A 45,200-nucleotide genomic window follows, 5' to 3' on the forward strand; every position below is an offset into this window, starting at 1 on the left:
AAAGCGCACCGGGATCAGCCCTGTGGCCTCTTGCAGCTTCAGCTCTGCCCCCAGTTGATAGCCGGAGGGGCCCAGTCCCACCAACTCCCCCTCCAGCTCCACCCATTGTCCGCGGCGGGGATCCGCGTCGGGATCCGCCAGCAAGCTGAGCACGTCCGTCGGCCTTGCCGGCAGGGATCCCCCGTACATCAACCCCGCTTTGGCCCACAAGCCCACCCCGTAGCCCACCACCGCTGCTGCCGCGATCACCTTGGGATCGAGGCGATCTTGCAGCAGCAGGTAGAGGATCAGCCCCACCAGCCAGCCAATGAGGATCCCGACCACTTCGGCAGCATAGATGGCCAGATCCAGCCAAAACCGGCTTTGCAGGCGGGCCACATCCAACTTGGATCCGGATCCCAGGCTCAGCTCCGGCAGGAGGCGCAGCCGCTCTCCATATCCCGCCAAGACCTTGAAGCGGTGCCCCGGCAGCGGATGGCTGGAATTGACCTGCATCCAGCGGGCCCAAGGGTTGATTTGATCCCAAAGAAAGACTTGGCCAGCTTGGGAGGGATCCTGGAGGCGGGCGGCAGCACTGGCAGCGGCGATGGTTTTGAAGTCCAAAAAGCTGAACAGGCGGGTGCAGTGCAACAGCGAGGAAGGTCGGCGGTCGTTTTTGTGGGCCTCCTGCAGGCCAGCAGCCGATTTGAGCAGAGCAGCAATCAGCCCGTTCGGGTTGCCGGTTGCCTCTACAGCAAAATGGTCGGCATGGTAGGTGCCCAGGCGGGAGAGGAAAAACAGCGGGTAGGAGAGCACCGTGTAGATGAGGTAGAGCAGCGGGGCCACATGCCCGATGAGATCCCGCCGTTTGCTTCCCAGTTGGCTCACCTGCTCTAGGGCCAGGTAAACCAGTTGAATCGGGGATCCCAGCAGGGTCATGACCAGGATATCTCCATTAACAATTCGCCCCAGGGCCTGGGCGTAGACGGCGGCAATCTCATCCTCAGAAAGCTCCTGCAACAGGGCTTGGGTGTCCACAATGCGGCAGCCATCAGAAAAAGTGCCGTAAACAAAGGCCAGCGGACCAACATCCGGGATCACCCCCAGTCGGGGCTGTTTTAGCTGGTTTTGGGCACAGATGCGCTGCAGCAGGCGCGCCGTTTCGGGGCTGTGGCGTTCGATTTCGCCAAGCCTGGCCCAACGCAACTTGTGCAGCCGTTGGTGGAGCTGATCCATCAGCCAGGGGCAAAAACAAAAGGCCGACGCCAAAGTTGACCGCCAGGCTGCCGGCTACCAACCAGCGCAGGCCATTGCGCAGCCAGGGCAGCAACCCCTGCAAAAACCAAAGCTGCCACGGAAAACTCAGCCGTCCGAAATCTAGGTGAGCGCCCACCAGCACAAAACTCAGCCACCAGAGGAACAGAATGCCCACCCCCAGGGATCCCCACTTGGCCCAGCGCAGAGGGCCGGCCCGCTCCGGCAGGGGGATCTTCAGGCCCAATTGACCGGCCCGTTGGCGGCTGGAGAGCGGCTGAGCCTCAGGAGCTGGCTCTGGGGAGGGTGGGGAAGCAGCGGGTTTTTCCACCGTTTGGGGCAGGCGGGGCAGGATTTTTTGGGCCCAGCCTCGCGCCTGCGGATCCGGGTGCTGCAGCAGTTCCAGACAAAGCGCCCGCGCCTTCTCCGTCTCGCCCAACTGATGGTAAGCCCGCACCAGGTTCATCTGGGCCTCCAGGGCTTGGCTGTCGGATGCGCCTGCTTCGCCCCGCTGGCGAGACTGCGCCAAGTAGGCCTCCAGCAGTTGGATGGCTTCTTGGAAACGGCCCTGCTGCAGCGCCTCCCTGCCGGCCTGAAGGGCATCGGGGGTCATCAGCCTGCTCCGAGATCTGCCTGCTCCCCCAGCTTACTCAAGGATTTGGCCTTGCTGAGGTGGATCCCCCCGAAAGGGGGTAGTGGAGCAAGCGCCGCCGCAGGCAATCCAGCGCCGTCTGGGCGCTCCACCAGCGCACCCCCTCTCGGCCCCGCAAGCTGCCGAAGCGGTACTCGTGGACTTCCACTTTCCCCTCCGGGTCGGCCAAGCCCAGATAGACCAGGCCAACCGGCTTGGTGGATGTTCCCCCCTCTGGGCCGGCAATGCCGGTAATGCTCAGGGCCCAGTCGGAGCCGAGGACTTGCTTGGCCCCCAGGGCCATCTGGGCCGCCACCGGCTCGCTCACGGCCCCGTGCTGCCGCAGCGTCTCTGGATCCACCCGCAAAAGCTGCTCCTTGATGCGGTTGTCGTAGGCAACAATCCCGCCGACAAAATAGCGGGAGCTGCCCGGGATCCCGGTCACCAATTGCCCCAGGAGCCCGCCGGTGCAGGATTCCGCCACCGCCAGCGTTTGCCCCCGCTGCAGCAGCAGCTCCCCCACCACGCTGGCCAAGGTGGCCTCGTCGCTGCCGAAGTAGTCTTCCCCAGAAACCTGTAAAATCTGCTCCACCACCGGGGCAATCAACGCTTCCGCCGCCTCGCGCGTGGGGGCGCGTCCGGTAACCCGCAGGCGCACCTCCCCCTGGCTGGCGTAGGGTGCCACGGTGGGATTTTCCCCCGCCAGCAGGGATCCCACCCGTTCGGCCAAGGTCGATTCGGGAATGCCCCAGTAGCGCAACACGCGGCTGTAGAACACCTCCTGGCCCCAGCCCAGGGAGCGCAAATAGGGCACAGCCGTCTCCTGCCACATCTGCTGCATCTCCCGCGGCACCCCGGGAAAGGTGAGGATGTGCAGGTCGGGCCGCGGCTGCCAGATGAGGCCACAGGCGCTGCCGACCGGGTTGGGCAGGACGGTTGCCCCCTGAGGCAAAAAGGCCTGCTTGCGGTTGCTGGGGGAGGGCTCCATACCTCGCTGGCCGTACTTCTGCCGGATCTCCTCCCAAACCTGCGGGTGCTCCACCATCTCCACCCCGAAGAAAGAGGCCAGCGCCGCGTGGGTCAGATCATCAGGGGTCGGCCCCAGGCCGCCGGTGATCAAAATCAAACGGGAGCGGTTGCAAGCCACCTCCAGGGCGTGGTGGATGCGGGCTTCGTTGTCCCCCACCACCGTTTGGTAATAATGGGGGATCCCCAGCTTGGCCAGCTCGGCTGCCAGATATTGGGCGTTGGTGTTGGTGATCTCTCCCAAGAGCAACTCTGTGCCAATGCAGAGGATCTCAGCCCCCTGGGGAATAGCGGTTTGCGGTGGGCTCATGCTTGGCCTTGAGCTCAGCTCAGCCGCAAGTATACAAGCATAGAGGTCTCGGCCCCCCTTCACGCCCTCAGATTTTTGGCTGGTCGTCGGCCATTCCGAATTGCGATCCCAGAAGACTTGCTCAAGCTCGCCAGGGATCCTCGGCCAGCCGAGCCAAAGCTTCCAAATCAGCACCCACCACGCGGTGCAGGATCCACTCAGGATGTGGCTTGGCGCCCAGGTGCCGGTAGAACTCCAATGCCGGCTGGTTCCAATCCAAAACCATCCACTCCAGCCGCCCGTATCCTTTGGCCACCGCCTCCTGAGCCACCCGCGCCAAGAGCGCCCTGCCGATGCCCCTGCCCCGGAACTCCGGCAACACGAACAGGTCTTCCAGGTAGATTCCCGGCCGGGTGAGGAAGGTGGAGAAATTGCGAAAGTAAAGAGCAAAGCCCACCGCCTGCCCTTCTACCTCCGCCAGCAACGCCGAAACGAAGGCCTCGGGGCCAAACAGATGCTGTCGCAGCAGCTCAGCGGATCCCGTTACCAAGTGGCTCAGCTTCTCGTACTCGGCCAAAGCACAAATGAGATCAAACAGAACGGGCGCATCCTCAGGGGTGGCAGGGCGGATTTCCATCAGAACCTCCGGGGTACTCCCGCCACAGCGCAGCTTGGCGGGATGGGGGATAGGCCGCGAGACGAAGGGGTTCAATGCCCCTGAGTCTCACAATCTGGGCGTTGCCTGCTGCTCGACATACTTCTTCAACTCCTCAACGGTGACCCCACCACAAGAGGCAACAAAATAGGCCCCTGTCCAAAATACAGGCTTGCTGTAGAACCGTGCCACCTCTGTGGCGAACTCTTTGCGAATCAACCGGCTGGAGACTGTTTTCAGGTTGTTCACCAGCTTCGAGACCTGAACATCCGGCGGAAAACTCACCAACAGATGCACATAATCCGCCTCACCGTTGAACTCCACCAAGGAACAGCGCCACTTTTGGCAGGTCGCTCGAAATATATCTTCCAGCCTCTGCAACATTGGAGCAGTTATCACCCGACGACGGTACTTTGTCACCAGCACCAAGTGGATTTGTAGGCTGTAAACAGAACGATGGCCTATGTTGTAGCTCATTGCGCTAAATGCTAGAACCGTCTCATGATTATCACCCACGAGTACCGGATCCTGCCCAGCGACGACCAAGCCGCTCTGATGACCGAGTGGCTGGAATTGTTGCGGCGGCAGTGGAACGACGCTCTGGGGCAGAGACTGGATTGGCTGACCGCAACCCGTTGTCCAATTGACCGCTGCAGTCTTGTCTCTTGTCCGTTGCCTGTGTCAGAAGCTCCGCTGGAGCCGAATTATTATCGGCAGGCGGGATCCCTCAAACAAATCAAGCAACTATTCCCGGCCTACCAGGGCGTTTACGCCGATGTGCTGCAGCAAAACTTGATGCGGCTGGACAAGGCGTGGAAAGCGTGGCAGGTGCCGGATAGCACAGGCAAGCGGCGGGGGCGGCCCCGCTTCAAAAAAGCGGGGGAGTTGAGATCCTTCACATTCCCCCGCATCAACGGCCCCGGCCCCCCGCCCCCCCTGCCCCCCGTATACGGGGGGTTGGGGGGCCAGCAGGGGGGCGGGAGCGCATCTGGAAGGGGAGACTCTGCGGCTGAGCAAGATTGGCTCGATGCCTGTGGTGCTGCACCGCCCCTTGCCGGAGGGGTTTGTGCCCAAAACCTGCACAGTGGTGCGCAAGGCCGATGGGTGGTATGTCTGCATCACTTTGGAGGACAAAAGCGTTCCTCTCCCAGAGCCTGTGCCGATCAAAAAGGCGGTGGGCATTGATGTGGGATTGGATAGGTTTCTCACCACCAGCGATGGGGAGGTGGTGCCTATCCCGCGGTACTACCGCCGAGCCCAAAAACACTTGGCTCGACAGCAGCGGCAACTGAGCCGCAAAGTGAAGGGATCCGCCAACTGGAAGAGACAAGCCACGAAAGTTGCTTGTTTGCAGTTGCACGTTGCCCGACAACGCAAAGCGTTCCACTACCAAGTGGCGCACTGGCTGGTGGGGCAATACGACCTGTTGGTGGTGGAGGATCTCAACGTCCGAGGGCTGGCACGAACTCGGTTGGCTAAATCGATTTTGGATGCGGCTTGGGGACGATTTCTTGACATTCTGACAGCAGTGGCGGTCAAACGCGGCAAACAGGTGTTGAGAGTGGATCCCCGTGGTACGTCCCAAAATTGTTGTGTTTGTGAGGAGCGTGCTCCCAAGACCTTGTCGGAACGGGTGCATAATTGCCTCCGTTGCGGGTCGTGGGACAGAGACTTGAACGCTGCTATCCAGATTTTGAAGCGAGGACTCAGGTCCCCCCGTATACGGGGGGATGTAGGGGGGCGGTGGGACTGCCGCTCTCTGGCTGTGGAGGATCCTGGTTTACCAGTCCGTTGAAGCAGCAACTCCGAGAAGTGATTCTCGGAAGCTCCCGTCTACAGCCCGTCAGGGCTTAGCGGGAGAGGATGTCACACTCTTGTCTAGATCCACACACGAATTCTGTAAGATACCCGCACGAGACCAGGGGGACTAACCTGTTGACCCCGCTCCTGGGTCGGTGGAGCTCTGGCAACGCGCGACGTAGTGGGGGCAGCGACAGGGGCCCAGGGGGTTCACAGCACAGGGCAGATAGGGCGAGCGAGAAAAGTAGCGGCAGGAGGGATCCCAACTCGAGGTGGGCTGCAGCTGGCGGGAGGGAGTGGGCTCATCCCAGCTTGAGGGGCGACGGGAGCCTCTCTTTTCCAGCAGAGGGAGCAACTGGGCCAAGAACGTCAGGCCCAACCACAAACCGACTCCCAGGATCAGCGCTGGCACCATTGCCCTCCTCCGTCGGCCAACAGCCTTGTCTTCCAACCAGAACCAGCCTAGGCCAGCCGGTTGGCAGAGGGCCAGCCTTGGCAGACAGTTTCGCAACTGTCCTGGTTAGCCAGCGAAGAGCCGGGAGAAAAAACGACTAGAGTGAGAAATGGAGCCGTTACCTCGTTTTTGAATGCCATGACCACCTCCACCCTCGATGCTGCCGCCATCCTTGAGGCGTTGCGCCCGGTTCAAGATCCGGAGCTGCGCCGCAGCCTGGTGGAACTGAACATGATCCGCGACATTCGCGTCGAGCCCAAGCGGGTGGCCTTTACCCTGGTGCTGACCACGCCGGCCTGCCCCTTGCGGGAATTCATTGTGGACGAGTGCAAAGCTGCCATCCGCCGCTTGGCCCCAGTTGAAGCCATTGATGTCACAGTAACGGCGGAAACCCCCCGCTCCCCTTCTCTGCCGGATCGCCAGTCTGTCCCCGGCGTGCGCAACATCATCGCCATCTCCAGCGGCAAGGGAGGCGTGGGCAAAACCTCCGTCTCGGTCAATGTGGCCGTGGCCCTGGCCCAGAGCGGAGCGCGGGTGGGGCTGCTGGATGCCGATATCTACGGCCCCAATGTGCCGCTGATGCTGGGCCTCCAGGATCGCTCTTTGTTGGTGCGCAAGCGGGAGGACGGCGGCGAAGACATCTTCCCCCTGGAAAATTACGGCGTCAAGATGGTGTCGATGGGCCTGCTGGTGGGGCGGGATCAGCCGGTGATCTGGCGGGGGCCAATGCTCAACGGCGTCATCCGGCAGTTTCTCTATCAGGTGCAGTGGGGGGAGCTGGACTATCTCATCGTGGATATGCCCCCCGGCACCGGCGACGCCCAACTGACCCTGGTGCAGGCGGTGCCCTTGGCCGGCGCCGTGATTGTCACCACACCGCAGTCGGTGGCCCTGCTGGATAGCCGCAAGGGCTTGAACATGTTTCGCCAGTTGGGGGTGCCCATCCTCGGCATTGTCGAGAACATGAGCTACTTCATTCCCCCCGACCTGCCGGATCGCCAGTACGACATCTTTGGCTCAGCAGGCGGAGAGACCACGGCCCGCGAGCTGGGTGTCCCACTGCTGGGGCGGATCCCGCTGGAAATTGCCCTGCGGCAGGGGGGAGATGCGGGCCAGCCCATCGTGGTCGGTCAGCCTGAGTCTGCTTCTGCCCAAGCTCTGCAGCAGATCGCCAAAACCTTGGCCGGCCGCGTCTCCATGCTGGCCTTGGGGGCCGGCTAGAAGCGCTCCGCTTCCACCAACGACACCCCGAAGCTGCGTCCTCCCAAGACAATGCCCTCTTGGGCCTTGCCGCGCACGGTTACGGTGCTGTTCATGGCCGGCAAGCCCTTGTCGGTGATGACCCAGAGGGAGCCGCTGCTGTCTTGGATCTCGTACACACCCTGGCCGAACACCCCTATCTGGTTGACCACGCGACCGCGGACGTACACATTGGTGTAGCGGGAAGGATTTTGTTCGATCTGGGCAATCGGGGTTGTGCCAATGCCTAAGCGCGCCAACGGCCCACATCCTGTCAGGGCTAGGCTGGCACAGAACAAGAGTACCAGGGATCCACGGCGGAACGATTGGCCGAGTTGCCGTTTCATGGGTTGCTTCCCTCACGAGCCCTTGCTCTCACCATAGCAAGCCGGCAGCAGATCCACCGCCAAGCTAGAACTTCTCGCCAATGCCAAAGTGCAGTTGAGGCCGGCCGGCCTCCCCTTGCCCGATGGCGTAGTCGATGCGCAGCGGCCCCAAGGGAGATTGGATGCGGATGCCGGCCCCCAGCCCCAAGCCGCTGCCCGGCTTGTTGCGCACCGCCGCCGGATTGCCGATGACCGCCGCGCCGCTGCCCAGATCGGTGCCGTAGTCGGCGAAGACCACCGCCCCCACCGGGTCGAACAGGGGGAAGCGCAACTCCGCCGTCGCCGTGGCAAAGCTGCGACCGGAGCCGACGCCGCCCTCAAAAAATCCCCGCACCGAGCTGCCCCCGCCGATGGGGAAAGCATCGTAGGGAGCCAAGTCGCCAATCGTGGTGCCCGCCCGCACGTCAAAAGCCAGCACCTGCGGTCGCTCGCTGCGCGTCTCGAACAGCTTGACGGGAATGAACTGGCTGTAGCTGGTCTCGAGGCGGTTGGCGTTGAGGCCGTTCTCCAACAGACGGACCGACTGTTCGGTGGAGAGGCGAAAGACGGATCCCTGGCTGGGGCTGTTGGGGTTGTCGCGGCTGTCGTGGACAAGGCCGAACCGCAGGGTGGTGTAGCTGTCTTGGCCGCTTGCGCTGAAGGTAATCGGGTTGCCCAGCACATCGAAGCGCTCCTGCTCGCCGTTGCTGTTGCGGACTTCCACAAATTGGACGCGGGTGCCCAGGCTGGCCCGCCAATTGCCCCCAATGGGACGGGAGAAGGTGACGCCGCCGCCCAGCCGGTTGATGCGCACGGGATCCCCGTTGGGCAGGGTCAATCCCTCGTTGAAGACAAAGCTGGAGCTCTGCTGGTTGGCGATGTTGACGTTGTAGGAGGTGGGGATCTCCAGCGTGGCAATGCGCGGGTCGGTGAAGTTCAAATCGAACAGAGTTTCGTTGGTGCCCACCTGCACGTTGAAGCTGGCGCTTTGGTTGTTGCCGCCCAAGTTTTCTTCCGAGACGTTGAGGCCGGCAAAGACCCCTGTGGCCGAGCTGACGCCGATGGTGCCGCTCAAGGTGCCGGTGCGGCGCTCTTCCACGTTCACCACCACCACCACCTTGTCGGGATCCTGGCCGGGGTTGAGCCCCACATTCACGTCCTGAAACAGGTTGAGATTAAAAACCGCCTGCAGGTCTTCCTGGATTTGGTTGCGGTTAAACACATCCCCTGGCTTGGTCTTGAGCTCGCGGGTGATGATGAAGTCGCGGGTTCTGGTGTTGCCTTGAACGCGAATGTCCTCGATCTCCCCTTCGGCAATTTCCAGAGTGAGGGTGCCATCTTCGGAGGAGCGCACGTCGGTCACCTTGGCCAGCACGTAGCCCTTGTCGGCGTACCACTGCTCGATCTCGGCCACTGCCGCTTGCAGCTCGCCAAAGTTGAGCACCCGCCCTTCTTGATCGGCAAAGGCCTTCTTGAGCACCTCCGGATCCAGAACTTTTGCCCCTTCTGTGCGCACGGCTTTGAGGATCGGATTGGGCTTGACCTCAAAGGTAACCCGCACCCCCAGGGGCGTATCGGAGGGCACCGCCCGCACATCGGCAAAAAACCCAGTGGCAAACACAGCATTGATGTCTTCCCGCAGTTGGGAGCGAGTGGAGACCTCGCCGGCCCGCGTGCGAATAGCCTTGTAAACCTGCTCGATCAACTCTGGGTCGTCGGTTCCTTCCACCACCACTTCCGCTACCAAAACTTCTGGCTCGCCAGCGGCTGGGGTAGGTGTAGGGGAGGGTTGGGCGGGGGTATCGCCATTGGTGCGCAGATCCAGGGTGCCGGGCGGGGGAGCTGATTGCGCCCAAGCCGCGGATCGCATCGACAGACCGTTCGCGAAAGCGGTGCGTAGCACTACCCCACAGGCGAACACTGAAGCAAGCCGGAGTCCGAGTTGCTGGGAACGGTTCATAGGGATCCCTCACACACCGCCAAAATCCAAAGAGCTAAGTTGCAGAACTTCTTATTGCCCGGCAGCGGACAATTGCCCTGAATTATATCAACCCCGACCCGGGCAGAGCTGAGCATTGCCGCGAGCCGGATTGCGGGCTTGGGCAGTGTAAACTACCCGACTCCAACCGCTAGGCGGCACGAAGCAGGCTTTCAGTAGCCCCCAAAAGCGCAATCCCCTTGGCACCATCTACATCCTTTCCCCAGCCACAGGCCGAGTTGACATAACGGAGCGGCCCCCAGTCCCCCTTCGCCCCCCGTACACGGGGGGTGTGGGGGGTGGGGAGTCCAGTGCGGGGCTCCTGCGGCTTCTAGCTGAAGTACAAGCAGCAGCCTCTTCTTTACGGCAGACGCAGGGATCCCTGGCAGCGCTGGCCACAGGCCTGGGGCTCGGCTGCCTCGGCGGACAGGTTGGCTTGGGAGTTGAGGATAAGAATTGTCATGGGGGCAGGGGGCGGTGAGGGGCTGCTGTGCCAACCCCACCTGCCGGCGAAGTGCCGCGTTGGGGCGCTGGGCACAACGAAGACGATGTTTTGTAGGACATTGCCTTGTAGAGGGGTGGCGCTGTTCTGTCTGCTGTCGAGGAGCACTGTTTGCTGCGGGAGGAGTGTCTGGGCCAGAGCAGCTGGAGCGGATCCCAAACTGAGCAGAGCTGCCAGACCAGAAAAGATGATCTTGCTCGGCAACATCAGCCTTCCTCTCCAAAATGCTGGGACGCCGGCACCTTAGCTAGTTCCATCCAAAAAGCTCTATCGACTTGCCGCAAAAAAAGCTACGCTCTAGAGCAAAATTTCTCCTGGGCACAGAGAGCTTGCAGAAACGCCCTCCTCCTCTCAGGAAGCTGCAAAAAGGTTGTGGGCAAAAATTCTGGACAGCCCAATCGGGGTTGAGGGCAAACAGGCCGACTGGGCTCGAGGGGTTATCCCGGGCAGACAGCCAGACGGGCAAAGCTGAGCAGAACCGCCCTGGGTGCTGCCCCTTTTCCCAGGAGTTCTGAGCCGCCAACCTGCCCTACAGTTAGCCGGCACCAAGGATGCTCCCCGCCATAGCCGCAGCCTCATTCGCATCTGACCTGATCCTGGCGGTCCTGTTCCCGCTCTTGGTTGAGGCGGGCCACCTGGGCTTCCAGCTCTTGAATGCGGTGCAACAACTGCTCGATCGCCCGTCCCACTGGGTCAGGCATGAGGTGGTGATCTAGGTCGATGCCATGGGCGGGGATGCGGCGTTGATGGGGTGGGATGACCGCTCGACCTGGGATCCCGACCACCGTCATGCCGGGGGCCACATCTTGAATCACCACTGCGTTGGCTCCGATGCGGGCTCTAGCACCGATGCGAACCGGCCCCAGGATCTTCGCCCCTGTGCCCACAATCACCCCATCTTCTAGGGTGGGATGCCGTTTACCTTTGGTCCAAGAGGTGCCCCCCAAGGTAACCCCGTGGTAGAGGGTGACGTCATCGCCAATTTCCGCCGTCTCCCCGATCACCACGCCACAACCATGGTCGATGAAAAAGCGCCGTCCAATCCGGGCTGCCGGGTGAATTTCGATCAACGTAAAGGAGCGAGAAATGAAACTGAGCAAGCGGGCCAGAAAAAAGCAGCGCCGTTTCCACAGCCAATGGGCGATGCGGTGCAGGAAGAGAGCATGTACCCCTGGGTAGGTGAGAAGCACCTCCCAGCGGTTGCGCGCCGCCGGATCCCGCTCGAAGACACAGTCGATGTCTTCCCAGAATTGCTGCCAGAACCCCAGTTTTGGCTCCGGCTTGGCAGAAGAGGGAGAATCACTCCCCCCTGTCTCGGGGCTTTCCACCGCCGACGGCAAGGACTTCGTCCCGCTAACACGAGAGGACTCTGTTAGCATGAATGGCCTCCGGTGAGAAACCTCCACTGCTTCCCCTTCTAGCACTTTTTGTTGTCAGCAGGGGGATCCCCCGCCAAGCTCCAGGATGCCTGTTGACGCTTTTCGTCAAAAGCAGATGAAAATGAGATCACGATAGGAGCCAAATTGGCCTGTCCCCTGTTGTCGCTAAACTGGCTGGCTACCATGCTGGATCCCCTTTTGGAAGAGAAAATCCGCAACCAGGTCCGCACGCACAAGGTGCTGATTTACATGAAGGGCACCCCAGAAATGCCCCTGTGTGGGTTTTCCTACGCCGCCGTTCGCATATTGGATAGCTTGGGCTTCCCCTACACGGCAATTAACGTGCTGGAGGATCCTGAGCTTCGCCAAGGGATCAAAGAGTTTTCCAACTGGCCGACCATTCCGCAGATCTATATTGACGGGGAGTTTGTGGGCGGCTGCGACATCCTCCAAGAGATGCACGCCCGCAACGAGTTGCGTCCCCTGGTCGAGGCGGCTTTTGCCAAGGCCGGCACTCAATCTTAAAGGATCCCATGCTCACCTCGAACCGCCTTCGGCAGCTCTTGGCTGAGAAGCTGCAAGCCCTCTACGTCCACGTGGAGGACGAATCACACCGCCATGCCGGCCATGGGGAACGGCAACAAGGATCCGGGGGGCACTACCGCGTGCAGGTGGTGTCGCCTCTGTTTGCCGGCAAAACTTCTCTGCAACGGCATCGCCTGGTGTACGCCGCCCTGGCCGAGGAGATGGGGCAGAGTATCCATGCTTTGGCGTTGCAAACTTACAGCCCGGAAGAGGTGCCGACAGCCGGGATCCCTCACAATTGGATAGCATAGAGGGCGAAATGGCTGCCCCAGCGGGGTAAGGGAGGAAGTATGGCAGCTCTTTTGGCCACCTGGCTGATGTCGGCCTTGAGCGTGATGATTTTGGCCTGGCTTTTGCCTGGGATCCACGTCTCCGGGTTTGGAGGCGCCTTGGTAGCGGCACTAGCCATTGGTTTGGTGAATAGCTTGGTGAAGCCACTCCTGCAGTTGATTACCCTACCGCTTACGATCTTCACTTTTGGTCTGTTTTCCCTAATTTTGAACGCCATTTGCTTGCTCATTGCCGACAAGCTTGCCGGTGACGCCTTCAAGGTTGACAACTTCGGCTGGGCACTGGTTGGGGCAATTGCCCTCTCCATCATTAGCAGCTTGGTTCGGAGCATTTTTGAACAAGCTGCTTAGTTTCCTTGCAGAACAAGCCGAGTTAGCCAGCAAGTTGCCCCTACCCCCACCGCTCAAGCCCGAGCTTTGGAGACAGCCTCCAGCAGGGTGGGATGGGATTGTTGCTTCTGGGGAGCAGCTTCAGCCTTCTTGGCCCGCTTGGCCGCCGCTGGTCGGCTGGCTTTTGCCTGGCCCTTGCCCTCTTTTTCCGCCAGCAGTTCCAGCGCCATCTCCAGGGTCACGGCTGCAGGGGAGAGATCTTTGGGCAGCGAGGCGTTGACTTTGCCGTGCTTGACGTAGAGCCCATAGGGGCCGTCGTGCAAGGTGACCGGCTCGCCATCCTCAGGATGGGATCCCAGCTCCCGCAAGGGCTTGGCAGAGCTGCGCCCACGGCCTTTCTTGGGCTGGGCCAACAACTCCAGCGCCCGCTCCAGGCTGATGGTCAGCACATCCTCATCGGCAGGCAGCGAGCGGAAATCCCCGTCGCAGACCACGTAGGGGCCGAAGCGGCCAATGCCGGCCTGCACCTTTTTCCCCGATTCCGGGTGCTCCCCCAACGTGCGGGGCAGGCTGAGCAGCCCCAGGGCAATCTCAGGGGTGACCTGCTCCGGCTTCAGCCCTTTGGGCAGGGAGGTGCGCTTGGGCTTTTTGTTCTCCTCCGACACCTCTCCCAACTGCACATAGGGGCCGTAGGGACCCTGGGGAATTACGTAGACCGGCTCTTGGGTTTCCGGGTGGAAGGCGATGGGCTTGGGACCTTCCTGCTTGCGCCGGATGAGCTCCTCGATGTGTTCGGCGCTGAGATCGGCGGGGGGAATATCCTCCGGCAGGTTGGCGCGCACCTCTCCTGATTCAGTCTCTACCGACACATAGGGGCCGTAGGGGCCGATGCCGATCTTGACGGGCAGGTTCTCCAGGTAAATGGAGCGGGCCAGGCCGGAGTCGATTTCCAACTCGCGCGCCTTCACCTGGCCTTCTAGGCCCTGCTCGCCCAGGAAGAAATGGCGCAAGTAGGGCAACCAGTCTGCCTGGCCAGAAGCGATGTCATCGAGGGTTTGCTCCATCTCGGCAGTGAAGCGGGTGTTCACCAGGTTGGGAAAGTATTTTTCCAGCAGCTCGGTCACCGCAAAGGCGGTGTAGGTGGGCACGAGGGCGTTCCCCATCGACCTGACGTAGCCGCGGCTCATGATGGTGTTCAGGATGGTGGCGTAGGTGCTGGGGCGGCCAATGCCCTCGCTTTCCAACACCTTGACCAAGGATGCTTCCGTATAGCGAGGCGGCGGCTGGGTTTCGTGGCCCACCGGCTCCAACTGCAGGCAGCTCAAGGGATCCCCCTGCCGCAACAGGGGCAGATGCACTTCCCGATCTTCCAAAGCCGCCTCTGGGTCGTCGGATCCCTCCACATAGGCGCGGAAGAAGCCGGGAAAGTCAATGCGCTTGCCGCTGGCCCGAAACACCGCATCGTCCACCGCGATGAGCACGATGGTGTGGGTCTGCCGCGCCTCGGCCATTTGGCTGGCGACAGTGCGCTTCCAGATCAGGTCGTAGAGGGCCAGCTCCTGCCCTGTGAGGGGGGTTTGGCTGGGCAGGCGAAACTCCGAGCCGGCGGGACGAATGGCCTCGTGGGCTTCTTGCGCCCCTTTGGTTTTGGTGGTGTACTGCCGAGGTTCGGGGCTGAGGTACTCCTTGCCGTACATCGACTCCACGCAGGCGCGGGCGGCGCGGATGGCCTGTTCCGACAGGTGTACCGAGTCGGTGCGCATGTAGGTGATGTAGCCCTCTTCGTAGAGCTTTTGGGCGATGCGCATCGTCTGCTGAGCCGACAGGCGCAGCTTGCGGTTGGCCTCCTGTTGCAGCGTGGAAGTGGTGAAGGGAGGGGCGGGCTTGCGGGTGGAGGGGCGTTCTTCGACCGAGCTGACGACCCAAGCTTTCCCCAGCAGGCGATCCCGTAGGGCCTCGGCCTGGGCTTGATCCAACAGCACCACATCCCGTCCGGCTATGAGCTGCCCGGTGCTGGGATCGAAGTCTTGCCCGCTGGCCAGACGTTTGCCGCCCAGGCTCACCAGCTCTGCCGGGAAAGAGGCCGCTTGGCTTGCTGTCCTCGGTTGCAAATCCGCTTTCAGATCCCAGTAGGTGGCTTTTTTAAAGGCGCGACGCTCCCGCTCCCGATCCACCAAGAGCTTCACCGCCACCGACTGCACCCGACCTGCCGAGAGTTTGGGGGCAATTTTTTTCCACAGCAGCGGCGACAGAGTGTAACCCACCAGGCGATCCAAGATGCGGCGCGTCTCTTGGGCCCGCACCAGTTGCTCGTCCACCTCACGGCAATTTTGCAGCGCCTCCTGAATGGCCTCGCGGGTGATCTCGTGGAACACCATGCGGCGGGTGGGCACCTTGGGCTGCAGCACCTGTTGCAGGTGCCAACTGATACTTTCCCCCTCCCGGTCTTCGTCAGTGGCCAGAATTAGCTCGTCGGCTTTCTTAAGCGCCTCCTTCAGCTGTTTGACTACCTTTCTTTTGTCCTTGGGGATCACGTAGAGAGGCTCGAAGTTGGCGTGGACATTGACCCCGAGACGGCTCCACTCTTCTCCCTTCACCTCTTCGGGAATGTCAGAGGCCGACTCCGGCAGATCGCGTACATGTCCCATCGAGGCTTGCACCTCATAGCCGGCGGGCAAGAAGCCGCGGATGGTACGGGCTTTGGTGGGAGATTCGACAATGACCAGCTTGGGCATGATGATGTTGACTAGAAGGAATCGACTGAAGGTGGTGAGCCTCCCGACCCAGGGGTGCGGCGGATCGGCGCCCACAATCGGGTCTACCTATGGATCTATCGCTACTTCTTCTGGAGCCTAGCAAGTCTGCTTGTGCTTGGCTAGCGATCCTGGGCGGTTGACCTGGGCAGTCTGCTCCTATTCGACCTCTTAGCACAACCATGAAGCTGCATCACTTTTCCATTCGCACCGCCGATATTTTTCGCTCCATCGCCTTTTACGAAGGTCTGGGCTTTGTGGTGGAAGAACGGTTTACCGCTGGGATCACCTTAGCCTGCTGGATGCTCAGCCCCTGGGGTCGCCTGGAGCTGATGCAGGTGCCGCAGCCCCATCCTGCGCCGGATCCTTTCGGGGATCCCCACTATGTGGGCTACTACCATCCCTCTTTGGAGATCGGCCCTGAATGGGGATCCCTGGCCGACTATCTACAGCATCTGGAGGCACAGGTGCCCCTTACCTTGCTGTTGCCGCCGCAGTGCCAGCAAATTGGCGGCCAAGTCTATGAGGTGGCGTTCATCGCCGATCCCGATGGCCTGCCGATCGAACTCATCCGCCCCCAGGGATGCCCAGGATCAGAATAAGGTTTGCCCCGACGCAGGGATCCAGGAGATATCTCCTCAATTGACGGAACGGGTGGAGGCGGTCGCTCTCTCTAGCTGGGCTGGCCCTTAAGGATCCCAGCGCTAGAGGCGTTCCTTGATGGGCCAGCCAAAGTGGCAGGGGCAGAACCAGCGCCCAGTCCGGCGCCTGCGCCGAGAAGCGGATCAGATCATGGGGCCCAAGGGTCAAGACAATCCCAAAGTAACGCCTAGAAAGGTAGCTCCTCCTCTGCGGGGGCTAGGGGGGACTGGGTTGCCGGCGGGCCGTAGGCTTCACCCAGATCCGGGGATCCCTCTGCTTCCAGGCTCTCGAGAGCGGACAGTTCTGCCGTCGCCTCCTCGGGCGAGGCCAGGATCCCTTGCAAATCTATCAGGCTGCCGTTGAAATGGTCGGCAAAGCGGCGGGCCACCTCCGCCAGCTCGTGGGCAAGGTGGTAGGAGGGAGGCTTTGCCGCTTGCGCTGGCGGGATGGAGTTCTCGCCAGGGGTCTCTGGCTCAGCAGGAGGAGGTTGCCCGACTCTACCGTAGCTTTGGGATCCCGCCTTGGGAGATGGCGATAAGTCTTTGGGGAGGTTGTCGCCCCTGGGGGTTCGGCTCTGCAACTTTGCAGGGGCGAGGGGTGGAGCCTTTTCGCGACCTGAGGTTTCGCCAGCACTCCCCTCACGATGGCGGGACGAAGGTCCCTGCTGCACCACCAAATTTAGCCGCACCGGGCGCTGCAGCAGGTTGTGGAGCGCAGAGCAGAGCTCGGCTTCTTTGCTGCGCACCTTGTCCACTAAGCCCTTATTGGGAAAAGCAAGGGTAATCTCTAAGGTCTCCGTCCCGTCAGAGCCAACGAGAGACTCCTGCTGCAAATAGCCGGATGCCAATAGGCCTCTGGTGATGGGGCGAAGGTTTTCAAGAAACTCCTCCCACCGGGGCCGCAGCAGCTTGAGGGGATGCGGATCTTTCGCTTTTTCCGGGCTGGCCGGCTTCTCCCGACTTGGCTTTGCCGTTTGCGACGGCGGGAGGGATCCCCCTGTTGCAGCAGGGGAAGGGGCTGGGGTCTCTGGAAGGGTTGTCGTAGGAGCTGTCAGCTCCTCGCTGGCTGGGACGGTGGGGCTAGGGGTCTTTCCGACCGTTGGCGGGCCGACGGCTGGGAGCGGCTCTCCGCCTTTGGCCTCTATTGACGGCAGCGGGACGGCACTCTGGCGAAGCTGGCCCAGCAGATCCAGCAGGGCGATCTCCAACCAAAGCTGGGGTTGCCCGCTCTGGCGAATTTGCGGCTCGCACTGGCGCAGGTGGCTCTGGGCCGCCAGCAGCATCTCCACCGAGTAGCGAGGAGCCCGCTGCTGCAGAGCTGCCCAGGTGGGATCCGTTACGGCCGCCAACTGCCGCTGTTGGGGGGCCGTCTTGGCCAGCAGCAGATCCCGGTAAAAAACCACCAGGCTCTGCAGCACCACCAGGGGCTCTCTGCCCCGCTCCAGCAATTGTCGCGTCTGGGCCAGCACCGCCTGCACATCCTGAGCCAGCAACGCATCGGTCAAATCCAAAAGCTGCCGCTCCGGGATCCCGCCCACCAAGTCCCATACGGCTTCTGGGGTGATGGATCCCTCCAGCAAGCTGAGCTGATCCAACAGGCGCTCGGCGTCCCGCAGCCCGCCCTGGGCCAGTTGGGCCACCAGGTGCAAGGCTTCTGGTGCAATGGGGATCCCTTCCTGGGCGGCGATCTGGCCCAGGTGGGCCACCATGTCGTCGAGGGGGATGCGGCGGAAGTCAAACCGCTGACAGCGGGAAACGATGGTGGGCAGAACCCGCTGTGGGTCGGTGGTGGCCAGCACAAACACCACGCGAGGAGGCGGCTCTTCCAGCGTCTTCAGCAACGCGTTGAAGGCGGCATTGCTGAGCATGTGGCACTCGTCGATGACATAGACCTTGTAGCGGCTATTTACCGGCGCAAATTGGGCCCGCTCGATCAGCTCGCGGATGTTGTCCACGCCGGTGTTGCTGGCCGCGTCGATCTCAATCACGTCCAAAGAAGAGCCGGCGGTGATGGCGCGGCACTGGCTGCATACCTGACAGGGATCCGGCGTTGGCCCCTGCTCGCAATTTAAAGACTTGGCCAAGATGCGGGCGCTGGAGGTTTTTCCGGTGCCCCGCGGCCCACAGAACAAGTAGGCCGGCGCCACCCGCCCCAGCCGGATGGCATTGGCCAAAGTCTGCACGACTGCCCCTTGGCCCACCACCTCGGCAAAGCGCTGCGGTCGGTATTTCAAATGAAGGGGTTCGTACTTGCCAGCAACGGCCATTTTTTCGAGCTCTCCAGTCGCCTTGCAAGCGCGCCCCCGCCGAAACCGCTCTTGCTGGGCAATGCTGAGGCATCCCAGGGGGGCTCCCCTATTCTGGCTTCTCCCTTTGTCCCTCAAGAGCGATACTGGGCCTGGGAGGAGATGTCGCTCCCTGGGCGGGCAGAGCTTTGGGATCCCGGCGGCGCAGCGGAGGGATCTGCGGCAATTGCACCTTCCAGCCGGGGGCATCCAGTTGATCCACGTGCTGCAGCCGGTAGCTGAGCTGGTACAGTTCCCTCTTGAGCCGGCGATTTTCTGCCTGCATGGCGGCGATGCGCTCGCGGATGGGCTGCAGGCGGGCCTGAAGTTTGCGCCGGTAGAGCTCCGGCAGCTCCTGGAGCATCTGCTCCAACACCTGCTTTTCTTGGTAGAGCTGCTCGATCTCGGCCTCGTAGCTGCGAATTTGCCGCTGTTGCTTTTCTTGGCGCAGCTCCAACAGGTCGATCTGGCTCTGCAGCAGGCGGTTGCGCTCCCGCAAAAGCTGGATCTCCCGCTCCCGCGCCGCCAGCGCTGAGGTCCACAAAGACTCTCTCCCGCTGCCACAAAGTGCTTCCTGCATCGCCTCTTTCTCGATCCATCCAGACATAGCTGCAAAGAAAGGGATCCCTCCCCCGTCACTCTATCCGGCTCGGCGGGGTGGGGCAAATGGCCCCTCCTTCTCTGGGGTGAGCCCCCAGGGCTTGCCTAACCTGGGCTTCCAGCTGCGCCAGGGATCCGGAATTGTCCAGCACTACATGGGCGCGACGGGCCTTTTCTTCTAGGGGCCACTGGCTGGCCAGGCGCGCCTCGATTTCTGCCGCCGTCAGCAGATCCCGCTGCGCCAGCCGCTGCCGCTGCTGCTCCGGGGTACAGGTCACCACCCAGATCTCGCTGGCCAAGTTTTCCATGTGGGCCTCAAACAGGAGCGGGATCATCAGGCAAACGGTGGGATGGCCTTCCCCGTGAGGACATTGGCAACTGGGTCGAGCCTCAGTCGCTTCCTCAGGCGGCGCAGATGCCCCGTGGGCCTCGAGAAACTCCCGCAGCCGCGCTTTGACAAAAGGATGGATCTGGGCTTCCAGCCAGGCCCGCTCGGCGGCATCGGCAAAGACAATCCGCCCCAACTGGCGGCGATCCAGCGCTCCAGAGGGATCCTGGATGGCCCGGCCGTAGCGCTGCAGCACCCGCTCGCGGATGGGGGATCCCACCGCTAGGGCTTGCCGCGCCATCTGATCTGCATCGGCCACCGGGATCCCGTGCCGTTCCAAGATGCGGGCCACCGTGGATTTGCCTGTGGCTATGCCGCCCGTCAGGCCGATGATTCTCATGGGAGCTGGGTGATTTCAAATGAGTTGGAGACAGGCCCAAGCGCTCTGCGCCGGCCCTCACCCCCAGCCCCTCTCCCAGAGGGAGAGGGGAGATCCCCTTCAAGGCGAGGCCCTTTGGGTAGAGGGTGGGGAAAGGCAAGGTTCTGTTAAGAGACTATACTCAAAGCCTTCCACCAAGGCCCGGCAGGAGGCTTCGATGATGTTGGTGGAAACTCCCACCGTGGTCCAACGGCGGTGGCCGTCGCTAAACTCCACCAGCACCCGCGTCTTGGCCGAGGTGCCGGCCCGCCCGTCCAAGATGCGCACCTTGTAGTCGGCCAGGTGAATGGCCTCCAGTTGCGGGTAAAACTCCAGCAAGGCTTTGCGCAGCGCCCCATCCAAAGCCGCCACCGGCCCATTGCCTTCCGCTGCCGTCACCCGCGTCTGCCCCCGCACCGCAATCTTCACCGCCGCCAAGGACTGCACCTCCGTTGCCTCGCCGCTGGGATCCCAGTCTTTGCTGCTCCAGTCGGAGCGGGTGGTGGCGCTGACATGGAAGCTGAGCACCTCAAACGGATGCGAGCGCTGCCCCAACAGCTCCCGCACCAAGAGCTCAAAGCTGGCCTCAGCGGCCTCAAACTGGTAGCCCTGCAGCTCCAAGGTCTTCAGCCGCTCTAGGATCAAGCGGGCCTGGGGATCCGACTTGTCCAGCCGGATCCCGAACTCGGCCACCTTGCTGAGGATATTGCTCAGCCCCGCCTGTTCCGAGACGACGATGCGCCGGCAGTTGCCCACCTGCTCCGGGGCGATGTGCTCGTAGGTGAGGGGGTTTTTTTGGACGGCGCTGACGTGGATCCCGCCCTTGTGGGCAAAGGCCGACCGGCCCACAAACGGCGCGTGGTCATCTGGGGCCAGGTTGACCACCTCGCTGATGGCGCGGGAGATCTCTGTCAGGTGTTGCAGCTTCCCCTCCGGCAGACAGCGGTAGCCCAGCTTCAGTTGCAAGTTGGGGATAACGCTGCACAGGTCGGCATTGCCACAGCGCTCCCCATAGCCGTTGATGGTGCCCTGCACCATGCGCGCCCCCGCCTGGACTGCCGCTAGAGCATTGGCCACGGCCGTGCCGGAGTCGTTGTGGGTGTGGATCCCCAAAGGCAAATGCCCCAGGTGATGGGATTCCGCCAAGACGGCTGCCGTGATGGCGGCGATCTCGTGGGGCAGGGATCCGCCGTTGGTATCGCAGAGAACCAGCCACTCCGCCCCTGCCTCGGCAGCCGCCACGAGGGTTTGCAGGGCGTAGTCGGGGTTGTGGCGGTAGGCGTCGAACCAGTGCTCGGCATCGTAGATCACCCGCCGCCCTTGGGAGCGCAAATAGGCGATGGTGTCGCGGATCATGGCCAGGTTTTCCTGCAGCGTGGTGCCCAGCCCCTCCGTAACATGCAGATCCCAAGACTTGCCAAAAACCGTCACGTAGCGGGTTCCCGCCGCCAAGATGGCCTGCAGCAGGGGGTCATCGGCTGCCCGCCGCCCCGGCTTGCGGGTGGAGCAAAAGGCCACCAGCTCCGCCTGCTCCAGCGGCTCTTCCCGCAGTTGCCAGAAAAATTGTCCATCTTTGGGATTGGCCCCCGGCCAGCCCCCCTCAATAAAGGGGATCCCCAGCCGATCCAGCAGCTTGGCAATCTGCACCTTATCTGGCACCGACAGCGACAGCCCCTCCCGCTGCGCCCCATCCCGCAGCGTGGTGTCGTAGAGGGTGATGGCGACCGGAGAATCTGCTTCAGTCTTCATACCGCATCAACTTTTTGTAAAAGGCGGTGGTGAAATCCGGCGGCTGCCCCCGCTGCACCAGCGCTACCACGTCGATGAGGTAGTCCACAAACTCGTAGTTGACGATGGAGAGCTGGTAAGTGAGCTCGGCATCCTGATCGAAGACCACCTGCACCACGGTCAGATCTGCGGGCAACAGCGACGTGTGCCAACTGGCCAGGAAACGCACGGGCTTGTCTCCCTCGATGGCCCTCTGTCCTTCCAGGCTGCCTTTTTTGTAAAGGCCCACGGCCAGGGGCAGGTACTGCCGGCGGGCAACCGCGTAATAGGGCTGATAGACGGACACTTCCGACGGGCCGGCGGGTTCGAGCTGCAGAGCCATGGCGTGTCAAGGGAAGAAAACGGTTAAGGACGGCAACAACCCCAACTGCAATCCAGCCTACCGCCTCGACGACTTGCTGGTCTAAGGGTTAGGGGCTCTAGGAGGGATCCGGCACCTTCTTTGGGAGAAAAGCGTTGGAAAGTCGAGAAGCTCTGCGGAAGAATAGGAGAAGTAAAGAGGGGATCCCCCCAAGCGACTCCCTCTTCGGCATGTCCTGGACCCATGGACACCAACCAAGACAGGAACATCCCTTCCCCCGCCCCAGCTCTGGCGACGGAGTGGGATCCCGTGCTGCAGCAAAAGTTTGAGCAGCTTGCCCAGATCTTGGCCAAGATGGGGCGGGTCTTGGTGGCCTACTCAGGCGGGGTGGATAGCAGCCTGGTGGCCAAGCTGGCCTGGGATCAGTTGGGGGAGGGGGCCCTGGCCGTCACTGCCGCCTCCCCTGCCCTTTTGCCCGAAGATCTGGAGGAGGCCATCTGGCAAGCCCAATCCATCGGCATCCGCCACCAGATCGTCGAGACCCAGGAGCTGCAGGATCCCCGCTACGCCGCCAACCCCGCTAACCGCTGCTACTTCTGCAAAAGCCACTTGCATGACCTGCTGTGCCGGCTGGCGCAAGCCCAAGGATACGACTACGTGGTGGATGGCCTCAACGCCGACGATCTGGCCGACTACCGGCCGGGAGTGCAGGCAGCTCGAGAGCGGGGCGTGCGTTCCCCCCTGGCGGAGGTGGGGATGAGCAAGCTGGAGGTGCGGCAACTGTCTCGCCATCTGGGCCTGCCCTGGTGGGATAAGCCGGCTCAGCCCTGCCTCAGCTCCCGCTTTCCCTATGGCGAGGCCATCACTGCCGAGAAGCTGCGCCGAGTGGGGGCGGCAGAGCGCTATTTGCGCAGCTTGGGCTGGCACCAGGTGCGGGTGCGCTCCGAGAAAGATACTGCTCGCATCGAACTGCCCCCTCACCAGATCCGAGAGTTTGTGCAAAAAACCGATCTGGAAGCGCTGGTCAGGGCTCTGCAATCCTTCGGCTACCTCTACGTCAGTCTCGATTTGGAGGGCTACCGCAGCGGCAAGCTCAACCGCGCCCTCAACCCGCCCCCGCCGACAACGGGCTGAGCCAGCCCGGGGGCTTGGGCTGAAGTTTTGCGCAGGTTTGGGGGAGTATGAAAGGGTTTTGGTGGCTCTGGCTTTGCTTGGGGGTGTTTGGCCTGGCAACGGCTGCTCCTGCCTCAGCCCAGAAAGACCAGGTGGCAGCCGCTCAGCCTGGGGATACGAGTGCCCCCGATACCCTTGCGGATCGCACGTTACGGCTGCGCTCCGACCGCCAAACCTTCGACCAACGGGCGCAGGTTTTCCAGGCGGAAGGAAATGTGGAGATGCGGCTGGGCCGCTCTGTGCTGCGGGCAGACCGCCTGCGCATCGAGCTGCAACAGCGGCGAGCCGTGGCCGAGGGCAATGTCTCGGTGGAGCTGCATCGGCAGCGCATCCAGGGATCCCGCCTGGAATACGACTTTGAGCGGGAGCAGGGAGTTTTGGAAGAGGCCTTCGGGCAGGTGGATATCGGCCAGTTGCAGGCCGCCGGATCCCCGGCAGCGGCCCTCTCGCCGCAGCGGCTGGTGCGCTTTCGCGCCGTTCGCATCCGCTTCGCTGCCAACAACTGGGAAGGAGAGCAAGTGCAGTTGACCAACGACCCGCTAGATCCGCCAGAGCTGGAGATCCGCAGCCCGCGAGTGACCTCCGCCCTGCAGCCGGATGGTTCCAGCCTGCTGATGGCCGAGGCGGGGCAACTGGTTTTCGACCAGGTCTTTTTTTTGCCCCTGCCCATTCGGCTGCGTCTTGACTCCTTCAACCGTCAGCCTCCGGTCAGCCTTTTTTACGATGACTTCGACCGGGAAGAACTGCGGCGCGGCCTGATCCTGCAAGCCAACATCGAGCTGCTGCAGGATCCCAACCTCAGCTTGGTGCTCTCCCCCCAACTGTATCCGCAGCGCCTCTGGGGGAGCCTCCAAGGGATCCGCGATGGGGTTGGGCTGCGGACGGATTTTCGTTGGCGGCAACCGGAAGCCAATGCCCAAACCTCGCTGTTTGCCGAGCTGCGCGGGATCGTCTTCGAGGAATTTGCTCGGCGCTTGCGGGCGCAGGTCGAACACCGCGTTACCACCGGCGACGGCGGCCAAGTCACCTACACCTATGCTTATCGGGAGCGTTTTTTCAGCGGGCGGCTGGGGTTTCAGATCGTGGAAAATCGCTTCGGTGTCAGCTACAACTCGCCCACCCTCCTTCTCGGCGACACCGGCTTGAATTTCAGCTACCGCATAGCCGCCGACTCCATCGACGCCCTAGGACAACTCGGCGACATCGACACCGATCCCGATCTAGCCCTGGCCAAGACCACCGACCGCATCCAGCTCACCCGACTGCAACTGGGGGCAACCGTGAGCCGCTCCTTTCCCATTTGGCGGCCCCCCAAGACGGCAGCAGATCCCCCACCCCGCTTTTCCGCTTTGCCCATCGAACAGGGAATCTGGCTCAACACCGGCCTCAGCAGCAGCCAGTCGTTCTACTCCAATGGCCGTGCCCAAAGCTATACTGCCGGCAGCATTGGCCTCGACGCGGTAATCGGGGCTTTCGTGGCCGATACCTTCGACTACACCAACCTGAGGGTGACCTACTCCAATGGCTTTTTGGCGGGGGCCTCGCCGTTTTTGTTCGACCGCATCACCACGCGGGAGCAGCTTGTTCTGGGCTTTTTACAGCAACTGTACGGCCCGCTGCGGGTGGGGGCCGAAACCACACTGGATCTCCAATCCGGCCAGCAGGTGGATACCACCTATCGCCTGGGTTACGACCGCCGCACCTATGGATTTAGCTTGCAATACAATCCGGTGCGTCAGTCGGGGGCGCTGGAGCTGCGGGTGGAGGGCCTGAACTGGGATCCCCGCCAGTCCTCGCCGAAGCCGACGACCGGAGCGAGCCTCCACGAGCCGTGATCCCCAAACTCCCAAGGGGACTCAAAATGTAATCTTAACTACTGCTCTGCGGAGATTCTCTGTGAGAAATTGCCTCGCCGCAGGGAGAAATTTCAATCCAAATCCCTCCTGATTTGAAGGGCCATTCTGAAAAATCAAAACGGTAAGATAAAATACAGAAATTACTTTTCCAGGATTCATTTTTGCTGGTTGGGATCGCCGTATCAAAGGCTACTGCAGCGATCCCCAGGCGGTGTTAGGGTAGATAATAGGCTGAGCAGAGTGGGCTGGTGATCTAATTATGCAAACACTTGATGCGATCCCCGACAAAAAACGAGTAGAGCGAATAACCTGTAGCTACATCAACGCGACCAGCTCCGTTCAGGTGGTTCGCATCACAAATATCGAGAACTGGTACTTTGAGCGGGTGGTCTTCCCAGGGCAGCGGCTGCTGTTTGAGGCAGTGCTGGGAGCCAAACTGGAGATCCACACGGGCATGATGGCCAGCTCCATCCTGACGGATATCATCCCTTGCGAAAAGCTGCGCGTGCGAGAGACGGAGCCGGTGACGGTGGGCGCCTAGATGCCCCGAGGCCAGCGGTGTGGACTAGGTCTCGCGACCTTGCTCCTTTCTCTCCTCTCTTTCCGGGCTAGGGGAAGGTTGGGGTGAGGGGCGAGGCTTGGGCGGCAGTGGGATCTCAAGGAAACGGGCGCTCAACCGCACCGGGCTGATCTCGCGCCGTTGCGGCGGCCACGGGATCCCCAGCCAACGGGCCGTGAGCTCCAGCAGGCTGGGGGGCGGTGTGGGAGTAGGGGTGGGCGTTGGTGGTGGGGTGGGGTACAGATCCAAGCGCGGCGGACGGGGGGTGCTGACCCGAAAAGCATCGGGGGGAGGTTGGGTCAGCGGCACATTGGGATCCCCGCACCCCAGCAGGCCCAGACCCAGCAGGATGTACAGCGTTGCGGTGCCTCTGCTTCTCATGAACAAGCTGCCGAGCATCGACACCAGACTATCACCGGGATCCCAGGGCTCTGAGCTGGGTTTGCAGATCTGCTTCCAGGGCAGATAGCTCGCGAGCTATGGCTGCGTAGCGGTTGGCAGTCAAGTTTTTGGCGATAAATTGCTCCAGCAGTTGCTGATCCCGGGCAACCATCTGGTTAAAGTACTGCTCTACGGGAACCCGTGGGTCTTCGATCAAGGCTCTGCACATCTGCAAAGCCGTGATCAACTGGGCCCGCACCTGCAAAAAGAGCGACTGGATATACCGCTGCTCGGCCTCGCTCAGTTGGCGAAAATCTCGCCAATACTGGCCCCCCTCCAGCGATTGTTGGAGCTCTTGCACCCAGCGGTTGTACTCTTTTACCTTGCGGGCGAGATCGCTGGCAAACTCCATGATCTTGGGAGGGCTATTTAGGAGGTGGGCCTCCTGCCAGCGCTGGCGAATGCGGCGCAGGCTCTGCTGCAGCTCCAAGCTGGCCCAGAGGAGCCCCAGCAAAACCACCGCCAGCAACACGACGGCCACTGTATACAGTAGCCAATAGCCGGGATCCCGCATCCCCAAAAAGATCACCAGGGCAACCACCAACAGGCAGAGGGCCAGCATAACCCAGAAGCGCAGTTGTTGTTGTTGCAGACGCAGGTACCCTTCCCTCAGGCCAAATGCTTCACAGCAAGCCTCCAGATCCGCATCCATGATCTGGCGAAACTCCTCTAGAGAGATTGGTTCGGCAGTGATCATCGAAGACCCTCGCAACGCAATCTGGGTTGAAGTCCAGGCCGTTAGGATTTGCCCTGCCAATTCCGCGCGGCTTCCGTACTCTCCTCCAGCGGCTCCAGCACCTCGCTGGCTGGAACCACCATCAACCCATAGCCCCCTTCGCGACAAAAATCGACGATCTCCTGAGTATCAAAGCGCTCGGCCAGCGGCTTGGGCAGCCCCTGCTGGGCCAGCCTTCGGGCATATTTTTTCGCCCCAAAGGCGCTCTCAAACGCAATGACAATGTCCTGCCCCCCGATCTGGCGTGTGCAGATCCCCTCTTGGCCATTGGCTTGGTAAAGCAGCACGATGACCTGGGAAGGCAAGTCTTCCGGGCTAGCCCAAGCCAACTCCTTCTCAGCCTGGGATCCGCCGCCGAGCAACACATCCCGCGCCTCGTTGAGCCGTGCCAGTTGCGCCTCCAGCAAGGGCCTTTGCCGTTCGTCCTCCAGCTCCAAGAGGGCGGCACTGAGGGTTTGATATTCTCGAAACCACTTCCTCCGGATCTCCCGTTCGCTGGCATCCGGCGGCAGGTTGAGAACTTGGAGGGCCTCGGCGGTGTCCATCGACAGCCTCTGCTCGGATTGAGAGGAACGTCACTGTCCACAGTCTAGACTAACCGCTCTGGGAGCTTTGAGAGGGGGACTCTTCCAGGGATCCCCGCTCCTTGGCGCTGTCAGCCGGTCGTTGGGTAGGAAGCCGAACTGCTGAGCAATTCCCCTTGCACCACGTTCGAGATGCCGCCAGCGGGGTGGGCAGATATCGGGCTTGGCCAACTGGATAGGCAAATCGGGCAGAGCAGCAAAGGATGGTGTGGCACAGCAAGTGGGGGTTGCCTGCCAGCAGCTACTGCAAGTTGTGAAAGAATCGCCGCTCTCCCCCTGCGTGGGAGCAAGCCGGCAGGGCTGCGGACAACGTCAAGGTTAATTCTCAGTTAAGAAAAAAGCCGTTGCGGGGTGTAATCCCGCTGCATCTATGAGAAGATGGTAAAGCTGTGCTTTTTGTTCGCACGGCTTCGGTAGTCTATCTGGCCAATTAGGGGATAGTATGCTGCACACACTATCTGGCCAATTAGGGGATAGGTCTCTGGCTCTGATCGGGATCCACTGCATCCTAGAGCTTTACGACTGCCCGGCCAAACTTCTGGATGATGTTTCCCTGGTGCAACAGGCCTTGCGGGAGGCAGCAAGACGCTCCAACTCCACCCTCTTGGGCGAGCTTTGCCATCCGTTTGAGCCACAGGGGATCACGGCTCTGGCCCTTTTGGGAGAATCCCATATCTCCATTCACACTTGGCCCGAAGCGGGCTATGCAGCGGTGGATGTGTTCACCTGTGGTCGCCACACGCGGCCCGAAGCAGCCTGTGAATACTTGATCCAGGTGTTTCAAGCGCGGCGGTATTCGCTGCGCAAGCTACCTCGCCGAACCACGGATGCGGCACCCATTGAAGAGATGGCGGATTTTCCCGAAGCGCTAAGCTGTGAAACGGCCGGACGAAGGCGCTGAGATCCCGCCACTTTTTGTCAGGTGTCCTATGAACACCCCAAAGAGCTTCTTCTGGGCGCAGGAGTACTTCACCCCCTGGGACTACACTGCCCGTGCCATCACGCGCATTCTGGCCTACCGAAAAACCCGTTTTCAGGAGATGCTGATCGCCGAGACGGGAGCCTATGGCAAGGGCCTGATGCTGGATGGCCACTGGCAGTCCACCACGGCGGACGAATTCCTGTACCACGAGGCTCTGGTTCATCCGGCCCTGGTGCAGGTCGTCCAGGCGGGTGGGATCCCGCGGCGAGTGTTGATATTGGGTGGTGCGGAAGGGGCGACGCTGCGGGAGGTGCTGCGCTGGCGCTCGGTGGAGCAAGTGGTGATGGTGGATATCGACGGGGAGGTGGTGGAAGCCTGTCGAGAGCATCTGCCGGAAATGCACCAAGGATCCTTTGCGGATCCGCGGGCAGAGGTGGTGATCGCCGACGCCTTGGACTTTCTTGGCCAGACGGAGCCGATCTGGGACGCGATCCTTTCCGATCTGTCGGATCCCGTTGAGGCCGGCCCGGCCTACCGCCTCTTTACCCAGGAGTTTTTCCGCCAGGTTCGCTCCAAGTTGCAGACCGCTGGGGCTTTTGTCATCCAAGCTGGGCCGACGGGTCCAGTGGAGTTGTGGCAGCACACTCGCATCGTTCACACCTTGAAAACGGTGTTTGCTGCTGTGCAGCCCTACGCTATCTACGCCCCCACCTACGGCGGGCCGCTGGGGTTTGCCCTGGCAGCCCAGGATCCCATCTCTTCCAGGCCGGAGCCCGAACAGGTCGACCAGATCCTGGCCCAACACCTGGATCCCGACCGCGGAGCGCTGCGCTTCATCGATGGCATCACCCTCCTGGGACTCTACCAGGTTCCCGCCCACCTGCGCCGTGCCATTGCTGCTGAGACCACCGTCTACACCCTGGCCAACCCTCCTCAGGTCGAGTAATCTGGCGGCCCAATCCGCGATTAAAAGTGGGATCCCAGGGTATTTGTCTTCGGTGCCATAACTTGGTAGATTCGTGAGCAGCCGAATTTTGCTTCCCCGATGAAAGTCCTGGTTATTGGTGGTGACGGATACTGCGGCTGGGCAACGGCCCTACACCTGTCCAACAGGGGCTATGAGGTGGCCATTCTCGATTCCTACGTGCGCCGCCTCTGGGATCTGCAGCTAGGGGTTTCTACCCTGACGCCCATTGCCCAGCTCGAGCAGCGGGTGGATCGCTGGAAGGGGCTGACCGGCAAGGATATTCCCATTTTCGTTTGCGACGTCACCAACTACGAGGCCCTCATTTCTTGCATGCGTCGCTTTGAGCCGGAGGCCATCGTCCACTTTGGCGAGCAGCGCTCTGCTCCCTACTCGATGATTAGCCGCGAACATGCGGTGATGACCCAGGTCAACAACGTGGTGGGCACCCTGAACATCCTCTACGCCATCAAGGAGGAGTTTCCCGACTGCCACCTGGTGAAGCTGGGCACCATGGGCGAGTATGGTACCCCCAACATCGACATCGAGGAGGGGTACATCACCATCGAGCACAACGGCCGCAAGGATACCCTGCCCTATCCCAAACAGCCGGGTTCCATGTATCACCTCTCCAAGGTGCACGACAGCCACAACATCCACTTCGCCTGCCGCGTCTGGGGCCTGCGGGCTACCGACCTCAATCAAGGGGTGGTGTACGGCGTGTTAACAGAAGAAACCGGCATGGATGAGGTGCTGATCAACCGCCTCGACTACGATGGCGTGTTCGGCACGGCCCTGAACCGCTTTTGCGTTCAAGCCGCAGTGGGCCACCCCCTGACGGTGTACGGCAAGGGGGGCCAAACCCGTGGCTTCCTGGATATCCGCGATACGGTGCGCTGTGTGGAGCTGGCCATCGCCAATCCTCCTGAGCCAGGTCAGTTCCGGGTGATGAACCAGTTCACCGAGCAATTTAGCGTGGAGCAACTGGCGCTGATGGTGCAAAAGGCCGGAGCCGCCATGGGCCTGAAGGTGGAAATCAACTACTTGGAAAACCCCCGTGTCGAGCTGGAGGAGCACTACTACAACGCCAAAAATACCAAGCTCCTAGACCTGGGCCTACAACCCCACTACCTATCTGACTCGCTTTTGGACTCGCTGCTCAACTTCGCCCTCAAGTACAAAGACCGCGTGGATGTGCGGCAGATCCTGCCCAAGGTGAAGTGGAAGGGCTAGCTCTCCAGGCAAGCTTGGGCCAGGCTCAGCCAGCCGCGGGCCAGATTCTCCAGGTCATAGCCCCCTTCTAACCCGAAGACGGTCTTGCGGGTCACCTCCTCCAGGCAAAGGCGGGCCATGCGGCCAAAGGCTTCCGGCTCTAGCTGCATACCGGCCAGGGGATCCCCTTTGGCACAGTCGAAGCCGGCGCTCACCAGCAGCAAATCCGGCTGGAACGCTTGCAAGAACGGCAAGATCTTCTCGTCGAGGGCCTTTTTGTAGGCCAACCAATCCGAGCCGGCAGGCAAAGGCACGTTGCAGAGGTTGCCGTGGATCCCGGTTTCCTCGGCCAAGCCCGTGCCAGGGTAGAGGGGAAACTGATGGATAGAGGCATAGGCCAGTTGGGGGTGACGCTCCACCACCGCCTGCGTGCCGTTGCCGTGGTGCACATCCCAATCGAAAATGGCTACCCGCCTCACCCCCGGCTGATCCAGGGCCCAGAGGGCGGCAATGGCGGCGTTACTGAAGAGACAAAACCCCATTGCCCGTTCCGGCTCCGCGTGATGCCCCGGCGGGCGACACAGCACCAAAGCAGGCTGAGCCGCGGCCAAAGCCGAGGCCGAAGCAGCAATCCAGGCTCCAACTGCCTGCCGCGCCGCCTCAAAGCTCGCTGGGGAAACGGCGGTATCGGCATCGAGGCGACCCCCTCCTGCCGCAGCCAACTCGGCCACCCGTTGAATGTGCCAGCGCGGGTGTACCCGCTCCAGTTGTGCAAGATCGGCCAAGGGGGGATCCCGCCATTCCAGATGCTCGGCGAAAGAGGCACCGCGCAGCGCCTTGACAACGGCCTGCAGGCGAGCCGGACGCTCGGGGTGAAACGGCCCGGCGTCGTGGCGGAGAAAAGTCTCAGAATAGTAAACGGGCAACATACCAGGGCAAGGTAGCGTTCTTGCAGTCTAGCCTAAGCCCATCTTCCCTCTACCCGTAGAAGGCTTCCGACATGGATCCCGCATAGGGATCAACGCCAAAAGAAGCTTGTTGCAGCTTTTGATTGACCACCTCCCGCACTACCGAGCGGAGCAATTCCAGCTCAGAAGGGTTGAGCTGATCGCGGCTGGGACACTCATCGGCAGCCAGCCACATATAAACAGCAGGAACCCGGTTTAAGATCTGCTGCATCAGCGCTTCCCGCTCCCTGGCATCGTGGAAAACCTGCTGATGGGGGTGCTCAGTACAGAGGACATTTTCCAGTTCTCCCAAAGCCAGGTACTCAACGATATTAACCAACATCTTTTCCATTTGTCCCTCCTAAAAATCCCCGTCGCTCTTAAAACAGGCATTAAACAAAAAGTGCAACTTTCTCCTTTCCTCCTTGGCCGCTCTTTGCCTCGGACTCTTGCCTACAGGCCGGATAGCTGAGCCGGCGGCAGATCCAGTCCACCAGCGGGAAGAGGTTGTGGATTTGTCTGCTAAGATCTCCCCTGCGGCCAATCCTTAGCCCCCTCTATTTGCCCCGTTTGCCCTCCCCTCTGCCGCTGAAAGCAGCCAACAATCAGCAGCCGGAAAATCTCTTCGCTGGTATCCGGTACCAACGAAAAATTATCGGCTTTTTGAGAAGGACAGGGTAGGCCATTTAACAAAGACTATAGAAACTCAACCGCAAGAGGGAAGAAGATCTTACCCAGCTACTCCTCCTCCAATACGCTAACACGTAACTATGTAGGAAGTTATGGGACTATTAAGAAGTTTACACATTTCTTGACGATCGGCTAACACTTTCGTTTGGCAAAGACACCCACTTGAAGAGCTAAGCGGAGCAACTCTTCGCCTGGCTACAAGCTCTGAAAAGCTGCCAAGATCTAAGGATCTAAAACTATGTCTAGCCTGCTATTGGCAAATCGACTCGCTGAGCCTGGATCCAGAAAGATTCCAGGTCGTAATAGCCTCTTTCCTCCTGCATGAACACATGGACGATGAGATCGGCATAGTCGATCAGTATCCAAGAGCCTGACTCTTGACCTTCGATGCGGCGCGGACTCTGTTGCCACTCCTCCCAAACCTTTTCCTCGATTGCTCGGGCAATGGCCCGTACTTGCGTAAGCGAGTAGCCACTGATCAAAAGGAAGTAATCCGCCAACGTGGAAATTTGGGATACATCCAGCAGGACAATGTCGCCGCCTTTTTTTTCTTCTGCTGCGCGAGCTGCGCTCAACGCCATGCGATAGATGGGATCCCTGGCACGGACAGGCATGGACTGTAGCAACTAAAACCCTCCTGAAACGACTGAATTGACTGGAGACACAATCTCCTCCGAACCTTTTTTACCCAAAGGATGCAGCAGAAAATGATTCCGAGTCATGAGTGTGCGTGGATGGATCACCTGATACCGGTTTAGCAGAAATCTCAGGCTGAGATCGCAAACCCCCACCACAGCTTTAGATAAATCTACAAAAGCTAGTCGTCGCAGATGTTCTAGCTCCGGACTGTTGCCGCGGTTGGGTTCCAGAGCATCGGCTACAAAAACCACACAACTGAGCGGATCCATGCCGGGCCGTCCCAGGGTGTGGTTGGCGATGGCTGCCAAGATCTCCGCATCCTGCACCTGAAATCGCTCCCGTGCCAGCAGGGATCCCACCTCGGCATGGAGAAGGTGGGGCTCGGCCCGCTCGATCTCGTCCAACTCCCGCTCCTGAGCGACGCTCTGCAGCAGTTGCTCCGGGGGGAAGGACTTGGCCAAGTCGTGCATCAGCCCTGCCCAAGCAGCTTTTTGCTCATCCAGCCCATAGTGAGCTGCCAGTTGCCGGGCCATCGCCTCTACCCCCAAGATGTGGCGAAGGCGAGGGGGGGGCACCTGCTCCTGGAGCCAGGCCAACACCTCTTCCCGCCGTAAGACCGGGCTAGTCATTTTGCAACTTCAGCACCGCCATAAACGCCTCTTGGGGCACCTCGACGGTTCCCACCGCCTTCATGCGCTTTTTCCCCTCCTTTTGTTTTTCCAACAGCTTGCGCTTGCGGGTCACATCCCCCCCATAGCACTTGGCCAGGACATTTTTGCGCAGGGCAGGAATAGTTTCGCGGGCTATCACCCGAGAGCCAATTGCTGCTTGAATGGGCACCTCAAACTGGTGGCGTGGGATCAGCTCGCGCAGCTTGGCTACCAAAGACCGGCCCACATAAAAGGCTTTGTCCCGATGCACAATGGTGGACAGAGAATCCACCACGTCGCCGTTGATGAGGATGTCCAAGCGCACCAGGTCGTCGGCGCGGTAACCCACCATTTGGTAATCCATACTGGCGTAGCCGCGGGTGCGAGATTTCAGTTGATCGAAAAAGTCGGTGACCACTTCTGCCAGCGGTAGCTCATACACGAGCGTAGTTCGACCCTGCGCCAGGTATTTCATGTCCTTAAAGGTGCCGCGTTTGGTCTCGCACAGCTCCATCACGGTACCGACAAATTCCTCAGGAAGAATCACCTCTACCCTCACAATCGGCTCCTCAATGCTGGTGCGCTCGTTGGGGGGAGGCAGCTTGCTGGGATTGTCTACCCGAATCACAGAGCCATCGTTGAGGGTAACCTGATACACCACCGTCGGAGCGGTGATCACCAAATCCAGGTTGTATTCCCGCTCCAGGCGTTCCTGCACCACCTCCATGTGCAGCAGGCCCAAGAAACCACAGCGGAAGCCAAAGCCCATCGCAGGGGAAACTTCCGGCTCAAAGTAGAGGGCGGCATCGTTGAGCTTCAGTTTTTCCAGAGCTTCTTTGAGTTCGGCGTATTGATCGGAGTTGCTGGGGAAGAGGCCGCAGAAGACCATCGGCTTGGCTTCTTTGTAGCCGGGCAGAGGCTCAGAGGCCTTGCGATGGACAAGTGTGATGGTATCCCCGACACGGGCGTGCTCGACACTTTTAATGGCGGCGGCAATGTAGCCCACTTCCCCAGCATGGAGAGACGCAACGGACTCTTGATGAGGGCGCATCACCCCCAGCTCGGTAATTTCGTATTCCCGACCGGAGGCCATGAAGCAGATCTTATCTCCCGTCTTCACCTCCCCATCCATGATGCGCACATAGACAATCACGCCGCGGTAGGAGTCGTAGTAGCTATCGAAAATTAGGGCCCGCAAGGGATCCGCCACTGTATCCCGCGGCGGGGGCACCCGCTGCACAATGGCCTCTAGGATCTCTGGGATGCCGATGCCCATTTTGGCAGAGGCCAAGATCGCTCCGCTGCAATCGAGGCCGATGACCTGCTCGATCTCGGCGATCACCCGCTCCGGCTCCGCCCCCGGCAGGTCGATTTTGTTAATGACCGGGATGATCTCCAGGTTGTTCTCCAGGGCCAGATAGACGTTGGCCAGGGTCTGCGCCTCCACACCTTGAGAGGCATCCACCACCAGCAGCGCCCCTTCGCAGGCGGCCAGGGAGCGGGAGACTTCGTAGGTAAAGTCCACATGCCCCGGCGTATCGATGAGGTTGAGGACATAGTCTTGGCCGTCTTGGGCGCGGTAGTTCATGCGGGCCGCCTGCAGCTTGATGGTGATGCCCCGCTCCCGTTCCAGTTCCATGTTGTCCAACAGTTGCGGCTTCATCTCGCGGGCTGAAACGGTGCCGGTCGCCTCCAGCAGCCGGTCGGCCAGGGTGGATTTACCGTGGTCGATGTGGGCGATGATGGAAAAGTTGCGAATGCGGGAGACGGGAACGTCGGTCATAAAAACCTGGTTGGGGCAAAGATTTTTTACAATGCTAGCCTCTTTGGCCCTCTGCCTGGGCCAAGGTTGCCCAGAAGTTAAAGTGGCTGGGACAGCTTTTCCCGGCAACGCCGACGATGGCCGGTGTAACAGATGGGTCGCTTGCGTGGCAGCAATTTTACCAAGCAGACTTTCTCTCAAGGCGGAGAAACCCGAAGGACCTCAGGTGGGTTGTGACAACTCCGCCGGGGAGCTGTGGGGCCAGCTCGAGAGTAGAGGGATCGGCCCTACTTATCCAGCTTCTCGATGTAGGGGCGAATGTCGTTGAGGTCGATGTAGCGATCGGTGGCATTGCGCAGCTCGCGGGCGATCATTCCTTCAGTGGAGACGACTGTAATCAAAGTGTTTTTGGAGCGCAACAGCTCAACGGCCCGCTCAAAATCGCCATCGCCGCTAAACAAGATGATCCTGTCGTATTGCCCAACCGTGTTGAACATATCGATGACGATCTCGATATCCAGGTTGGCCTTCTGGGAGTAGCGGCCAGAGTCTTCGTCTCGATACTCTTTAAGGATCTTGGTGCGCACCGTAAAACCCAAGCTGATCAGAGCATCTCGAAAGGCCCTTTGATCGTTGGGATCCTTGATGCCGGTGTACCAAAATGCGTTGACTAGCTCGACGTTGGGCTGTGACCTGACAAAATAATCCAAGACTCGGCGCGGGTCGAAAAACCAGCCATTTTTTTGTTGAGCATAAAACATATTGTTCCCATCGATAAAGATGGAAACCCGCGTGACGGGATGGCGAAACATAAAGATTTTTCTCGGAATAAAGGTGGACTGGTCAGGAAAAGAGGGTGAAAACGAGAGTGTCGATTATCCTAAGGTAAGGGTGGCCACGGCAGGCCAGCGCCTGCTGATACCGATCACCCATCATAGCGAAAACAGGGATCTTTTTCCCTAGCCATTAGCCCAGGCGCCTTTGGAGATCAGGGTGGGTTCCGGCTGCCGCAGGGCATAGCTGGATCCAGGGCGGTCGGCTTGGCTAACGTACAGCTCTGCCAATTGTCGGGCCAGGTTGCGGATGCGCCCAATGTAGAGGGTGCGCTCGGCTACGGCAATGACGCCGCGGGCATCGAGCAGGTTGAAGGTGTGGGAGCACTTGAGCACATAGTCGTAGGCGGGCAGGAGCAGCGACACCGCCAGCCGATCGGGAAGCACCTGTTTTTGCAGCTTCTGGTGTGTGGTTTCGATCAGGCGCTTGGCTTCAGCTTCGTAGAGGCGGAACAGCTCCAGCAGCATCTCGGGATCCGAATACTCGAAGTTGTAGTAGGACTGCTCCACCTCGTTTTGGAAATAGATTTGCCCATAGGTAATCCGGCCTAGGGAAGGGTGCTCACCCCAGCAGAGGTCGAAAACCGAGTCCACCCCCTGTAGGTACATGGCCAGGCGCTCTAGGCCGTAGGTAATCTCCACAGAAACGGGGCGACAATCCAGCCCGCCCACTTGCTGGAAGTAGGTGAATTGGGTTATTTCCATGCCATCTAGCCACACTTCCCAGCCCACACCCCAAGCCCCCAAGGTGGGAGATTCCCAATCATCTTCCACAAAGCGAATGTCGTGTTCTGCCGGGTCAATGCCCAGGGCCCGCAGGCTCTCCAGGTACACCTCCTGGATGTCGTCGGGGGAGGGCTTGATCAGAACCTGGTACTGAAAGTAGTGCTGCAGACGGTTGGGGTTTTGGCCGTAGCGCCCATCGGTGGGGCGGCGACAAGGTTCCACATAAGCCACCCGCCAGGGATCCGGCCCCAGGGCGCGCAAAAACGTGTGGGGGCTCATGGTGCCGGCGCCTTTTTCCAGGTCGTAGGGTTGCAGGATGAGGCAGCCTTGCTCCCCCCAAAACTGCTGCAGGCGAAAGATCAAGTCCTGAAAGGTGTGGGCTGACATACCAAGGGCTGAGCAGGGATACCTTATCCTACCAATCTCCCCCCTCAGTCGATCAGCTCTTCTTGATCGGCATCCGCTGGGTCTGAGTGGTTCCACTCGATGGGCGGCATTTGGTCGAAGGCTTGTTTGAGGGCGCTGATACATTTACGCTGAACACTGCTGAACATCACTGTTCAACTATGCAGCGATAGCATTCTGCTTGTTTCCATTCGCGTTAGCGGGACGGAGTCCAAACAGAATGGCGGTATCCCGCAAAGCTTTGAGTAGAATACCCAAAGCGCAGTTTCCGTGTCGTCTTACTACCAATTTTCTGCTTTGCTTTGGCTACCATGTTGGCAGACTCGAAAGTAAACAGAAAGATCAACTGGTAGTAATCCGTACTGAACATATTATACATTATTTTCAGTATAGTTGAGCTTATTATTGACTAGAGTCATGCTCTCCCAGAGCTTGCGCATCTTGGCCAGGTAGAGATCCCCGGTGCGCAGGCGCAGGCGCTGGGAGACTTTGAACTGATCCGCTTGTACCATCACCAGGTCGATGGGGGGGCCGACGGAGATGTTGGATTTCATGGTGGAGTCGATGGAGAGGAGACCCCGGCGTTGGTGCGGGAATCTGCCGCCATCACCAAGCCAGAACGGGTGAGGATGCCAAAACAGTAGGTCATGGGTGCAAGGGGCTCGGCTTCTCGACTGTAGGATCTCAAAGCAGCGCCGAACCGATTTTGCTGCGGATCTCTTCCCGGAGGCGCGCGGTAATGGAGGTCTCGTCCAAATCGGCCAAAATTTGGGCAATGGCGGCTTTGGGCCCTTCTGGCCCCCAACTGGCTCCTTGGGCCAGGTAGCGACGGGCCGCCTCCCCGATGGCGTAGCAGGAAAACCCGGCCAAGACCGCTTGCGTCAGGGCCACCGAACCGTAGGCCCCTAGGGAGAATCCTCCAGCGAAGGGCAGGGATCCCCCCAGCAAGGTTTTCAGGGATCCCAGGCCCAAGAGCGCCACCCATTCTCCTGCCCCCAGGCTGAGCATGCTGAGGACGATCTTCTGCAGCAGTTGTGCGGCTCCCGCGCTGCTCATGGGCCAGCCATAGAGGCGGGACAGGCGCAGGATCAAGGCAATATCCAGGGCCAGCCCTCCCAAGGTATCGAGCAGGGTAACGGGGTTGAGGGCAACGGCCAGCGCCTTGGTGCGGGCAGCGGCGGCGATGAGGTCTTGGGCTTGCTGGGCGCGGCTTTGCAGCTTGCGCTCGATGACCTGTTGGTTGACGCGATCGGCAAACAGGAGGGCATTCAAGGCCAGCAGGGAGCGCCCCTCCCGGTGCAGCACCTCCAGGATCTTCAGGCGCAGGGCGTCCACTTGGGGGGGGCCGATCTCGATCTCCACGCCGAAGCTGCCATCTGGCCTCTGCACCAGCCGCGGCACGCGCGGGGAGGCCGCCACCATGACGATCTCGTCGGGAGAAAGAAGTTGCCGCACCCGTTCGTTGCGGATCTTGTCGTAGATGGCCTGGCGATCCGCCTCCGGGTACTGGTCGATCTTGTTGAACACCAGCAGCATGGGCTTGCCCGCCTCCCGCAGGGCCGCCAGGGCCTCAAACTCCACCCGCGTCAGATCCCCGCAGACCACAAAGAGGATCAGATCGGCCCGCTGCGCCACCTCCTGGGCCAGCCGTGCCCGCTCCTCGCCGTCCACTTCATCCAGGCCGGGCGTGTCGATCAGCTCCAGACGGGATCCCTGCCAGTGACTAACCTGAACCGACTGCACCGAGGCAGGGGGCAGACGGGATCCCTGCAGGGCTGCTGCAGAGAAGGGGGATTGGGGGCGGGTTTCCCAACTGATGTTCCAAGCTGCCGCTTGCTGAGTGCGGGTAATGCCGTGGGTGGGCCCCGTCTGGAAGACCGGCTCCCCCAGCAAAGCATTGAGCAGAGAAGATTTGCCCCGCCCCACCAGGCCAAAGGCAGCGATGTGGATCACCTCGGTTTCCAGCTTGTCCAGCAGCGTCTGCAGGCTCTCCAGCTCCCCTTCCAAACCCGCCATCTCCTGGGGGCTTAGATCCAGTTGAGCCACCCACTGGCGCAGGCTGCGCTTGGCTTGCTGGTAGTTGAGGTCATCTTCTAGGGTGTTGCGGCGAGCCATGGCAGTGACGCTCAATAGCAGTGGAGAACAGCCCGGCAGGGGCGGGTGTCAACCCTCAACGACAACGATGACGATAAGCAGAAACGCTAATCTCAAAGAAAGGCAGTTGGGCTTGCCGGGATCTGCAACTTTAACGTTGAGAACTGGGAGTTTGCGACAGGAGGTTTTTCATGCCGAGGGCCATCTGGAACGGGGTGGTTGTGGCGGAGACCGACCGCTACGAAACCGTGGAAGGCAACATCTATTTTCCGCCGGAATCCCTGCGCTGGGAATACTTCCAGCCCAGCTCCACCCACACCACCTGCCTCTGGAAAGGACAAGCCAGCTACTACACCCTGGTGGTCAACGGCCAGGAGAACAAAGACGCCGCCTGGTACTACCCGGATCCCAAGCCGGCTGCAGCCAACATCCGCGGCTACGTGGCCTTCTGGAAGGGCGTCGAGGTAGAACTCTAGCCGAGCCGAGTTGCCAACTGAGTATGATGGAAAAGAATTGGAGGGGCAATGCGATGCTGACCGATGGCCAGATTCCACGCAGCCCAACCCGCTGGGCAAGCAGGTGGTGTTGGGCCGGCTTGAGCCTCCTGTTGCTCGGTTGTGGCCCGGCAGGGTTTCGCACGCCGCGCCCCACGCTGGCCGGCAGCGGCCTCAACAGTATCTTCCCCGATGGGGAGCCCTCCTTCAGCGGGGATGGTCGCTACCTGGTGTTTTCCTCCGCCCGCGGCGGCAGCCAGGATATTTTTCTCTACGACACGGTGGAACAGCGGCTGGTGGACTTGCCCGGCCTGAATTCCAGCGACGTGGCCGCCACCTCGCCCGACATCAGCGCCGACGGCCGCTACATCGTTTACGTGTCCAATGCGCTGGGCAAATCGGAGATTTTTCTCTACGACCGCCAAACCCGCCGCGTTGAGAATATCAGCAGCCGGGTACCGGGAGATGTGCGCAACCCCACCATCAGCGGCGATGGCCGCTTTATCGCCTTTGAGAGCAACGGTCGCGGCCAGTGGAACATCGAGATCTTCGACCGTGGCCCGGCAGCGGCCACACGGCCCTCTGCCCCCAGCTCTTCTAATGCCGGCAGCAATCCCTAAGGGGATTCAGGAATAGCCAACCTGGACTTGTCGCATGCTCGCTGCCTTCGCCCAACGACTGGAGCCGCTGCACTCCAATGTCTTTGACCAGCTAGACCAGGCCAAGTGGGAGGCGCGCCGGTCGGGCTTGGATGTCATCGACCTTTCTTTGGGCTCCTCAGACCTGCCCCCGCCCCCGGAAGCGCTGGCAGCCATTCAGAGGGCCCTGGCAGATCCCTCCACCTATGGCTACACCCTGTTCCACGATACGGCCGAGTTTCGCGCCGCCTGCGCCCAATGGTATCTCAGGAAGTTCGGCCTGGAGATCGACCCAGAAACTGAGGTGCTGCCGCTGATCGGATCCCAGCAGGGAACGGCTCTCCTACCGCTGGCCCTGCTCAATCCCGGGGATGTTGCTTTGATCACCGACCCGGGCTACCCCTCCCATGGGGGCGGGATCCATCTGGCGGGCGGGATCCCCTACTATCTGCCCCTGCGGGCGGAAAACCGCTTCCTGCCCCAGTGGGATGAGATCCCGGCGGAGATCTGCCGTCGGGCGCGGCTGTTGGTGCTGAGCTATCCCCACAACCCCACCACCGCCACCGTCACCCCAGAGTTTTGGCAGGAGACGCTGCAATTTTGTCAGCAGCACGATATCTTCCTGGCCCATGACTTTCCCTATGTGGACTGGCGTTTCGACGGCCAGGTGGCTCCCTCGGCGCTGCTGGCGGATCCCGGCAAGACCCGCACCATCGAGTTCTTTTCCCTCTCCAAGTCTTACCACATGGGGGGGTTCCGGGTGGCCTATGCCATCGGCAGCCGCGAGCTGATCCGAGCTTTGCGCCTGGTGAAGTCCACCATCGACTTCCACCCCTACCAGGGCATCCTGCGGGGGGCGGCGGCGGCCTTGGCAGCTCCCGACAGCTTTTTGGATCACTGGCGGCAAGTGTACCGCGAGCGGCGAGACATCGCGGTGGCGGCTCTGCACCGCATCGGCTGGCCCGTGCCCCTGCCGGAGGCCACCATGTACCTGTGGGCGCCTTTGCCGGAGTCGTACCGCGGTTCCTCGGCCCAGTTTTGTCTAGACTTGGTGCGGGCCACCGGCGTTGCCCTGTCTCCAGGCTCTGGCTTTGGCCCCGGCGGCGAAGGCTATGTCCGCTTTGCGCTGGTGGCAGAGGGATCCCGGCTGGAAGAGGCAATAGAACGAATTGGGGAATTTTTGGGCAAAGGCACTTCTGGTCTCCGGCAGGCCTAGTCGCATAGAGCCAGCTTAGAAGCAGCAAGGGGGCAGGCTACAGATGTTCCTCTGAGGCCGGTTGTTGTCCCCGTCCTGGCCTTTTAGGCTGCCAGTATTAGCTGCAGCCAGTGCCGGCTAATCTGAGCCAGGATAGGAGTTGTGTTGGCCCAGTTGGCTCCCAAGGGGCATGGAAAAAGAGACGCTCGAGAGTTTTTTGTCCATCCGCGGGGTGATGGGGGTAGCGCTCCTGAGTCGAACAGGCCGCCCTTTTTTCTACCGTTCTTTTCAGAACTTGGACAGCCGACAGCAGCAGGCCCTCACCGAAGGGCTGTTTCAGGTTTTGCAAACCATGCCCCCAGGACTGGACTATTTTGACTTTCAGTTTGCCGAGCAGCGGGTTTTCGTTTACCCTTTGGGGCCGGAGTGGGTGCTGCTGGTGGCGGTCAATGACGACCTGGTGATGCCGGTCTACACCTTGGCCGTCAACCGCCTGCGAGCCGAGCTGCAACGGGATACGCCGAAGGGCCTGGCCACCTTGCGCCTGTTGACCAGCCAGGCGGAGACGGGTCGGAACCTTACCCAACCCAGCTCCACCCTAGCAGAAGGCAAGCCCACACCAAGGGAGGAGGCGACCCAGCCGGCAGCGACAGGCAGCCGCATGGAGATGGATGTCTTCGTGCAATCTCTCAATCGTCTTTGCCAGATCACAAGCGGCTATTTGGGCAAGGCGGTGATCGTCAACTATTGGAAGGCGGCGCGGCAGGAAGTGGTGGAACGCCAGGGATCCTCAGCCGAGTGGCTCCATCAGTTCGAGATCGAGCGCAGCGGACAAATCCACTACAAGGGCACCCTCAAGGAGCTGGACGAATCTCAACAAAAGGTGCTGCGGGACTGGGTGCTGGCTTTTTTCCGCCGCTGCGAAGAGGTGATCCACGATTTTCGCAATTTAATCAAATCGGCGGAATTGCGCTTTTGACATGCTCCCTAAGGCCACAACACCCCCGCCCCGCAAAGGCTGGGCGGCTCTTGGCCGCGGAAAATCCAGGCTAAGCTATGACCATAGCCACCGTGGATCACGCTAGGTGCAGACGGGATCCCTGACCGAGGGTAGCTCCTCTGGTCACTGCGAACCGGTGCAGCGAGGATCTGCTTTGCTACCGCGATGCCACCGGATCCCTCGCTACCATCTGCTTACGGCACGCTAAGCGAAGGAGTTGCCATGCTGAGAATCGTCACCCAGCTAGCCGAGGCTGAAGCCGAGCTTAGACGGATCTCGGAGCGCACTCAGGCTGACCAGAACTTGCACCGCGAGGCAACCGTGCGGGAGATCCTACAAGCGGTACGCCGCCAGGGGGATCGCGCTCTCCTGGCCTACACGGCGGAGTTCGACCAGGTGGAGCTGAGCGTAGCCGAGCTAAAGGTGTCGGGGGCTGAGCTGGAGGCAGCCTACCAGGCGGTATCTCCGCAACTGCTATCGGCCCTGCGCTTGGCCAAACAGCGCATCGAAGCCTTTCACCGGCAGCGGGTGCCCAGCAGTTGGGTGAGCTTTCCCGGCCCCGAGATCGTCTTGGGCAAGCAGTACCGCCCGGTGGATCGCGCTGGCCTCTACATTCCAGGAGGGCGGGCCGCCTATCCCAGCACGGTGTTGATGAACGCCATTCCGGCCAAGGTGGCGGGGGTGCCCGAGATTGTCATGGTGACCCCGCCGGGATCCGACGGGCTGGGGGGCAAGGGGATCAGCCCGGCTATTTTGGTGGCCGCCCAAGAAGTGGGCATCCACACCATCTATCGCGTCGGCGGGGCCCAGGCTATTGGGGCCTTGGCCTATGGCACCGAGACCATCCCCAAGGTGGACGTGATCACCGGCCCCGGCAACATCTATGTGACGCTGGCCAAGAAGCTGGTCTACGGCACGGTGGGGATCGACTCGCTGGCGGGGCCTTCCGAGGTGTTGATCATCGCCGACGAGAGCGCCAATCCCCTCTACGTGGCTGCCGATCTGCTGGCCCAAGCGGAGCACGATCCCTTAGCAGCCGCGATCCTCCTGACCCCCGATCCCAAGCTGGCCCAACAGGTGCAGCAGGCTGTAACCACCCAGATGGAAGCCCACCCCAACCGTCTGCTGGTGGAGAAGGCGGTGGCCAACTACGGCCTGATCGCGGTGGTGCCGGATCTGGCCACAGCGGTCAACTTGTCCAACCAGTTTGCGCCGGAACACCTGGAGCTGCAGGTGGCGGATCCCTGGGCTCTGCTGGATCCCATTCGCCACGCGGGGGCGATCTTCCTGGGACACTACACCCCAGAAGCGGTGGGAGACTACCTGGCCGGCCCCAACCACACCTTGCCCACAGCGGGGGCGGCCCGCTACGCCTCAGCGCTGGGAGTGGAGACCTTCCTGAAGCACTCCAGCCTAATCCAGTACGGCTCGGCAGCCCTGCAGGAGGTGGCCGGCGCGATCCAAGCTCTGGCGCAAGCCGAGGGGCTGCCCGCCCATGGCCAGTCGGTACAGGTACGGCTGGCGGAGGAGCACTAACCTAGCCTAGACAGGGCTTGAACCGCAGTGAAGACGGAAGGTGGAGCAGATGGGGAGCCGGCTCAGGCAAAACTGGCTGGGGCAACTGGGGGGAGCCCTTGTGGCGGTTTGGATCGTCTGGGCGGAGGGGAGCGCCGCCTGGCCGAAGGACATAAAAGACATAATGTCGGCTGCCCCCGAAGCAATCTCTTCTCCTGCCTTGCCCATCCCGTGGGAGTGGGTATACGACTTGCAGGAGCAGGCGCGGCAACGGCAGTGTACGCTGGTGGGCCTGTTGCGCAGCCGGCCCCTGCCGGCCCCGGATCCCCAGTGGCAGGTGTACACTCGTCTGGATTTGGTTGCCACGCCTCAGACCAGTCGGTTGACCAGTGTGTTGTTTGCCAAGAACACTCGTACCCAAGCCTTGCAAGTGATCTATCAAGCTGCGGCGTCTGTGTACGACCCCGTTGAGCCATTGGATTTTGCCATGATCCTGCCTCTGGCCTGGCAGGACAACACCCTGCTGGCGCGGGAGTACGCAGGCTGGTTCCAGACCGACTTGAGCTGGGATCGGGCGGTGATCTGGCCCTTGCCCGCCGACTCGAACAGGATCCCACCGGTACAGGTTTGGGAGCCACCGCCGGCCCTGGGGTATGCCGAGCTGCTGGACTGGGATCCCCAGGCGCGAGGGCGGGTGCTGTTTGCCGTGGCCGATAGCCTGGAGGAGGTGCCGCGGCTGGTGAGCGTTGGCCCTGGTCAAGACTTGCTGTTGCGAGGGACGGCACCGCTGCCAACCTCCGAGCCTCCTCTCCCGCAAAAGGGCTGGACCAGCGCTACCCTCGCAGGGTCGGTACCCATTTGTCATGCCAACAACTTTGGGCTAAACATCAGGTAGTTCCTCCCCAGGGTTTTGGAGCTGCCGCCGATCTTTGGGGTGCTTAGGAGCCGAGGGGAGGATCTAGAGCAGCCCCTAGCGGGAGAGGGAGTAAGCATGCCTAGACCCCAAGTACGACGCGGCTGGCCTTTAGAGGCCTTTGTGGGCGATGTTATTGTCTGTACGCTGGAGGGATCCCATCTGGATCAGGTGACGGAGATCCGGATCAGCCCGGCGGGCAAGGGGATCCGGGTTAGCTTCGGGGATCCCTTGGGGCGCTCCCAAGAGCCGGTGCAGGCCACTGCCGAGGCGCTGACTGTGACTTTTGAGATCGATCCCAGCACCTACCCCGGCGAAAAGCGCATCGAGCTGATCTCGCCGGCAGGGCCCAGCGATCCCCTGCCGTTTTTGGTGATGATGT

The 45,200-nt window shown here is 61.0% G+C and carries 48 protein-coding genes and 1 pseudogene; 19 read left to right on the plus strand and 30 right to left on the minus strand.

The features are described from left to right. The 5 genes from NW846_RS08950 to tnpA all read right to left on the minus strand — a co-directional run. Positions 1-1,080: M48 family metallopeptidase (locus NW846_RS08950; protein ID WP_414515802.1), on the minus strand; the 1,080-nt coding region annotated here is incomplete at its 3' end. After that, a complete protein-coding gene (locus tag NW846_RS08955) occupies positions 1,031-1,846 on the minus strand; it encodes a tetratricopeptide repeat protein (RefSeq protein ID WP_414515788.1) in 816 nt (271 codons plus the stop codon). The genes NW846_RS08950 and NW846_RS08955, both read right to left, overlap by 50 nt. A 37-nt stretch (positions 1,847-1,883) precedes the next feature. Then, positions 1,884-3,200 (minus strand): competence/damage-inducible protein A, encoded by a 1,317-nt coding sequence (locus NW846_RS08960; protein WP_011429451.1) that lies wholly within the window; start codon positions 3,198-3,200, stop codon positions 1,884-1,886. Positions 3,201-3,321: 121 nt separating this feature from the next. Next, entirely contained in the window at positions 3,322-3,816 is a 495-nt protein-coding gene (locus NW846_RS08965) for an N-acetyltransferase family protein (RefSeq protein ID WP_414346930.1), read from the minus strand. A gap of 87 nt (positions 3,817-3,903) precedes the next feature. After that, on the minus strand, positions 3,904-4,380 hold the full coding sequence (gene tnpA / locus NW846_RS08970) for an IS200/IS605-like element ISSoc3 family transposase (protein ID WP_011431378.1): 477 nt from the start codon (positions 4,378-4,380) through the stop codon (positions 3,904-3,906). Positions 4,381-4,861: 481 nt separating this feature from the next. On the opposite strand from tnpA, the gene NW846_RS08975 reads away from it, so the two are divergent. Further along, positions 4,862-5,629: an RNA-guided endonuclease InsQ/TnpB family protein gene (locus NW846_RS08975; RefSeq protein WP_414515790.1), complete on the plus strand. Its 768-nt coding sequence runs from the start codon at positions 4,862-4,864 to the stop codon at positions 5,627-5,629. Between the two features lie 132 nt (positions 5,630-5,761). On the opposite strand, the gene NW846_RS08980 is transcribed toward NW846_RS08975, so the two are convergent. Then, positions 5,762-6,049: a DUF6464 family protein gene (locus tag NW846_RS08980; RefSeq protein WP_228375415.1), complete on the minus strand. Its 288-nt coding sequence runs from the start codon at positions 6,047-6,049 to the stop codon at positions 5,762-5,764. Between the two features lie 177 nt (positions 6,050-6,226). Between NW846_RS08980 and NW846_RS08985 the strand changes: the two genes are divergently transcribed. Next, complete coding sequence (locus NW846_RS08985) at positions 6,227-7,309, plus strand: Mrp/NBP35 family ATP-binding protein (protein ID WP_011429455.1); 1,083 nt, start codon at positions 6,227-6,229, stop codon at positions 7,307-7,309. Here NW846_RS08985 and NW846_RS08990 read toward each other — a convergent pair. From NW846_RS08990 to cysE, 4 genes are all read right to left on the minus strand, one after another. Beyond that, complete coding sequence (locus NW846_RS08990; RefSeq protein ID WP_414346503.1) at positions 7,306-7,674, minus strand: hypothetical protein; 369 nt, start codon at positions 7,672-7,674, stop codon at positions 7,306-7,308. The two genes, NW846_RS08985 and NW846_RS08990, sit on opposite strands and share 4 nt — an antisense overlap. Before the next feature lie 64 nt (positions 7,675-7,738). Further along, entirely contained in the window at positions 7,739-9,562 is a 1,824-nt protein-coding gene (locus NW846_RS08995; RefSeq protein ID WP_414515793.1) for a BamA/TamA family outer membrane protein, read from the minus strand. A 469-nt stretch (positions 9,563-10,031) separates the two neighbouring features. Next, the gene (locus NW846_RS09000; protein WP_414346499.1) at positions 10,032-10,379 is read right to left on the minus strand and encodes a hypothetical protein; all 348 of its coding nucleotides are present in this window, start codon (positions 10,377-10,379) and stop codon (positions 10,032-10,034) included. A 368-nt stretch (positions 10,380-10,747) separates the two neighbouring features. Further along, on the minus strand, positions 10,748-11,551 hold the full coding sequence (gene cysE / locus NW846_RS09005; RefSeq protein WP_011429460.1) for a serine O-acetyltransferase: 804 nt from the start codon (positions 11,549-11,551) through the stop codon (positions 10,748-10,750). Between the two features lie 186 nt (positions 11,552-11,737). On the opposite strand from cysE, the gene grxD reads away from it, so the two are divergent. From grxD to NW846_RS09020, 3 genes are read left to right on the plus strand one after another with little or no spacing between them, the layout of a single operon-like run. Continuing rightward, positions 11,738-12,076 (plus strand): Grx4 family monothiol glutaredoxin, encoded by a 339-nt coding sequence (gene grxD, locus NW846_RS09010; protein WP_168173360.1) that lies wholly within the window; start codon positions 11,738-11,740, stop codon positions 12,074-12,076. A gap of 8 nt (positions 12,077-12,084) precedes the next feature. Then, entirely contained in the window at positions 12,085-12,387 is a 303-nt protein-coding gene (locus tag NW846_RS09015) for a BolA family protein (RefSeq protein WP_099812425.1), read from the plus strand. A 39-nt stretch (positions 12,388-12,426) separates the two neighbouring features. Then, positions 12,427-12,777, plus strand: coding sequence for a phage holin family protein (locus NW846_RS09020; RefSeq protein ID WP_011429463.1), 351 nt, complete (start codon positions 12,427-12,429; stop codon positions 12,775-12,777). 53 nt (positions 12,778-12,830) lie between these two features. Here NW846_RS09020 and topA read toward each other — a convergent pair whose 3' ends face one another. Then, positions 12,831-15,491: a type I DNA topoisomerase gene (gene topA / locus NW846_RS09025; RefSeq protein WP_414346495.1), complete on the minus strand. Its 2,661-nt coding sequence runs from the start codon at positions 15,489-15,491 to the stop codon at positions 12,831-12,833. A 200-nt stretch (positions 15,492-15,691) separates the two neighbouring features. Here topA and NW846_RS09030 point away from each other — a divergent pair, with 200 nt between their 5' ends. Next, on the plus strand, positions 15,692-16,111 hold the full coding sequence (locus tag NW846_RS09030; RefSeq protein ID WP_011429465.1) for a VOC family protein: 420 nt from the start codon (positions 15,692-15,694) through the stop codon (positions 16,109-16,111). Positions 16,112-16,338: 227 nt separating this feature from the next. Here the strand turns inward: NW846_RS09030 and NW846_RS09035 are convergent, their stop codons facing one another. The 5 genes from NW846_RS09035 to ebsA all read right to left on the minus strand — a co-directional run bounded on the left by NW846_RS09035 (position 16,339) and on the right by ebsA (position 21,891). Continuing rightward, positions 16,339-18,417 (minus strand): DNA polymerase III subunit gamma/tau, encoded by a 2,079-nt coding sequence (locus tag NW846_RS09035; RefSeq protein ID WP_011429466.1) that lies wholly within the window; start codon positions 18,415-18,417, stop codon positions 16,339-16,341. An 88-nt stretch (positions 18,418-18,505) separates the two neighbouring features. Beyond that, positions 18,506-18,979: a hypothetical protein gene (locus tag NW846_RS09040; RefSeq protein WP_187147164.1), complete on the minus strand. Its 474-nt coding sequence runs from the start codon at positions 18,977-18,979 to the stop codon at positions 18,506-18,508. Positions 18,980-19,070: 91 nt separating this feature from the next. After that, positions 19,071-19,763: a dephospho-CoA kinase gene (coaE, locus tag NW846_RS09045; protein WP_414346492.1), complete on the minus strand. Its 693-nt coding sequence runs from the start codon at positions 19,761-19,763 to the stop codon at positions 19,071-19,073. A 99-nt stretch (positions 19,764-19,862) separates the two neighbouring features. Then, on the minus strand, positions 19,863-21,530 hold the full coding sequence (gene cimA / locus NW846_RS09050) for a citramalate synthase (RefSeq protein ID WP_414346490.1): 1,668 nt from the start codon (positions 21,528-21,530) through the stop codon (positions 19,863-19,865). Next, positions 21,520-21,891 carry a type IV pilus biogenesis protein EbsA gene (gene ebsA / locus NW846_RS09055; protein ID WP_099834657.1) on the minus strand — a complete coding sequence of 124 codons (372 nt, stop codon included), beginning with the start codon at positions 21,889-21,891 and terminating at the stop codon, positions 21,520-21,522. Before ebsA ends, cimA begins: the two co-directional genes overlap by 11 nt. Positions 21,892-22,179: 288 nt before the next feature. Between ebsA and larE the strand changes: the two genes are divergently transcribed. The 3 genes from larE to NW846_RS09070 all read left to right on the plus strand — a co-directional run bounded on the left by larE (position 22,180) and on the right by NW846_RS09070 (position 25,440). Then, positions 22,180-23,004, plus strand: coding sequence for an ATP-dependent sacrificial sulfur transferase LarE (gene larE, locus NW846_RS09060; protein ID WP_011429471.1), 825 nt, complete (start codon positions 22,180-22,182; stop codon positions 23,002-23,004). Between the two features lie 47 nt (positions 23,005-23,051). Then, positions 23,052-24,878: a DUF3769 domain-containing protein gene (locus tag NW846_RS09065; RefSeq protein WP_011429472.1), complete on the plus strand. Its 1,827-nt coding sequence runs from the start codon at positions 23,052-23,054 to the stop codon at positions 24,876-24,878. Between the two features lie 280 nt (positions 24,879-25,158). Next, positions 25,159-25,440 carry a DUF1830 domain-containing protein gene (locus NW846_RS09070; RefSeq protein WP_011429473.1) on the plus strand — a complete coding sequence of 94 codons (282 nt, stop codon included), beginning with the start codon at positions 25,159-25,161 and terminating at the stop codon, positions 25,438-25,440. A gap of 24 nt (positions 25,441-25,464) precedes the next feature. Here the strand turns inward: NW846_RS09070 and NW846_RS09075 are convergent, their stop codons facing one another. The 3 genes from NW846_RS09075 to NW846_RS09085 are packed head-to-tail and all read right to left on the minus strand — an operon-like array spanning position 25,465 to position 27,180. Beyond that, positions 25,465-25,839: a hypothetical protein gene (locus NW846_RS09075; RefSeq protein ID WP_011429474.1), complete on the minus strand. Its 375-nt coding sequence runs from the start codon at positions 25,837-25,839 to the stop codon at positions 25,465-25,467. 31 nt (positions 25,840-25,870) lie between these two features. Continuing rightward, a complete protein-coding gene (locus NW846_RS09080) occupies positions 25,871-26,596 on the minus strand; it encodes a hypothetical protein (protein WP_041438088.1) in 726 nt (241 codons plus the stop codon). A 41-nt stretch (positions 26,597-26,637) separates the two neighbouring features. Next, positions 26,638-27,180 carry a DUF3110 domain-containing protein gene (locus NW846_RS09085; protein ID WP_414346487.1) on the minus strand — a complete coding sequence of 181 codons (543 nt, stop codon included), beginning with the start codon at positions 27,178-27,180 and terminating at the stop codon, positions 26,638-26,640. Positions 27,181-27,661: 481 nt separating this feature from the next. Here NW846_RS09085 and speD point away from each other — a divergent pair, with 481 nt between their 5' ends. From speD to NW846_RS09100, 3 genes are all read left to right on the plus strand, one after another. Beyond that, complete coding sequence (gene speD, locus NW846_RS09090) at positions 27,662-28,120, plus strand: adenosylmethionine decarboxylase (protein WP_099812417.1); 459 nt, start codon at positions 27,662-27,664, stop codon at positions 28,118-28,120. A gap of 28 nt (positions 28,121-28,148) precedes the next feature. Further along, complete coding sequence (locus tag NW846_RS09095; RefSeq protein WP_011429478.1) at positions 28,149-29,087, plus strand: polyamine aminopropyltransferase; 939 nt, start codon at positions 28,149-28,151, stop codon at positions 29,085-29,087. A 99-nt stretch (positions 29,088-29,186) separates the two neighbouring features. Next, a complete protein-coding gene (locus NW846_RS09100; protein ID WP_011429479.1) occupies positions 29,187-30,338 on the plus strand; it encodes an NAD-dependent epimerase/dehydratase family protein in 1,152 nt (383 codons plus the stop codon). Here the strand turns inward: NW846_RS09100 and NW846_RS09105 are convergent. The 11 genes and pseudogenes from NW846_RS09105 to NW846_RS09155 all read right to left on the minus strand — a co-directional run bounded on the left by NW846_RS09105 (position 30,335) and on the right by NW846_RS09155 (position 39,084). Continuing rightward, the gene (locus NW846_RS09105) at positions 30,335-31,246 is read right to left on the minus strand and encodes a histone deacetylase (RefSeq protein WP_414346483.1); all 912 of its coding nucleotides are present in this window, start codon (positions 31,244-31,246) and stop codon (positions 30,335-30,337) included. The two genes, NW846_RS09100 and NW846_RS09105, sit on opposite strands and share 4 nt — an antisense overlap. 49 nt (positions 31,247-31,295) lie before the next feature. Continuing rightward, complete coding sequence (locus NW846_RS09110) at positions 31,296-31,616, minus strand: hypothetical protein (RefSeq protein WP_011429481.1); 321 nt, start codon at positions 31,614-31,616, stop codon at positions 31,296-31,298. Positions 31,617-32,196: 580 nt separating this feature from the next. Next, positions 32,197-32,568, minus strand: a complete 372-nt coding sequence (rsfS, locus tag NW846_RS09115) for a ribosome silencing factor (RefSeq protein ID WP_414346479.1) — start codon at positions 32,566-32,568, stop codon at positions 32,197-32,199. Between the two features lie 12 nt (positions 32,569-32,580). Continuing rightward, positions 32,581-33,222, minus strand: coding sequence for a bis(5'-nucleosyl)-tetraphosphatase (symmetrical) YqeK (gene yqeK / locus NW846_RS09120; protein WP_011429484.1), 642 nt, complete (start codon positions 33,220-33,222; stop codon positions 32,581-32,583). Beyond that, complete coding sequence (gene lepA, locus NW846_RS09125) at positions 33,215-35,026, minus strand: translation elongation factor 4 (protein ID WP_011429485.1); 1,812 nt, start codon at positions 35,024-35,026, stop codon at positions 33,215-33,217. The genes yqeK and lepA overlap by 8 nt, the downstream gene beginning before the upstream one ends. Before the next feature lie 266 nt (positions 35,027-35,292). Further along, entirely contained in the window at positions 35,293-35,817 is a 525-nt protein-coding gene (locus tag NW846_RS09130; protein ID WP_011429486.1) for an NYN domain-containing protein, read from the minus strand. A 147-nt stretch (positions 35,818-35,964) separates the two neighbouring features. Then, positions 35,965-36,951: a glycine--tRNA ligase subunit alpha gene (gene glyQ, locus NW846_RS09135; protein WP_414515798.1), complete on the minus strand. Its 987-nt coding sequence runs from the start codon at positions 36,949-36,951 to the stop codon at positions 35,965-35,967. A 44-nt stretch (positions 36,952-36,995) separates the two neighbouring features. Then, the gene (locus NW846_RS09140) at positions 36,996-37,118 is read right to left on the minus strand and encodes a hypothetical protein (protein WP_276307358.1); all 123 of its coding nucleotides are present in this window, start codon (positions 37,116-37,118) and stop codon (positions 36,996-36,998) included. A 10-nt stretch (positions 37,119-37,128) separates the two neighbouring features. Continuing rightward, positions 37,129-37,336 (minus strand): annotated as a pseudogene (locus tag NW846_RS09145) (hypothetical protein); the annotation flags it as partial. A gap of 4 nt (positions 37,337-37,340) precedes the next feature. Next, a complete protein-coding gene (locus tag NW846_RS09150) occupies positions 37,341-37,523 on the minus strand; it encodes a hypothetical protein (RefSeq protein ID WP_414347639.1) in 183 nt (60 codons plus the stop codon). A gap of 130 nt (positions 37,524-37,653) precedes the next feature. Beyond that, positions 37,654-39,084, minus strand: coding sequence for a DUF697 domain-containing protein (locus NW846_RS09155; RefSeq protein WP_414347636.1), 1,431 nt, complete (start codon positions 39,082-39,084; stop codon positions 37,654-37,656). Positions 39,085-39,254: 170 nt separating this feature from the next. Here NW846_RS09155 and NW846_RS09160 point away from each other — a divergent pair, with 170 nt between their 5' ends. The 7 genes from NW846_RS09160 to NW846_RS09190 all read left to right on the plus strand — a co-directional run. Next, on the plus strand, positions 39,255-39,539 hold the full coding sequence (locus tag NW846_RS09160; protein ID WP_414347633.1) for a DUF427 domain-containing protein: 285 nt from the start codon (positions 39,255-39,257) through the stop codon (positions 39,537-39,539). A 119-nt stretch (positions 39,540-39,658) separates the two neighbouring features. After that, the gene (locus NW846_RS09165; RefSeq protein WP_041438852.1) at positions 39,659-40,177 is read left to right on the plus strand and encodes a TolB family protein; all 519 of its coding nucleotides are present in this window, start codon (positions 39,659-39,661) and stop codon (positions 40,175-40,177) included. Between the two features lie 34 nt (positions 40,178-40,211). Beyond that, positions 40,212-41,411, plus strand: a complete 1,200-nt coding sequence (locus NW846_RS09170) for an LL-diaminopimelate aminotransferase (RefSeq protein WP_414347629.1) — start codon at positions 40,212-40,214, stop codon at positions 41,409-41,411. A 169-nt stretch (positions 41,412-41,580) separates the two neighbouring features. Further along, positions 41,581-42,369 (plus strand): hypothetical protein, encoded by a 789-nt coding sequence (locus NW846_RS09175; RefSeq protein ID WP_240527732.1) that lies wholly within the window; start codon positions 41,581-41,583, stop codon positions 42,367-42,369. A 243-nt stretch (positions 42,370-42,612) separates the two neighbouring features. Next, a complete protein-coding gene (gene hisD / locus NW846_RS09180) occupies positions 42,613-43,926 on the plus strand; it encodes a histidinol dehydrogenase (protein ID WP_011429494.1) in 1,314 nt (437 codons plus the stop codon). Positions 43,927-43,975: 49 nt separating this feature from the next. Further along, positions 43,976-44,800: a hypothetical protein gene (locus tag NW846_RS09185; RefSeq protein WP_041438096.1), complete on the plus strand. Its 825-nt coding sequence runs from the start codon at positions 43,976-43,978 to the stop codon at positions 44,798-44,800. Positions 44,801-44,896: 96 nt separating this feature from the next. Then, positions 44,897-45,200: hypothetical protein (locus NW846_RS09190; RefSeq protein ID WP_011429496.1), on the plus strand; the 304-nt coding region annotated here is incomplete at its 3' end.

The organism is Synechococcus sp. W60.3 (genome assembly GCF_047502615.1).
Classification (GTDB): Bacteria; Cyanobacteriota; Cyanobacteriia; order Thermostichales; family Thermostichaceae; genus Thermostichus.

What these genes read in the sequence shown, in the direction of transcription:
- NW846_RS09150 (WP_414347639.1), bottom strand. Translation starts at nt 37,523, where the DNA reads ATGAAATCCAACATCTCCGTCGGCCCCCCCATCGACCTGGTGATGGTA.
- NW846_RS09065 (WP_011429472.1), top strand. Translation starts at nt 23,052, where the DNA reads ATGAAAGGGTTTTGGTGGCTCTGGCTTTGCTTGGGGGTGTTTGGCCTG.
- glyQ (WP_414515798.1), bottom strand. Translation starts at nt 36,951, where the DNA reads ATGTCAGCCCACACCTTTCAGGACTTGATCTTTCGCCTGCAGCAGTTT.
- NW846_RS09160 (WP_414347633.1), top strand. Translation starts at nt 39,255, where the DNA reads ATGCCGAGGGCCATCTGGAACGGGGTGGTTGTGGCGGAGACCGACCGC.
- NW846_RS08965 (WP_414346930.1), bottom strand. Translation starts at nt 3,816, where the DNA reads ATGGAAATCCGCCCTGCCACCCCTGAGGATGCGCCCGTTCTGTTTGAT.
- coaE (WP_414346492.1), bottom strand. Translation starts at nt 19,763, where the DNA reads ATGAGAATCATCGGCCTGACGGGCGGCATAGCCACAGGCAAATCCACG.
- NW846_RS09140 (WP_276307358.1), bottom strand. Translation starts at nt 37,118, where the DNA reads ATGTTCAGCAGTGTTCAGCGTAAATGTATCAGCGCCCTCAAACAAGCC.
- NW846_RS09020 (WP_011429463.1), top strand. Translation starts at nt 12,427, where the DNA reads ATGGCAGCTCTTTTGGCCACCTGGCTGATGTCGGCCTTGAGCGTGATG.
- ebsA (WP_099834657.1), bottom strand. Translation starts at nt 21,891, where the DNA reads ATGGCTCTGCAGCTCGAACCCGCCGGCCCGTCGGAAGTGTCCGTCTAT.
- NW846_RS08995 (WP_414515793.1), bottom strand. Translation starts at nt 9,562, where the DNA reads ATGCGATCCGCGGCTTGGGCGCAATCAGCTCCCCCGCCCGGCACCCTG.
- rsfS (WP_414346479.1), bottom strand. Translation starts at nt 32,568, where the DNA reads ATGCCTGTCCGTGCCAGGGATCCCATCTATCGCATGGCGTTGAGCGCA.
- NW846_RS09170 (WP_414347629.1), top strand. Translation starts at nt 40,212, where the DNA reads ATGCTCGCTGCCTTCGCCCAACGACTGGAGCCGCTGCACTCCAATGTC.
- NW846_RS09100 (WP_011429479.1), top strand. Translation starts at nt 29,187, where the DNA reads ATGAAAGTCCTGGTTATTGGTGGTGACGGATACTGCGGCTGGGCAACG.
- NW846_RS09030 (WP_011429465.1), top strand. Translation starts at nt 15,692, where the DNA reads ATGAAGCTGCATCACTTTTCCATTCGCACCGCCGATATTTTTCGCTCC.
- NW846_RS08975 (WP_414515790.1), top strand. Translation starts at nt 4,862, where the DNA reads ATGCCTGTGGTGCTGCACCGCCCCTTGCCGGAGGGGTTTGTGCCCAAA.
- NW846_RS09080 (WP_041438088.1), bottom strand. Translation starts at nt 26,596, where the DNA reads ATGATCACTGCCGAACCAATCTCTCTAGAGGAGTTTCGCCAGATCATG.
- NW846_RS08985 (WP_011429455.1), top strand. Translation starts at nt 6,227, where the DNA reads ATGACCACCTCCACCCTCGATGCTGCCGCCATCCTTGAGGCGTTGCGC.
- yqeK (WP_011429484.1), bottom strand. Translation starts at nt 33,222, where the DNA reads ATGACTAGCCCGGTCTTACGGCGGGAAGAGGTGTTGGCCTGGCTCCAG.
- NW846_RS09110 (WP_011429481.1), bottom strand. Translation starts at nt 31,616, where the DNA reads ATGGAAAAGATGTTGGTTAATATCGTTGAGTACCTGGCTTTGGGAGAA.
- NW846_RS08955 (WP_414515788.1), bottom strand. Translation starts at nt 1,846, where the DNA reads ATGACCCCCGATGCCCTTCAGGCCGGCAGGGAGGCGCTGCAGCAGGGC.
- NW846_RS09105 (WP_414346483.1), bottom strand. Translation starts at nt 31,246, where the DNA reads ATGTTGCCCGTTTACTATTCTGAGACTTTTCTCCGCCACGACGCCGGG.
- NW846_RS09130 (WP_011429486.1), bottom strand. Translation starts at nt 35,817, where the DNA reads ATGTTTCGCCATCCCGTCACGCGGGTTTCCATCTTTATCGATGGGAAC.
- NW846_RS09155 (WP_414347636.1), bottom strand. Translation starts at nt 39,084, where the DNA reads ATGGCTCGCCGCAACACCCTAGAAGATGACCTCAACTACCAGCAAGCC.
- NW846_RS09185 (WP_041438096.1), top strand. Translation starts at nt 43,976, where the DNA reads ATGGGGAGCCGGCTCAGGCAAAACTGGCTGGGGCAACTGGGGGGAGCC.
- speD (WP_099812417.1), top strand. Translation starts at nt 27,662, where the DNA reads ATGCTGCACACACTATCTGGCCAATTAGGGGATAGGTCTCTGGCTCTG.
- NW846_RS09070 (WP_011429473.1), top strand. Translation starts at nt 25,159, where the DNA reads ATGCAAACACTTGATGCGATCCCCGACAAAAAACGAGTAGAGCGAATA.
- lepA (WP_011429485.1), bottom strand. Translation starts at nt 35,026, where the DNA reads ATGACCGACGTTCCCGTCTCCCGCATTCGCAACTTTTCCATCATCGCC.
- cimA (WP_414346490.1), bottom strand. Translation starts at nt 21,530, where the DNA reads ATGAAGACTGAAGCAGATTCTCCGGTCGCCATCACCCTCTACGACACC.
- cysE (WP_011429460.1), bottom strand. Translation starts at nt 11,551, where the DNA reads ATGCTAACAGAGTCCTCTCGTGTTAGCGGGACGAAGTCCTTGCCGTCG.
- NW846_RS08990 (WP_414346503.1), bottom strand. Translation starts at nt 7,674, where the DNA reads ATGAAACGGCAACTCGGCCAATCGTTCCGCCGTGGATCCCTGGTACTC.
- NW846_RS08980 (WP_228375415.1), bottom strand. Translation starts at nt 6,049, where the DNA reads ATGGTGCCAGCGCTGATCCTGGGAGTCGGTTTGTGGTTGGGCCTGACG.
- NW846_RS08960 (WP_011429451.1), bottom strand. Translation starts at nt 3,200, where the DNA reads ATGAGCCCACCGCAAACCGCTATTCCCCAGGGGGCTGAGATCCTCTGC.
- topA (WP_414346495.1), bottom strand. Translation starts at nt 15,491, where the DNA reads ATGCCCAAGCTGGTCATTGTCGAATCTCCCACCAAAGCCCGTACCATC.
- NW846_RS09075 (WP_011429474.1), bottom strand. Translation starts at nt 25,839, where the DNA reads ATGAGAAGCAGAGGCACCGCAACGCTGTACATCCTGCTGGGTCTGGGC.
- NW846_RS09095 (WP_011429478.1), top strand. Translation starts at nt 28,149, where the DNA reads ATGAACACCCCAAAGAGCTTCTTCTGGGCGCAGGAGTACTTCACCCCC.
- NW846_RS09015 (WP_099812425.1), top strand. Translation starts at nt 12,085, where the DNA reads ATGCTCACCTCGAACCGCCTTCGGCAGCTCTTGGCTGAGAAGCTGCAA.
- NW846_RS09175 (WP_240527732.1), top strand. Translation starts at nt 41,581, where the DNA reads ATGGAAAAAGAGACGCTCGAGAGTTTTTTGTCCATCCGCGGGGTGATG.
- NW846_RS09000 (WP_414346499.1), bottom strand. Translation starts at nt 10,379, where the DNA reads ATGTTGCCGAGCAAGATCATCTTTTCTGGTCTGGCAGCTCTGCTCAGT.
- hisD (WP_011429494.1), top strand. Translation starts at nt 42,613, where the DNA reads ATGCTGAGAATCGTCACCCAGCTAGCCGAGGCTGAAGCCGAGCTTAGA.
- NW846_RS09085 (WP_414346487.1), bottom strand. Translation starts at nt 27,180, where the DNA reads ATGGACACCGCCGAGGCCCTCCAAGTTCTCAACCTGCCGCCGGATGCC.
- NW846_RS09035 (WP_011429466.1), bottom strand. Translation starts at nt 18,417, where the DNA reads ATGGCCGTTGCTGGCAAGTACGAACCCCTTCATTTGAAATACCGACCG.